Below are 56,790 nucleotides of genomic sequence, written 5' to 3'. Positions count from 1 at the left end.
GTGCAGGACCTCACGGGCCAGCACCGAGTCCTGGTGCTCGCCCAGGTGCTCCTGCAGGTCCTCCGCCCGCCGGGCCAGGCGCCGGGCGTCCCGGCCGTGGACCCCGACGACGGCGTCGCAGGTGTAGCGCAACCGCTTGGTGGCCTTGCGCACCTGGTGCAGCGCGTGGTCCTGCTCCGGCCCGCCCTGCCCGGGCACGGCCGCCAGCGCGGCGGCGACCCGGCGGTAGGCCCGTCGCGCGGCCTGCTTCGTGCCCTTGCGCCGTCCGCGTCGCGCCACGACGGGCGGCCGCGCCACGAACCGGTCCAGCGCCGCGAGCAGCGCCAGGTAGCGGTCGCCGTCCAGCGCCGCCACGGCCCCGTCGGTCGGGGCGCCGGGGCGTTCCGGCCAGGTGCGGTCCGGTGACGCGTCCGGCAGCGCGGCCAGGTGCCGGGCGAGCCGGGCCTGCACCACCTCGGCGTCCCGGGCGCCGCCCAGCACCTGCCCGAGCCAGCGCAGCTCTTCGCGCAGCGGCTCGGCCACCGCCGGGTCCAGCAGGGGCCGGAACGCCGCCAGCAGGCTGCGGAGGCGGCGCGAGGCGACCCGCATGCTGTGCACGGCGTCGGGGGCGTCCAGGCGGACCAGCGGGTCCTGGGTCAGCAGGGTCTCCACGTGGCCGGCGACCGCGGTGAGCAGCACCGACGCGGCCCCGTCGGTCGGCGCCCGCGGGCCGGGAGCGACCCTGTCCAGGACGCCGGCCGTCGCCAGGACCCGGCCCAGCTTGGACCGGTGCGCCTGCGGTCGCGCCCCGGCGTCCAGCAGCACCTGCACGACGGCGTGCAGCAGGTCCTCCGTGCCCCCCACCAGCTCGACCTCGACCTCGTCCCACCGCTGCGGGTCCGACCCGGCGGCCGGGTCGTCGGCGAGCCCGTCGACGAGCTCGGCGGTGACCCGGTCCTCGGCGACCTCCACCAGCACGGCCCCGTCGGCGTCGGTGAGCTCCGTGGTCCGCCGCTGCGTGGTCAGCACCGCGACGACGGGCAGGGGGCGGTCACGGTGACGCGCGCGGCTCAGCCCCAGCAGGGCGGCGGGCACCGGGTCGCCCGCCGCCCCCAGGGGCTCGTGCTGCTCGCGCCGCGCCGCGCCGGACGTCGGGAGCTTGAGGTGCCAGCCCTCGTCGGGGCCGCCTTCGCGACGACGCAGCGTGAGCCTCGCGCGGAGCAGGTCCAGCCCGGCGGTGTCGTGGTAGCGGGCCACCAGGGTGAGGGGCGGCGGCTGGGAGACCGCGTGGACGCCGGGGACCTCCCGCAGGGCGTCCAGGGGCAGCAGCCACCCCGGTTCGCCCTCGGGGGGCGTCAGCTTGGTCTCGAGCTCGACGTGGGAACCGGCCATGGGGTCATGGTGGCCCGCGACGCCCCGCGGGGACACCCGTCGGGGGCCGTCGCCGGTCGCGTCGGCCCCGACGCCCCTGCTGCGGCCCGTACCCTGGGAGGGTGCCTGCCCTGAGCCCGACCCGTCGAGTGGCGATCACGAGCCTCGGCTGCGCCCGCAACGACGTCGACTCCGAGGAGCTGGCCGGCCGGCTGCAGGCCAACGGCTGGGAGCTGGTCGCCGACCCGGCCGAGGCGGACGTGGCCGTGGTCAACACCTGCGGCTTCGTCGAGCAGGCCAAGAAGGACTCCGTCGACACGCTCCTGGAGGCCGCCCAGCTCAAGGACGGCGGGCACGACGGGAGCAGCCGCACCCAGGCCGTCGTCGCGGTGGGCTGCCTGGCCGAGCGGTACGGCAACGAGCTCGCCGACTCCCTTCCGGAGGCCGACGCCGTGCTCGGCTTCGACTCCTACGCCGACCTGCACACCCACCTGCAGGGGATCCTCGCCGGGGAGCGGCCCGCGAGCCACACCCCCCGCGACCGCCGCCTCCTGCTGCCGTTGAGCCCGGTGGACCGGCAGGCCGCCCGCGCGGGCACCGCCGTGCCCGGCATGGGCTCGGGCCCGGTCCTGGTGCCCCCGACGGCCACGCCCCCGGCCCCGGGCCAGGTGGCCGAGCAGGCCGGCCTCGCCGCCGTCGCGCCGGCGTCGGGTCCTCCCGTGGTGCGGGCCCGGCTGGGCTCGGCCCCGTGGGCGCCGCTCAAGCTCGCCTCCGGCTGCGACCGCCGCTGCACGTTCTGCGCGATCCCCGCGTTCCGCGGCTCGTTCGTCTCCCGCCGCCCCACCGAGGTGCTGGACGAGGCGCGCTGGCTGGGGGAGCGGGGCGTCCGCGAGGTGTTCCTGGTCAGCGAGAACACCACGAGCTACGGCAAGGACCTGGGCGACCTGGACCTGCTGCAGAACCTGCTGCCCGCCGTGGCCGGGGTCGAGGGCGTCGAGCGGGTCCGCGTGTCGTACCTGCAGCCGGCCGAGCTGCGTCCGGGGCTGCTGGAGGCGATCGCCGCCACGCCCGGCGTCGTGCCCTACTTCGACCTGTCCTTCCAGCACTCCGCGCCGGCGCTGCTGCGGCGGATGCGCCGCTTCGGCGGCACCCAGGACTTCCTCGACCTGATCGGGCGCGTCCGGGCCCTGGCCCCGACGGCCGGCATCCGGTCCAACGTCATCGTCGGCTTCCCGGGCGAGACCGAGGACGACGTCGCCGAGCTGGTGCGGTTCCTGGCCGCGGCCCGCCTGGACGTGGTCGGCGTGTTCGGCTACTCCGACGAGGACGGGACCGAGGCCGCGGGCTTCGACGGCAAGCACGACGCCGACGAGGTCGCCGCCCGGGTCGAGCACGTCACTGCCGTGGTCGACGAGCTCGTGTCCCAGCGGGCCGAGGACCGCCTCGGCGAGCAGGTCGACGTCCTGGTCGAGGAGGTCCTCACCGGTGAGGCCGCCGCCGAGGTGCTGGGCCTGCTGCCGGACGGTGACCCGGGGGACGCCGTCGTCCTGTCCGGACGGGCCGCCCACCAGGGCCCGGACGTGGACGGCAGCACCGCCGTCGTCGTGCCCGGGTCCGCGAGCACCCGGGTGGGGGCGTTCGTCGGGGCCCGGGTCGTCGGCTCCGACGGCGCTGACCTGCTGGCCGTGGGCGACGGGTCGGTGAGCTGATGGACAGCGGGTCCTGGCGGCGCAACGCCAACATCCCCAACACCCTGACGCTGCTGCGCATCCTCATGGTCCCGGTGTTCCTGTGGCTGCTGCTGGCCGAGGGCGGGGAGGACACCGGGCTGCGCTGGTGGGCGGCCGGCGTGTTCGCGGTCGCCGCGGCGACCGACCGGCTCGACGGCTACCTGGCCCGGCGCAACGGCACCGTCACCACGTTCGGCGTCGTCGCCGACCCCCTGGCGGACAAGGCGCTGACCGGGTCGGGGTTCGTGGCGCTCAGCATGCTCGACCTGCTGCCCTGGTGGGTGACGGTGCTCGTCCTCGGTCGGGAGGTCGGGGTGACCGTGCTGCGGGCGGCCGTCATCCGGCACACCGTCGTGCCGGCGTCCAAGGGCGGCAAGCTCAAGACCGTGCTGCAGACGGTGGCGCTGACGCTGCTCGTGGCCCCGCTGACCGGCCCGCTGACCGTGGTGGCCTACGTGATCATGGCCGCGGCCGTCGTGGTGACGGTGGTGACCGGCGTCCAGTACACCGTCTCCATCCTGGGCGCGGTGCGCCGGCACCGGGCAGGGGTCGGGAGCGAGGACCGCTGACGGGAAGGCCTGGCGCCCGCACCGCGTTGACGTGGTCGGGCCCGGGTAGGCCCAGGGCCGCTCGGGTGGCGTGACGCGATCGAGACCCTCCCCGATCGGTGGTCGGTCCGGGCTCGGGGTACCGTGGAGCGACCATCCGCTGCAACGGATCCGCCTCGGCCCACCCTCCGCGACGGAAACACCGCATCGAAGGCCGGCACCGTCCGGTCGGGAAAGGGGGTCGTCATGGTCCTGCTTCGAGAAGAGATCGGCGACGTCCTGCGCGGTGCCCGTCAGCGCCAGGGACGGACGCTCCGGGACGTGTCGTCGACCGCCCGGGTGTCGCTGGGCTACCTCAGCGAGGTCGAGCGCGGCCAGAAGGAGGCGTCGTCGGAGCTGCTGCTCAGCATCTGCGAGGCCCTCGACGTGCCGATGTCCAGCGTGCTGCGCTCGGTCAGCGACCGGGTGGCGACGACGGAGTCGCTGGCCAACCGGCTCCCGGCCGACCACCAGGCCGGCCGTCCCCGCGGTGAGCGTGCTCCCCAGCGTCACGTGGACCGCATCCACAAGACGATGATCCCCGCGCCCGTCCCCTCCGGGGACGACCTCGCCCCCGTCGCCTGACCCCCTCTCCGCCGTCCCTCGGCTGAGGTACGGCCCGGTCGTCGGTGCGGGGCGTCAGGGTCGGTAGCGCGTCCGGCCCGTCGTCGGGGGCAGCAGCTCCCGGACGGGTACGGGGTCCGGCGCCGGCCCCTGCTGGCAGCTCGGGCACCACCACGCCACGCGCTCCATGCCGGCCTTGCCGGTGCTCGCGGTGAGGACCCGGGTGCCGCACCGCAGGCACGCGCGGCGCTCGAACACCCAGTGGTTGCGGCCCTTGCGCAGGTCGCCCGTGGTGGCCTGCACGTACCGGTCCTTGTTGGCCTGCAGCAGCCGGTAGCCCACGCTCACCACCCGGGCGAGGTCGGTGCCGAGCTCGGTGAGCCGGCCGACCGGGGTGAACGGGGTGACGCCGACCAGGAAGCACGTCTCGGTTCGGTAGATGTTGCCCAGACCCGCGATCAGGCGCTGGTCGAGCAGGGCGTCGCCGACCATGCGCTCCGGGTCGGCCGCCAGCCGCCGGACCGCCTCCTCGGCGTCCCAGCCCGGCCCCAGGACGTCAGGGCCCAGGTGGCCGACGACGCTGTCCTCGTCGTCGGTGCGGACCAGGTCCACCACCGGCAGCCGGTACCCCACCGCGGTGGTGCCGGGGACGCGCATCATGGCCCTGACCTGCCACTCGGCGCCCCCGCGCCAGGTCTCCCCGTCGGGGTACAGGTGCCAGGTGCCGTCCATCCGGAAGTGCGTGTGCAGGGTGAGGCCGTCACCCGGGCCGCCCGTGAAGCGGGTGAGCAGGTGCTTGCCCCGGGGCACGACCGCCGCCACGGTGCTGCCCGTGAGGTCCGTCGTGGCCAGCTGCGGCACCCGCAGGTCGAAGCCCACCAGCTCCTTGCCGGCCAGCGCCCGGTGCAGCCGCTTGGCCGCGAGCCAGACGGTGTCGCCCTCGGGCATCAGCCCGCCCGCAGACCGCGGGGGGTGGCCCGGAACCCGGCCGCCTCGAGGACCTGCGACACGGCACCGGACGCGTCGAGCACGCCCTCGCCGTCGGCCCGGGTGACGGTGACCCGGCCCAGGCGCCCCGCCCGCACCGTCCCGGCCAGCGCCTCCGCGGCGGCGGTCAGGACGGCCTCGTCGCCGGAGTAGGTGAGCAGGCTGCGGGCGCCGCGCTCGACGTACATCACGAGGTCGCCGTCGACCATCACCACCAGGGCGCCGGCCTTGCGGCCGGCCTTGTGACCGGCGCGCTCGGGCCAGGGGAGCGCCGCGCCGTAGGGGTTGGCGGGGTCGGTGGCCGCGAGCACCAGCCCCGGACCGGCGTCGCGGCGGCCACCGTCGGCGCCGCGGTCGTGGTCGCCGTCGACGCCGACGTCGGGCTCGGCGTCGGGACCGGCCGCCCCGGCCCGGAGCCGGTCGACCGCGCCGACCGTCGCGAACTGGGCCGCGCCGAGGCCCTCCACGAAGTAGCCGCGCCGGACCCGGCCGGTCTCCTCCATGGCGGCCAGCACCCGGTACACCCCCGCGAACCCACCGACCACCTCTTCGGCGACCACGGACCCGCGCGTCACGACGCCGTAGCGGTCCAGCAGCACCTCGGCCGTCGCGGCCGCCCGGACCGTGGCGTCCCGCTCCACGTCGGGCACCAGCGACCAGCGACCGGCAGTGGTCGGCGGTCCCGAGCGGGCGGCGGTCGCCAGCAGGCCCCCGGAGCCCGACGGCCGCATCCGCGGGGCCCGCCGGTAGCGGGAGCGAGGGGCCTTGCCGGGGGTGCGGTGGGTGGCCCCGCCCGACACCAGGGCCCGCAGCGGGGCAAGGGTGTCGTTGGTCACCCGGCCGGACCACACCAGCGCCCACAGCACGCGCACCAGGTCCGCCTCGGCGACCGGGGCGGCGGTCCCCGCGGAGGCGACGGCGCTGCTCAACCGGTTGAAGAAGAACGCCCCGCCCGACCCCAGCAGCTCCAGCACCCGGGCCGCGACGTCCGGGTCCCCGGGCTCGGCGACGCCGCCCTCGGTGCCCACCGCCTCCGCGGCGGGCGGCGCGGCGACCGCACCGGCCGGCGGTCGCTCCGGCAGCGGCAGCGTGAGGTGCGCGGTGTGCGCCGCGTGCAGCGACACCCAGCCGTCGCCCCCGGCCAGCGGGGCGTGCCCCACCCACATCACCTCGCCCGCGGCGGTCAGCTCGTCCAGCAGGGCGGGCTGGTAGTCGCTGACCCGGGCGGGCAGCACCAACGACTCCAGCGCACTGGCGGGGACCCGCGCCCCGGCCAGCTGCTCGACGGCCCGCAGCAGGCCGTCCACGCCACGCAGCCCGACCGTGCGCCCCGAGCCGGACGCGGGCGCGACCGACTGCCAGGACGGCACGAACCGGGCCAGGTCGCGGGCGGTGACCGGCTCGACCTCCTGGCGCAGCGCGGCCAGCGAGCGGCGCCGCAGCACGCGCAGCACCCCGGCGTCGCACCAGTCGAGCGCGTCGGCCCCGCCGCCCACCGCGAGCGGACGGATCGCCCCGGACGTCAGCCGGCCGGCCTGCTCGAGCCGCCGCAGCGCCGTCTCGACGACCGCGACCCCCAGCCCGAACCTGGTCGCCACGTCGACGGCCGTGAACGGGCCGTGGGTCCGGGCGTGCCGGCTGATCAGGTCGCCCACGGGGTCCGGGACCGGCACGAGGAAGGCCTCGGGCAGGCCCACGGGCAGCGCCACGCCCAGGGCGTCACGCAGCCGGGCGGCGTCCTCGACCACCGCGACGCACGCCTGCCCGCCGATCCTGACCTCGATGACGCGTCGCTCGCCCAGCAGGGTCGCCACGTGCGTGGCGGCCTGGTCCGGCTCGACGCTGCGGCGGGCTACCTCCGACAGGGGCAGCGGCCCGAGCACCCGGAGCAGGTCGGCCACGTCCTCGGCGTGACGGGCCCGGCGCGCCTCGACGAGGCGTTGCAGCTCCTCCTCCGTCGTGCGCACCGACTCCGGGTCGAGCAGGTCCCGCAGCGAGGCGCCGTCCCCGCGGCCCAGCAGCTCCGCGAGCAGCTGCGGGTCCAGCGACAGGGCGGCGGCCCGTCGCTCGGCCAGCGGGGAGTCGCCCTCGTAGAGGAACTGCGCCACGTACCCGAACAGCAGGGAGCGGGCGAACGGGGAGGGGGTGGCGGTCTCGACCTCGACGACCCGGACCTCGCCGGAGGCGATCTCCCGCATCAGGCCGACGAGCCCTGGCACGTCGAACACGTCCTGCAGGCACTCCCGCACCGTCTCCAGCACGATCGGGAACGCCGGGTAGCGGCGGGCCACGTCCAGCAGGGAGGCCGCGCGCTGGCGCTGCTGCCACAGCGGCTGCCGCCGGCCGGGGCTGCGGCGCGGCAGCAGCAGGGCGCGGGCGGCGCACTCGCGGAACCGGGACGCGAACAGGGCGGAGCCGCCGATCTCCTGGGTCACCAGGTCCTCGACGTCCTCGGCCTGCAGGACCACCAGGTCGGGCACGTCGATGGCGGGCACCGGCGCGGCCCCGGGCCAGTCGGGCTGCGCCTGCTGGTGGGGCAGGCTGGGGTCGGCCCACGGGTCGGGCTCCCGGTCCCCGTCGCCGCCGCCCCAGCCGCTGACCTCGACGTCGGGCAGGCGCAGCACGATGCCGTCGTCGCCGTGCATGGCCTGCACGTCCACGCCGTGCCGCTCCCGGAACCGGGCCGCCAGCGCCAGCGCCCACGGGGCGTGGACCTGACCGCCGAAGGGCGAGTGCACGCACACCCGCCAGTCGCCCAGCTCGTCGCGGAACCGTTCGACCACCACGGTCCGGTCGTCGGGGACGTGACCCGTGGCCTCCTTCTGCTCGCCCAGGTAGGCCAGCAGGTTGTCCGTGGCCCACTCGTCCAGCCCGGCCTGCAGCGCCCGCTGCCGGGCCTTGGCCGGGGTGGCCCGGACGAGCTCGCGCACGAAGGCGCCGACGGCGTGGCCCAGCTCGGCCGGGCGCCCCAGCGCGTCGCCGTGCCAGAACGGCAGCTTGCCCGCCCGGCCGGGGGCCGGGGTGACGAGGACCTGGTCGCGGGTGATGTCCTGCACCTGCCACGAGCTGGCGCCCAGGGTGATGACGTCGCCGACCCGGGTCTCGTAGACCATCTCCTCGTCGAGCTCGCCCACCCGTCGTCCCGCGCCCTCGGACCCGGCCAGGAACACGCCGAACAGGCCGCGGTCGGGGATGGTGCCCCCGCTGGTGACGGCGAGGCGCTGCGCCCCGGGGCGCCCGGTCAGCGTGTCGGTGACCCGGTCCCAGACCAGCCGGGGGCGCAGCTCGGCGAAGTCCTCGCTCGGGTAGCGGCCGGCCAGCATGTCCAGCGTCGCCTCGAACGGGCCCCGGTGCAGGTCGGCGAAGGACGCCGTCCGACGGACGAGCGCGTACAGGTCGTCCACGGACCAGTCGTCCATCGCGCACATCGCGACGACCTGCTGGGCCAGCACGTCCAGCGGGGAGCTCAGCACCCGCAGCGCCTCGATCTGGCCCGACACCATCCGCTCCACGACGACGGCGGACTGGACGAGGTCGGCGCGGTGCTTGGGGAACACCACCCCGCGCGAGACGGCCCCGACCTGGTGCCCGGCCCGGCCGATGCGCTGCAGGCCGGAGGCGACGCTGGGCGGGGACTCCACCTGCACCACCAGGTCGACGGCGCCCATGTCGATCCCCAGCTCGAGGCTGCTGGTGGCGACCACGGCGGGCAGCCGCCCGGTCTTGAGGTCGTCCTCGATGAGGCCCCGCTGCTCCTTGCTGACCGAGCCGTGGTGGGCCCGGGCCAGCACCGGGTCGGCCCCGGACGACGCGCCGGCCTGCGCCATCACCTGGGCGGGGGTGCGCCGCTCGGTCGGCCGCGTCGGCGTCCCGCCGCTGCCGGGGGTGTCGTCGGCGCCGTCCTCCGTCTCGGCGGCCGCGTCGAGGCGCTCCTGCCAGTTCTCGTTGATCTGGGCCGTGAAGCGCTCGGCGAGGCGTCGGGAGTTCGTGAAGACCAGGGTCGAGGTGTGGGCGGTCACCAGGTCGACGACGCGGTCGTTGACGTGGGGCCAGATCGAGCGGCGCTGCTCCTCGCCGGCCGCGCTGCCCACCACCTCTCCCGTCGGCGTGCCCAGGTCGGACAGGTCGGGCACGGGGACGACGACCGACACGTCGAACTGCTTGTCCGACGGCGGCTGCACCACCCGCACGGGTCGCCCGCCCGACAGGAACCGGGCGACCTCGTCGACCGGTCGGACGGTCGCCGACAGCCCGACCCGCTGCGCCGGCCTCTCGAGCAGGGCGTCCAGCCGTTCCAGGGTGAGGGCCAGGTGCGCGCCCCGCTTGGTGCCCGCGACGGCGTGGATCTCGTCGAGGATCACCGTCTCCACGCCCAGCAGGGACTCCCGGGCGCGGGACGTGACCAGCAGGAACAACGACTCCGGCGTGGTGATGAGGACGTCGGGCGGCCGCAGCGCGAGGGTCCGCCGGTCCTGCTGCGACGTGTCGCCGGAGCGGACGCCCACCGTGGTCTCCGGCTGCGGCAGCCCCAGTCGCTGGGCGCTGGCCCGGATCCCGGTCAGCGGGGACCGCAGGTTGCGCTCGACGTCGACGGCGAGCGCCTTGAGGGGGGAGACGTACAGGACCCGGCAGCGTCGCTGCGGCTCCTCGGGCACGGGCTCGGCGGCCAGGCGGTCCAGGGACCACAGGAACGCGGCCAGCGTCTTGCCGGACCCGGTGGGGGCCACCACCAGGGCGTCCTCGCCGCTGCTGACCGCGTCCCAGGCCCCGACCTGCGCCGGGGTGGGGGCCGGGAACGCCCCGGTGAACCAGTCCCGGGTCGCCGGGGAGAACCGCTCGAGCACACGCGCGGCGGAAGGTCGACGGCTCACCGGCCCATCATGGTCCAGACGTCTGACATCCGGCCCGTCGTGGTAGACCTCTGACGTGAGGATCAGCGAGTTCCGGACGCTCACCCGAGAGGAGTTCGGGCGCGCCCTCGGCGACACCCTCGTCGCCGACCTCGTGCTGCCGTCCCTGGACGTCACCGCGGCCCAGGCCCTGGAGGACGGCACGGACCCACGGGTGGTGTGGCTCGCGCTCTGCGAGGCGATGGACGTGCCCCCGGAGCGACGGCTGGGCCGCGACCCCGGTCGACGGCGCACCGGCTCGTCCGGTGCGGTCGACCGCGGGGCCAGGGCCTGATGGCCCCCGCCGACAACCCCGCCGACCAGCTCGCCGCCGCGGCCGAGGACGCCGGCCGGCACATGGCGGCCATCGCCGAGGACATGGTCAACCGGTTCTCGGTCCGCGTGCTGACCCGTCGCGGGTGGGTGGCCCGGGTCCAGGTCAACCGGGGCTACGGCACCACCGTGGACGTGCCGTCGGTGCACCGGCCCGGCTGGGTCCGGGTGTTCGGCCGCGTGCTGATGGCCCGCCCGGAGACCCCGTACCGCGCGTGGGTCAAGCGCCGCGGCTGGCGCAGCTTCCTCACCGCGCAGGTCGAGTACTGCCCGGTGGTGGTCGAGATCGCCGGGTACCGCTACGAGGTGCAGGCCGACCGCGCGGGCCTGGTCGACTCGGTCCTGCAGATCGACCTGCCGGCGGGACGTCACCCGGTGACCATCACCCCCTCCGGCGGCGAGCCGGGCGTGGGCGAGGTGGTCGTCGTCGGCGCCGGCACCGACGCGGGCCTGGTCAGCGACATCGACGACACGGTCATGGTCACGTGGCTGCCACGGCCGTTCATCGCCGCCTGGAACACCTTCGTCCGGCAGGAGACCGCCCGCGCCGAGGTGCCCGGCATGACCGAGCTGTACCGGGCCTACCTGCAGGCCAACCCGGGTGCGTTCGTGGTCTACCTGTCCACGGGCGCGTGGAACACCGCACCGTTCCTGCGGCGCTTCCTGCGCCGGCACGGCTTCCCCGTGGGCCCGTTGCTCCTGACCGACTGGGGACCCACGAACACCGGCTGGTTCCGTTCCGGCCGCGAGCACAAGCTGGGGTCGCTGCGCCGGCTGCGGGCCGAGCTGCCCCACCTGCGCTGGCTGCTGGTCGGCGACGACGGCCAGCACGACCCGGACATCTACTCCACCGTCGCCCGGGAGGCGCCGGAGACCGTCCGGGCCGTGCTGCTGCGGGAGCTGTCCCCGGCGGAGCAGGTGCTCGCCCGGGGCCTGGCGATCCCGGACTCCGACGGCGGAGCCGGTCCGGTCCCGGTGCTGCACGGCGGCGACGGGCACCGCCTGGCCGAGCGGCTGCGCGCCATCGGCCAGCTGCCGGAGGAGGACCCCGGCGCCCCCGACACGGCGGACCTGTCGGACCTGTCGTGACCGCGGCCGCCGGGGCGCCGGGGCTGCGGTGAGCGAGGCCCGCCGGGTGGGTGTCCTGGCCGCCGCCCAGGTCGCGGGCGGCGTCGGGGCGGCGGTGGGGATCGCGGCCGGCAGCCTGCTGGCGGCCCGGGTCACCGGGGGGACGGCCCTGGCCGGGACCGCGCAGACCGCGACGGTCCTGGGGGCGGCGCTGCTGGCGGTGCCGCTGGCCCGGCTGGCCGAGCGCCTCGGCCGCCGCACCGCGCTGTCGGCCGGGCTGCTCGTGGCGGTGGCGGGGTCGGGCCTGGTGGTGCTGGCCACGGTCACCGGGTCGTTCGTCCTGCTGCTGCTCGGCGCCGCGCTGTTCGGCGGCGGCAGCGCGTCGGGTCTGCAGGCCCGCTACGCGGCGACCGACGGCACCGCACCCGGTCGGCGGGGGAGGGCGCTGTCGACGGTGGTGTGGGCCACGACCGTGGGCGCCGTCGCCGGGCCCAACCTGGCGGCCCCGGCCTCCCTGCTGGACCAGGCCCTGGGGCTGCCGCCCTACAGCGGTTCCTACCTGGTCGCGGCGGGCGCGTTCCTCCTCGCCGCCCTGGTCCTGCTCCTCGGGCTGCCGCCCGACCCCCGTCGAGGTCCGTCCCCGACGTCACCGACGCCCCGTCCGGCCCCGACGCCCCCGCCGGTCGACGTGCCGCTGGACCCGACGGCCGGCGGCACCACCGTCCTCGCCGTCCTGCGCACCGTCTGGCGGGACCCGCAGGCCCGGCTCGGCGTCGTGGCGCTGGGCACCGCCCACGCGGTCATGGTCGGCGTCATGGTCATGACCCCGGTCCACCTGGACGCCCACGGCGCGTCCTTCACGGTGGTCGGCCTGGTGATCAGCGTCCACGTCGCCGGCATGTACGGGGCCAGCCCGCTGTTCGGCTGGTTGGCCGACCGGAGGGGGACCACCGCGGGGGTCGCGGTCGGCGTGGTCCTGCTGCTGGCGGCGCTGGCGGTGTCCGGGACGTCGGGCACCGGCCTGCTCGGCCCCGGGCCGGCCTCGCACGTCGGTGTCGGGCTCGGGCTGCTGCTGCTCGGCCTGGGGTGGTCGGCCTGCCTGGTGTCCGGGTCGACGCTGCTGGCCGGTGCCTTCGACGAGGCCGACCCCCGGGCCCGGACGCTGCAGGGGGCGTCCGACCTGGTCATGGGCGGCGCGGGCGCGGCGGCCGGGGCGCTGTCGGGCCCGGTGGTGGCGGTCACGGGCTACCCCGGCCTGACCGTGGCGGCGGTGCTGCCGCTCACGCTCACCCTTTGGTGCCTGGCCGGGGCCCGGTCGGGGCCTGGTGGGCGACGCGGCGCGGGCCTGCTCTACCGTCGGGGGCCGTGAGCACCTCCGGGGACGTGGGTCGGGCGCCGGCGACGGGGCCGGGGCCGGTGCTGGTGCGCGGCCGTGGCCTGACCAAGGTGTACGGCGACTTCACGGCCGTCGACGGCATCGACCTCGACGTCCGGCGCGGGGAGTCCTTCGGCATCCTCGGGCCCAACGGTGCAGGCAAGTCGACCACCATGCGGCTGATCGGGTGCGTGTCCGACCCGACGGACGGCGAGCTCGAGGTGCTCGGTCTGGACCCGCGCCACGACGGGCCGCGGATCCGGGCCCGGCTCGGGGTGGTGCCCCAGAAGGACACGCTGGACGAGGACCTGACCGTCCGCGAGAACGTGCTGGTCTACGGCCGGTACTTCGGGATGTCGCGGGCCGCGGTGCGCGCCAAGGCCGACGAGCTGCTCGACTTCGTCCAGCTCGCCGACCGGGCCGACTCCGTGGTGGAGCCGCTGTCCGGGGGGATGAAGCGTCGGCTGACCATCGCCCGTGCCCTGGTCAACGACCCCGACATCCTCCTGCTCGACGAGCCCACCACCGGTCTGGACCCCCAGGCCCGCCACGTGCTGTGGGACCGGTTGTACCGGCTCAAGCGGGAGGGCGTCACCCTGGTCCTCACCACCCACTACATGGACGAGGCCGAGCAGCTGTGCGACCGGGTGGTGGTCATGGACGGCGGGCGCTACGTCGCCGAGGGCAGCCCCACGGACCTGATCCGGGCGCACTCCACCCGGGAGGTGCTCGAGGTGCGGTACCGCACGGACGACCACGAGCCGTTCGCCGCCCCCCTGCAGCCCCTGGCGCAGCGGGTGGAGGTGCTCCCGGACCGGGTGCTGCTCTACGTGGACGACGCCGACGACACCGCCGCCGCCGTGCTGGGCCTGCACGGCGAACGGCCGATGTCGCTGCTCCCGCGCCGCTCGACGCTGGAGGACGTCTTCCTGCGCCTCACCGGGCGGACGCTGGTCGACTAGGGCGGGGCCCGGAGCGAGGGGGAGCGTCCGGCGAGGTGCGGCTCAGCCCGCGTTCGCGACGGCCTGCGACAGCTCCTCGACGTAGGTCTGCAGCCCGTACGACAGCGACAGCGCGGTCGGCGGGCTGACCGAGGACACCAGCGCCTGGCCCTCGATGGAGGCGACCGCGCCGGACTGCACCTGGGGCAGCGACGCCAGGTACGGCTTCGCCAGGGTGTCCGCGGCGGCCTCCGGGGAGTCGGAGTACGACAGCAGGACGTCCGACGTCAGCCCACCGACGAGCTCGGGGCTCAGGGTGAAGTAGAACGTCGCCTCGCCCGTGGACAGCTCCTCGACGCTGGGGGCGACCTCCAGGCCGAGGTCGGTGAGGAACTCGACCCGCGGGTCGGCCTCCTCGTAGACGTACAGGGCGTCCGGGGTGTCGAGGACCGCAGCCACGGTGCGCCCCGCGAGCTCGGGGTGGGCCTCGGCGGCGGCCGCGACCTCGGCGTCGGCCGCCTCGACCACGGCGGCGGCCTCCTCCGAGGCGCCCAGGGCCTCGCCGACGGTCGTGACGACGTCGCGCCACGGGGTGGACCAGGCCTGGTCGGGGTAGGCGACGGTCGGCGCGATCTCGCTCAGGGTCGCGTAGTCCTCGGCCGTGATGCCGGAGTAGACGGCCAGGATCACGTCGGGCTGCTGGGCCGCGACCTGCTCGAACGGGACGCCGTCGGCGTCGGGCAGGAGCTCGGGCGTCTCGGCGCCCTGCTCCTCCAGCGCCTGCGCGACCCACGGCAGCAGGCCGTTCTCGTCGGCGCCGTAGGTCGCCAGCGGGATGGCGACCGGGACGACGCCCAGCGCGAGCGCGGCGTCGGTGCTGCCCCAGCCCAGCGTGACGACCCGCTCCGGGGTCCCCTCGACGGTGGTCTCGCCGAAGGCGTGCTCGATGGTCACCGACCCGGTGCCCGGGTCGGCGGCCGCGGCGCTGGGTGCGGGCGACGTCTCGGGGTCGGTGGCGGACGAGCCGCAGGCGGCGGCCAGGAGGGCGGCTGCCAGGGCGCCCGCGAGGAGCGCGGCGCGACGGGGAGGCATCATGAATTGATCCTTGGCGTGTGGAGGAATAAAGCAAGGAGAGCCTAACCTGACTTCAGCGCTCCCGTGACCGGCACCGAGCCCGGGTACTGTCACGACGCCGGGCGACCGAGAGGGTCCCCGCGCGCGGCTCGGGGGAGGTCAGGTGGCACCGCAGACCCGTCCCGCGATCGCGCCGCCGCACCCGACCCGGTTCCTCTGGTGGCGGGCGTCCTGGTCCTGGTTCGTGGTGGCCCGCCGGTGGTGGCGCACCCTGGTGCTGCGCTCGGTCCTGGAGCCCGTCCTGTACCTGCTCGGGCTCGGCTTCGGCCTGGGCACGCTGGTCGACGACAGCGGCAACGCCCCGGGGGCCGTGCCCTACGCGGCCTACGTCGCAGCCGGGGTCCTGGCGGCGTCGGCCATGCAGTCGGCGTTCGGCGAGGCGTCCTGGCCCGTGCTCGGGGCCATCAAGTGGCAGCGGCAGTACCACGCGCAGCTGGCGACCCCGCTGCGGGTGACCGACGTCCTGCTCGGCCACCTCGTCTTCATGCTGCTGCGACTCGTGGTGAGCGTGGTGCCGTTCTGGCTCGTCATGGTCGCCTTCGGGCTCGTCCAGTGGCCCAGCGCGGTCTGGGCGGTGCCCGCGGCCGTGCTGTGCGGGATGGCCTTCGCCGCCCCGGTCGCCGCCTTCGCCGCCACCACCGACAACGACACGTCCTTCGCGCTGCTGCTGCGCTTCGCCATCATCCCGATGTTCCTGTTCGCCGGGGTCTTCTTCCCCGTGTCCGACCTGCCCACCTGGGTGCAGCCGGTGGTGTGGGCGACCCCGCTGTTCCACGGCGTGGAGCTGACCCGGGCCGCGTCCCTGGGCACCGACCTCGGCCCGCCGGCCGTGGCCGGTCACGTGGCCTACCTGCTGCTGCTCGCCCTGGGCGGGCTCGCCGTGGCCGTCCGGACCTACACACGGAGGTTGTCGTGAGCCGGGGCACGGCCGGGTCGGAGGTGGTCCCCGCCTACGGGCTGCTGGGCCGGCTGCTGCCGGCGGGACCGGTCTCGCGGCCGATGAGCCTGGTGGAGCGCAACATGCGCGCCTACCGCCGGGCGTGGCTGCTGCTGCTGTCCGGGTTCGTCGAGCCCGTGATGTACCTGTTCGGCCTCGGCATCGGGCTGGGGTCGCTGGTGGGCGACGTCACCACCGACTCCGGCCGGACGGTCTCCTACGCCCTGTTCGTGGCGCCCGCGCTGATGGCGGCCTCGGCCATGAACGGCGCGGTGTACGACTCCACGTTCAACGTGTTCTTCAAGCTGCGGTACTCCCGGCTGTACGACTCCGTCCTGGCCACGCCGCTGGGCCCACGTGACGTCGCGACGGGCGAGATCGCCTGGGCGCTGATCCGCGGCAGCCTGTACGCGGGGGCGTTCTTCCTGGTCATGGCGCTGGCCGGGCTGGTGCGGACGCCCTGGGCGCTGCTGGCGCTGCCGTCGGCCCTGCTCATCGGCTGGGCCTTCGCCAGCATCGGCATGGCGGTGACCACCTGGATGCGCAGCTGGCAGGACCTCGACCTCGTCCAGCTGGCGATCGTGCCGCTGTTCCTGTTCTCGGCGACCTTCTACCCGGTGAGCACCTACCCGGAGCAGGTGGCGTGGCTGGTGCAGGTGTCCCCGCTCTACCACGGGGTGGCCCTGGTCCGCGGGGTGATGCTGGCCGAGGTCGGTCCCCACCTGCTGGTCCACGTCGGCGTCCTGGTGGCGCTCGGCCTGCTGGGCGTCGCCGTCACCGAGCGGCGCCTGCGCACCCTCCTCCTCCGCTGACCCCGGGCCCCTCGACGCGACGGCACCCCCCGCGGCGGCGGTCCGGCGGCCACGGCCGACACGTCCCGACACGCCGCCCGCGTGTCGTCCCGTGTCGAACACGTGTTCGGGCTACTGTCCGTGTGTCCACAGGACGCGAGGTGCCTCGCCCTCCACAGCTCGGCGAGGCGCCGGACGTTCTGTCGGGGGAGGTGCCTAGCGTCTCCTCCGTGGCCAACAGACGACCCGTACGAGGTGACCAGATGCCCGCTCCAGCCATCAACGGCGATCGAGAGAAGTCGCTCGCGACCGCGCTCGCCCAGATCGACAAGCAGTACGGCAAGGGCTCCGTGATGCGTCTCGGTGACGAGGCCCGCGCCCCGATCGACGTCATCCCGACGGGCTCCATCGCGCTCGACATCGCCCTCGGCATCGGCGGGCTGCCCCGCGGCCGCATCGTCGAGGTGTACGGCCCGGAGTCCAGCGGTAAGACGACGGTGGCCCTGCACGCGGTGGCCAACGCGCAGAAGGCCGGTGGCATCGCCGCCTTCGTCGACGCGGAGCACGCGCTCGACCCGGACTACGCCCGCGCCCTGGGCGTGGACACCGACGCCCTGCTGGTCTCCCAGCCGGACACCGGTGAGCAGGCCCTCGAGATCACCGACATGCTGATCCGCTCGGGTGCGCTCGACATCATCGTCATCGACTCCGTCGCGGCCCTCGTGCCCCGGGCCGAGATCGAGGGCGAGATGGGCGACAGCCACGTCGGTCTTCAGGCCCGGCTGATGTCGCAGGCCCTGCGCAAGATCACCGGTGCGCTGAGCCAGTCCCGGACCACGGCGATCTTCATCAACCAGCTGCGCGAGAAGATCGGCGTCATGTTCGGCTCGCCCGAGACCACCACGGGCGGCAAGGCGCTGAAGTTCTACTCCTCCGTGCGGCTGGACGTCCGTCGCATCGAGGCGCTGAAGGACGGCACCGAGATCGTCGGCAACCGGACCAAGTGCAAGGTCGCCAAGAACAAGCTGGCCGCCCCGTTCAAGATCGCCGAGTTCGACATCATCTACGGCACCGGCATCAGCCGCGAGGGTGGCCTCATCGACATGGGGGTCGAGCAGGGCTTCGTGCGCAAGGCGGGCGCCTGGTACACCTACGAGGGCGACCAGCTCGGCCAGGGCAAGGAGAACGCCCGCGCGTTCCTGCGCGACAACCCCGACCTGGCCGACGAGATCGAGAAGCGCATTAAGGAGAAGCTCGGCATCGGCCCCAAGGTCGACAAGCCGGCGGACCCCGCGGTGCCGGCGGTCGAGTTCTGATGCTGTTCGCCCTTCTCACCCGCTGAACGCCTCCCGTGGCACATCGCCCGAGGGGATCCCGTTCGGCCACAGACCGCGACGGCGCGCGCCCGTCCGCCGGAGACTCCTCGCCCGAGTCGCCGATGGACGTGGCACGCGCCGTCGTGCTGCGTCGGCTGTCGTTCGGGCCGCGCACCCGCGCCCAGCTGTACGAGGCGATCCTGGCGAAGGACGTCCCGGCCGACGTGGCCGACGCCGTGCTGGACCGTTTCGTCGAGGTCGGCCTGGTGGACGACGCGGACTTCGCCCGGGAGTGGGTACGGGTGCGTCATCGGGACAAGGGTCTGTCGCGGCGGGCCCTCGCCGACGAGATGCGCCGCAAGGGCGTCCCGCCCGACGAGGCCGACGAGGCCCTGTCCGCCCTGGACGGCGACGACGAACGCACGGCCGCCGAGGCCCTGGTCGCCCGCAAGCTGCCCAGCAGTCGCGGCCTGGAGTACCCGCGACGGGTCAACCGGCTGATGGGGATGCTGGCCCGCAAGGGCTACGGCCCCGGCCTGGCCGGCGAGGTGGTGCGGCAGGCGCTGGCGAACGAAGGGACGCAGGTCGAGCCTGACGACTGCTGATGACGGACCGCTGACGACATTCGCCGATCACGACTGGCGCCTCCCCGTCGGCCCTTCGTGCTCGCCGGAGGTGGCGCCCGTCCGGCGTGCACCGCAGCCCGCGCTGCGTCGGAGAACAGAGCGGCGCCGAAGGGCAGGGCGGTTCAGGCCAGGCCGCCCGCACCCCCGGGGTTGCCGACGTTTGCCATCGTGCTGGTGCGGTTCTGGTCCACGTCCGGCTTGCTGCCCCGTGAGGCGCTGAGACGGCGTTCGGTGTACGTCGCCAGGCGACCCAGCAGGCTGTTGATCAGGATGAACAGCAGTGCGACCAGCAGGTACGTCTGCAGCGGGTTGTCCAGGAACCGCTCGATGCGCCGCCCGGCGTTCAGCAGCTCCAGGGGGCCGATCAGGACGACGGCGGCCAGCGAGGTGTCCTTGACGATGACGACCAGCTGGCTGATGAGCGCCGGCAGCATGAGCCGGAACGACTGCGGCATCTGGATGAGCAGCACCGTCTGCTGCGGCGTCAGGCCGATGGACAGCCCGGCCTCGCGCTGACCGCGCGGCAGCGCGGCGACCCCCGCGCGCAGGATCTCGCCGATCACGACGAAGTTGTAGGCCGTCAGACCGATGACCAGGTACCACATCTGCGACAGGTCGACGCCGAACTGGGGCAGCACCCGCGCGGCGAAGAAGATGAGGATGACGACCGGGGCCCCGCGGAGCACCTCCGCAACCAGGACGAGCGGCAGTCGGGAGTAGCGGCCGAGCAGCAGGCGCAAGGTGGTCAGGACGGTGCCCAGGACGAGGCTGAACACGATGGCGAGCGCGGCGGCGAGCAGGGTGTTCTGGATGCCGATGCGTAGCTGCCCCCACACCTGCAGGAACTGGTCGTCGCCGGGCCAGTACAGGGGAGCCCAGAGGTCGGCCTCGAACTGCCCGGTCTCGTTCAGCCGCAGCCCGGCCAGGGCCAGCAGGACCACGAACACCAGGACGGACACGACCGAGATGATCCGGTGACGTCGCAGCGCCTTGGGTCCGGGCGTGTCGTACAGGACGGACGGTGCGGCGCTCATCGCAGGATCGCCACCTTCTCCTCGATGCGGCTGAGTATCGCGGCCGTCGGCAGCGTGATGGCGAGGTACCCGATCAACACGCCGGTGAGGACAGGCAGCGCGGCGTAGCCTTGTGCGCTGGTCAGCCGGCTGCCCACCGAGTACAGGTCACCGCCGACGCCGAACGCACCGACGATGGCCGAGTTCTTCATCATGGCGATGACGACGCTGCCGAGCGGCGGGACGACCGTGCGCAGCGCCTGGGGCATGACGACGGAGCCCAACGACTGGCCGAAGGTGAGGCCGATGGCGCGCGCGGCCTCGGCCTGCCCGTCCGGCACGGCGTTGATGCCGGAACGGATGGCCTCGCAGACGAAGGCCGCGGTGTAGAGGGACAGGCCGATGACCCCGAGCTGGAAGAACGGGCGGTTGAAGCCCAGCTCCGGGAGGACGAACGCGGTGAAGAACAGCATCACGGTGAGCGGGCTGTTGCGGACCACGGAGACGTAGCCGGAACCGAACTGGCGCAGCGGGGCCACGGGCGACACCCGCATCATCGCGAGGACGGTCCCGATCACCAGCGAGCCGACGAGCGAGTAGGCGATCAGCCGTAGCGAACCGAGGAAACCGCTCACGAACAGGTCGAAGTTGTCGACCAGCACGTCCATCTCGTGGTCCTCTTCGTCGTCAAGGGGTGGGGAGGAGCGCGGGCCGAGCAGGTGCGGGCCCGGTGGACCGGGGTGCGGGCCCGGTCGTGGACCGGGCCCGCACCGTCAGGTCACTCGCAGGGCTGGAGCTCCGGGAACTCGGGGGCCTCGGCGCCCGCGATGCCACCGGCGGTGGAGTCCCACGCCTCGAGGTAGCGGCCGTCCTCGTTGGCTGCCTCGAGGGTGTCGTTGATGAACTGGCAGAACTCGACGTCCTCGTTCTGGACGCCGATGCCGTAGGGCTCCTCGGTGAACGCCTCGCCCACCAGGGTGAACGCGCCCTCGGAGGCGTCGACCAGGCCGAGCAGGATGACGTTGTCGGTGGTCACGACGTCGACCTGGTTGTTGCGCATGGAGTCCGCGCACTCGGAGTAGGTCTCGAACAGGGTGAGCTGGTTCTCGGTCGCGAGGTACTCGCGGATCGTCTCCGACGGGGTGGAGCCGTCGACGGAGCAGACGCGGATGGACTCGTCACCCAGGTCGTCGGGCGACGTGACGGTCGCGGCGTCCTCGACCCGGACCATGAGGGCCTGACCGGCCACGTAGTACGGCCCGGCGAAGTCGATGCGCTCGGCCCGCTCGTCGTTGATGGTGTAGGTCGCGGCGACCAGGTCGACCTGGTCGTTGATGAGGACCTCCTCGCGGATGGCCGACGGGGTCTCGATGTACTCGATGCCGTCGTCGCCGATGCCGAGCTCGGTGGCGATGATCTTGGCGATCTCGACGTCGAAGCCCTCGGGCACGCCGTCGAGGTTGGCCAGGCCGAAGCCGGGCTGGTCGAACTTGGTGCCGATGCGGATGGTGCCGGCCTCGGCCAGCTCGGCCATGGTCGTTCCCTCGGCGAACTCGCCGGTGCCGCCGGCCTCGGTGGTCTCCTCGGCGCCCGCGTCCGCGCCGGCGTCGGTCGCAGTGGTGTCCTCGGCGTCCGTGTCGCCGCCGCAGGCAGCGAGGACGAGGGCGGCGGAGCTGAGCAGCGCCACGCCCGTCATCAGTCGACGTGTCTTCATATGGGTCCCTCCCGGGGATGTAGCGGTGCGCCCCGGACGGGCGCACCAGGTGGTTCGGGTGGTCAGTGGGTGAGGATCTTGGACAGGAAGTCCTTGGCCCGCGCGGACGTCGGGGCGGTGAAGAACGTCTCCGGCACGGCTTCCTCGACGATCTCGCCGTCGGACATGAACACCACGCGGTTGGCCGCCTTGCGGGCGAAGCCCATCTCGTGGGTGACGACGATCATCGTCATGCCGTCCTTGGCCAACGACGTCATGACGTCGAGGACCTCGTTGATCATCTCGGGGTCGAGGGCGGACGTGGGCTCGTCGAAGAGCATGACCTTGGGCTTCATCGCCAGGGCGCGGGCGATCGCGACGCGCTGCTGCTGGCCACCGGACAGCTGGGCCGGGTACTTCTCGGCCTGGTCCGACACGCCGACGCGCTCCAGCAGCTGCTTGCCCAGCTGGTCGGCCTCGGACTTCTTCATCTTGCGCACCTTGATGGGACCCAGCGTCACGTTCTCCAGGACCGTCTTGTGGGCGAACAGGTTGAAGGACTGGAACACCATGCCGACGTCGGCGCGCAGCCGGGCCAGCTCCTTGCCCTCGTCCGGCAGGTCCTGCCCGTCGATCGTGATCCGGCCGGACTCGTAGGTCTCCAACCGGTTGATCGTCCGGCAGAGCGTCGACTTGCCCGAGCCGGAGGGCCCGATCACCACGACGACCTCGCCCTGCTGGACGGTCATCTCGATGTCCTTCAGGACGTGGAGGTCGCCGAAGTGCTTGTTGACCTTGTCCATCACGACGAGGGGTGACCCGGGGGCCCGCTGAACCGGCATGACGGGCAACCTAGACCGGATCAGGCCCGGACAGCCACGGCGAGCCGGGCCGTTGCCGAGTCGTGACCTGTCGTGCCCCGGGTCGTAACACCCGAGGTCACGACCCGCAGACCTGGACCCGCCTATTGTGACGAGTGCATACCGGGTCATACGGTTCGGCCACCGTCATCAACCGGAGGTCATGACCATGATCCGTCCCACCTCGCTCGCCGCGGCCCACCAGGTCTCGCGTCGGGCTGCCCTCGCCGCGATCGGTGGCACCGCTGCCACCGCCGGCACCCTGCTGGCCGCCCCGGCCTGGGCGGTCGACGCCGCCCGCCCGGGCAGCACCCGCTCGCCCCGCCTCACCGCCCGCGACCGCGTCGTCGTCGGCCGCGTCCAGGCCGAGCTGGCCGTGGACCACATCCTCGAGCTGTCCGAGGGGATCGGCCCTCGCATCGGTGGCACCCCGTCCGAGCGCGCCGCCGCGGAGTACATGGCCGCCGTGCTGGACGGCTACGGCTACGACGTCGAGCTGGAGACCTTCCCCGTCGCCGACAAGTTCCTCGCCGAGGTCGACGGCGACCCCGTCCTCGACCAGAGCATCTGCTGGCAGATGGGCGCTGCCCCGCTCGGGGCGCTCGACGTCAGCGTGACCGGGCCGGCCGTCCTCGCCGGCGACGGCAGCCAGGGTGAGCTGACCGGGGCCGTCGCCCTGGTCGAGACGGTCGCCGGGACGACAACCGCCGCCCGGACCCAGCGGGTGCAGCTCGCGGTGTCCCGCGGCGCGGTCGCCGTCATCGTGCTCCCCGCCGACAACCCCAACCCCATCCGCCGGACCCAGGCCTCCTCTCCCGCCCTCAGCACCCCGGTGGCGGTCCCGGTCCTGGGCTCCGCGCAGGTGCAGAAGGCCCGGCTGCAGGCCGCGGCCGCCGCGGGCCCGCTCACCCTCACGGTGGCCACGACGGCCTACCGCGGGCTGACCTCGCAGAACGTGCTGGCCAGCCGGGCCGGTCGCGGCGCCCCCGCCGGCCAGAACGAGGCCGTCATGGTCTGCGGCCACTACGACTCGGTCATCGGCGCTCCCGGCGCCAACGACGACGGCTCCGGCACCGCCCTGACGCTCGAGCTGGCCCGGGTGATGCGGTCCCTGCCCACCCAGCGCGACATCCGGTTCTCGCTGTGGGGCTCGGAGGAGCAGGGCCTGATCGGCTCCCGCTACCACGTCGCCCAGCTGGACCAGAGCGAGCGCGACCGTCTGGTCGGCGTCTACAACAACGACATGGTGGCGACCAGCTGGGACCCGGCGACCCGCTACTGGGTCCTGTCCTGGGACGGTTCCGCCAACATCATCAACACCTCCGTCATCGCGGCGGCCGAGCGGCTGGGCTACTCGCCGCACCTGTCGCCCATCACCACCCGTGGCGCGAGCGACCACCAGTCGTTCCAGGAGCGGGGCATCGCGAGCTCCAACTTCTCCTGGCGGGGCGAGGAGTCGCCGGCGCTGCTGGAGCCGCCGTACCACTCCCCGGAGGACACGGTGGCGCTCAACATCTCGATGGAGCGGATGCAGGTGTCGCTCGAGCTGATCGGCGCGGCCATGTACACGGTGGCCCGCGAGGGCTGAGCCGCTCACCCGTGACGCGCCGGGCCGGGGTGCTCGCACCCCGGCCCGGCGCCGTCGTCCCGCGGCGTCACGGCCCCGGCGTACCCTGGCAGGCGCCATGAACAGCCCTGACACCCTCACGCCCGCTGACGCCGCCACGCCGCGCGTCGACCTGNCCCCCCCCCCCCCCCCCGGCGCCGTCGTCCCGCGGCGTCACGGCCCCGGCGTACCCTGGCAGGCGCCATGAACAGCCCTGACACCCTCACGCCCGCTGACGCCGCCACGCCGCGCGTCGACCTGCCCGCACGCACGGACCTGCCCGCCCGGACCTATCACGTGCGGACGTTCGGCTGCCAGATGAACGTCCACGACTCCGAGCGGCTCACGGGCCTGCTCGAGGTGGCCGGCTACGTGCCCGCCGACCCCGACACGGTCCTCGAGCAGGGTGCGGACGTGGTGGTCCTCAACACCTGCGCGGTCCGCGAGAACGCCGACAACAAGCTCTACGGCAACCTCGGTCAGCTCGTGCCGGTCAAGTCCAGGCGCCCGGGCATGCAGATCGCGGTGGCCGGCTGCCTGGCGCAGAAGGACAAGGGCGAGATCGTCCGCAAGGCGCCGTGGGTGGACGTCGTCATCGGCACGCACAACATCGGCTCGCTGCCGGCCCTGCTGGAGCGGGCGCGGCACAACGGCGAGGCCGAGGTCGAGATCCTCGAGTCGCTCGACGTGTTCCCCTCCACGCTGCCGACCCGCCGCGAGTCCGCCTACGCGGCCTGGGTGTCGGTCAGCGTCGGCTGCAACAACACCTGCACGTTCTGCATCGTGCCCAGCCTGCGCGGCACCGAGAAGGACCGCCGCCCCGGCGACATCCTCGCCGAGGTGGATGCCCTGGTGGCCGAGGGCGTCGTCGAGGTCACCCTGCTGGGGCAGAACGTCAACACCTACGGCGTGGAGTTCGGCGACCGGCTCGCGTTCGGCAAGCTGCTGCGCGCCGTCGGGGCGGTGCCCGGCCTGGAGCGGGTCCGCTTCACCAGCCCCCACCCGTCCTCGTTCACCGACGACGTCATCGCCGCCATGGCCGAGACCCCCACCGTGATGCCGCAGCTGCACATGCCGCTGCAGTCCGGTTCGGACCGGGTGCTGCGGGTGATGCGCCGCTCGTACCGCTCCGAGCGCTTCCTGGGCATCATCGACAAGGTGCGGGCCGCGATGCCGGACGCCGCGATCAGCACCGACATCATCGTCGGGTTCCCCGGCGAGACCGAGGAGGACTTCCAGGCCACGCTCGACGTGGTCCGCGCCTCCCGCTTCACGAACGCCTTCACGTTCCAGTACTCCCCGCGCCCGGGGACCCCGGCCGCGGACATGGCCGACCAGGTCCCCAAGGCCGTCGTCCAGGAGCGCTACCTGCGCCTGGTGGCGCTGCAGGAGGAGATCTCCTGGGCGGAGAACCTGACGCAGGTCGGTCGCCGCCTCGAGCTGTTGGTCTCCGAGGGGGAGGGCCGCAAGGACGTCGCCACCGAGCGGTTGTCCGGCCGGGCCCCCGACAACCGGCTCGTGCACTTCGCGCCGCGACCCGCCGAGGGAACGCCGCCCTTCCCGGGCGCCGTCCGGCCCGGGGACGTCGTCGAGGTCGAGGTCACCTACGCGGCGCCGCACCACCTGGTCGCCGACGCCGGGGTGCTGAGCCTGCGACGCACCCGCGCGGGCGACGCCTGGCAGGCCCGCCAGGACGCCCCGGCCGGCGCGACGGCGACGACCGCGGTCGGCCTGGGGATGCCCCGCGTCGGCCTGACCGTCGGCTGAGCGGACGACGTCCGGGCCCCGTCCTGGCCGCGGGCGTGGGCACCTCAGGCACTCCTCAGGGGGGCCTCAGGTCGACCCGACCGTCCCTCAGGCGCGGATCCGTGGGGTTCGTGAGGCGGGGGCGTCAGGGTGGCGTGACCGCCCCATCCGCCGTGCCACCGCTCAGACCCAACCTGTAGGTACCCGGAGGACCGACCGCCGGGACGACCAGGAGGTCACCCATGAACCACTTCGCCATGACGCCCGGTCTGCTCCTCGACGCCGAGGTCGCCTACCGTCACGAGGTCCTCGCCCGTGACCTGGCGGGTCCGCGACCCAGCCGCCGCTGGTGGGGCACCCGCCGCCGGTCCACCAGCCAGGCCGAGCACGACCTCGTCCTCGCGGCCTGACCGGTCGGCGTGAAGGGCCCCACCTGACCCGCCGCTGGAGTCGTGGCGCGGGGCGTGCTCGCCCTCGTCGGGGGTCGCTGCCACGATGAGCACGTGCCCCGGATGAGCATCGACGCACCGCTGGTCGGCAGGGACGCCGAGCTAGGTGCGCTGACCGACGCGCTGGCCGTCGCCCGCGGCGGACGACCCAACGCCGTCCTGCTGGCCGGTGACGCCGGGGCCGGCAAGACCCGGTTGCTGCAGGCCTTCGCGGACACGGCCTCCCGGCAGGGCGTGGTGGTCCTGCGCGGGCACTGCGTCGACTTCGGCGCCGCCGGGCTGCCCTACCTCGCGTTCGCCGAGGCGGTCGGGGCGCACCTGTCGGGCTCGGGTGCGGCGGTCCCGCCGGCGCTGGCCACCCTCCTGGGCCACAGCGGCCACAGCGGCCACAGCGGTCACAGCGGCCACGCGGAACCCGGCGGGCGGACCAGCCCCTCCGGGCCCTTCGACCGCCGGGGCTCCGACGTCGGGCCGTCCGGGCCCCGCACGGACGACCCCGCCGGGGACTCCGTCGGTCACGCCTCCGCGGTCGAGGTGGGCAGGATGCAGCTGTTCGAGGCCGTCGCCCGGTACATCGGCGCGCTGGCCTCGACGGCACCGGTGCTGCTGGTGCTGGAGGACCTGCACTGGGCCGACCCGTCCAGCCGGGACCTGCTGCGGTACCTGCTGGGGCGGATGCGCCGCGAGCAGGTGCTGCTGGTGGCCAGCTACCGCAGCGACGACCTGCACCGCTCGCACCCGGTCCGCGGCCTGCTCGGGGACCTGTCCCGGCTGCCGCACGTGCAGCGGGTCGAGCTGACCCCGTTCGACCTGGCGGGGATGACCGCGTTCCTCACGGCGCTGGCCGACGCCCCGGTCCCCGCCTCCACCGTCCGTCGGGTGCACGAGCGCTCCGAGGGCAACGCCTACTTCGCCGAGGAGCTGTTCGCCGCGGGCGACCGTCCCGGGGTGCCGGACGGGCTGGCCGAGGTGCTGCTCGACCGGCTGGAGCGGTTGAGCCCGGCCGCCCGCCACGTCGCCCGGATGGCCGCCGTCGGGGGCCGTCGGGTCACCGACGAGCTGCTGCTGGCCGTCAGCGGGCTCGACCGCGCGGCCCTGGACGAGGCGCTGCGCGAGGCCGTGTCGGCGCAGGTGATGCGCGCGGAGGGGGAGCGGTACGCCTTCCGGCACGCCCTGCTGCAGGAGGCGGTCTACGCCGACCTGCTGCCGGGCGAGCGCTCGCGCTGGCACGCCGCGTACGTGCAGGCGCTGTCGGTCGCCGGTCGGGACCAGCCGGGGTCGTGGGCCGAGCTCGCCCACCACGGCCTGGCCGCGCACGACCTGCCGACCGCGCTGGTCGCCTCGGTCCGGGCTGCGGGGTCCGCCACCGACATGCTGGCCCCGCGCGAGGCGATGGACCACCTGGAACGGGCCATCGAGCTCTTCGACAGCGTGCCCGACGCCCAGGCGGCGATCGGCATGGACGCCGTCGACCTGTACCGACAGGCCGCCGGGTACGCGAGCCGCTGCGGCCGCGTCGAACGGGCCGTGGCCCTGGCCCGGGTGGCGCTGGAACGTGCCGACGCCGAGGCGGGTGGCGGCAGCGACCAGCGACGACCCGCGCTGCTGCACCACCGCCTGGCCCAGCACCTGATCGCCGCCGACCGGCTGCCGGAGGCCCTCGAGCACGCCCAGCAGTCCGCCGACGGCTACGGCGCCGTCACCGGCGACGGACCGGTGGACCGGGACCACGCCTGGGCCCTGGCCGGCCTGGCCCGAGCGCTCATGCTGTCGGACCGGCCCGAGGCCCGGGCCACGGCCGAGAAGGCGCACGCGGTGGCGGTCGAGCTCGGCCTGCCGGACGTGGAGGCCGACACCCTGGCCACCCTGGCGGTCGTGCACTCGCTCGACGGCGAGGTGCCGCCACTCGTCGTGGACGCCCGCCTGGTGCAGGCGCTGGGGCGCGCGCGGGAGTCCGGCGACGTCCTCACCGAGCTGCGGGCCAGCGTCAACCTCAGCTGGACCCGGTTCGACCGCGGCGACGTGACGGGGGCGCTCAGCGTCCTGGAGGCCGCGTGCGACCGTGCCGCCGCGAGCGGTCTGCGGTGGAGCCCCATGTCGGTGGAGCTGCGGGTGCTGCGCCGGGTGGCACGCTACGTGGCCGGCCGCTGGGCCGCCCGTCCCGACGCGGACGGTGACCTGGCCCCCGACACCGCGGCGGCGCGGCTCGCGGCGGTCGACCTGCACGTGCAGGTCGGCCGGGGCGACGAGGCGGCCGAGGGCGCCGTCCAGCGGCTCGGGCCGCTACGGGGCCGGGACCTGCAGGTGCAGCTCGCCGTCGACGGCTGCCTGTCGGAGCTGCGGCGCTGGCAGGGGCACCCCGACGAGGCCGCGGACCTGGCACGGGCCGCGGCCGACGACCTGGCCCGCTGCCACGGGGCGGACTCGCTGGGGGCTCTCTGGCTCGGCGCGGTCGAGGTGGCGTCGCTGGCCGACGTCGCCGACGAGGCCGCCCTCCGTCGCGACCCCGTCCTCGTCGCGTCCCTGCACGGCCGCGCGGCCGAGCGGGTCACGCGGCTGCAGACCCTGTTCGACACCGTGGTGGCGACGGCCCCGGACCGCCGGCAGCTCCCCGGGCCGGAGGCCGTCGCGTGGCTCGCCCGGTCCCGGGCGGAGCTGTCCCGCTTCGTCGTGGCCGCCCGGCAGGCCGCGCCCGCGGACGCCGCACCGCCCGCCGTCACCGCGGCCGCGGTCGCACCGGTGCCCGGCCACCCGGCCGCGGACCGGGCCACGGACGCCGAGGACCCGGTCGGTCCGTGGCGGGAGGCGCTGGCCGCGTTCGGCTACGGCTACCCGTTCGAGGACGCGCGCTGCCGGCTGGGGCTGGCCGGTGCGCTGCTGGCCACCTCGCCCCGCGGCGGTGCCGGCTGGGACGAGGCCGGACAGCTGCTGGCCGAGGCGGGCCGGACGGCCGCCCGGCTCGGGGCCCGACCGTTGGCCGAGCGGGTCGCGGCGCTCGCCCGCCGGGCCGGTGTCGAGGTCCCGGCGCCCCCGCCGCGGCCGCACGGCGAGGACCCCACCCGCCGCCCGGCCCAGGTGGCCGCCCTGACGGGGCGGGAGCAGGACGTGCTGCGCCTGGTGGCCCAGGGCTGGACCAACCGACGGGTCGGCGCCGCGCTGTTCATCAGCGAGAAGACGGTGTCGGTGCACCTCAGCAACGTGATGGCCAAGCTCGGCGCCAACGGGCGCACCGAGGCCGTGTCCCTGGCCCACCGCGCCGGTCTGCTCACCATCGACTGACCGGCTCACCACCGGCCGGTTCGGCCCTGCGCCCAGCCGCCCCGCGGTCAGCCCTTGCGGGGCACGGCCACGTCGACCCAGACGAGCCGGTGGTCGCTGGAGGGGAACGGGAACGTGCCCGTGAGCCGGGTCAGCGGGTCGGTGGACACCGGCCAGAACACGCCCGCGTCGAGCATCCGCAGGGTGCGCGAGGGCAGGACGTAGTCCACCCGCAGGTTGCCCGGGGCGCCGTCCGCGAAGTCCGCGGTGTCCTGGGCCGGGTCACCGCGGTGGGTCAGGTTGGCCCCGCCCTGCAGTGCCGCGGCCTCGACGCCCCCGTCCGAGGTCGGCGTCAGGCGGGTGCTGACCCGAGGGTGCTCCAGCAGCTGCTGGGCGGCGCCGGGGATCGAGTCCCCGTCGAACGGGTCGGAGTTCAGGTCGCCGGCGATCACGAACCGCTCGCCTGCCCCCAGCCCGCCCCGACGCCCGTCGTCGTCGTAGACGTAGGTCGCCGCCCGGGGGGTGACGTAGTCGGCCCAGAACCGGATCTCGTCGTGGTTGCGGCGGCCGTTGCGGTCCTCGGGGCCGTCGAACGTCGGGGGCGTGGGGTGGGAGGCCAGCAGGTGCACGGCACGCCCGCCCACCAGCACCGGCACGTCCCAGTGGGACTTGCTCGACAACCGCACCTGCGACCGGATCTCCTCCGGCCACCAGTCACCCGGCTCCGCGGTGGTGGGGTCGTCGGGCAGCAGCGCGCCCGGCATGTCGGCCCAGCGGAAGTTCTGGAACGTGCGGACCGCGTCGACGTCGATCGGGTGCTGCGACAGCACGAGCATCCCGAACTGGCCGGGGAAGAACCCGAACCCCCAGGCGTCGTCGGGTCCGCCCACCGTGCCGTCCTGGTTGAGGTCCAGCCCGCTGGGCACCCCCGTGTTGCTCGGGGCGATGAACGCGTACGGGTAGTCGATGGGGTCGGCCCCGTTCTGCCCCACCCCCAGGTAGTTGTCGAGCAGCCCCGCCACCGCCGGGCTGGTCCGGGCGTCCGCCGGGTCGGTGGGGGCGACGTAGTCGAACTCGTTGACCAGCAGCACCTCCGGCCGGGTGCGCTGGACGATCTCCGCGACCGCGGCGGCCTGGGCGTTGCCCGGGGCGGACAGGTCGGCGGTGAGCTGCCCCTCGGCGGCGCGGTTCAGCGAGGCGTTGAACGTCGCCACCCGCAGCTCGGTCGGCCCGGTGGGCGCGGGGAGGGCGGCCGAGCGGGCGGCCGGTACGGCCCCGGCCGCCGCGGGGGTGGGGGCGGCGGCCGTGGGCGAGGCCAGGGCGAGGGCGGCGACGGCGGCGACCGAGGCCGCGGCGGTCAGACCGGCGCGTCGGTGCTGCGGGTCGGGGCGAGAGGTCGTCATCCGGCCCAGGCTAGGACGCAACGCGCGACGGCGGGCGAACCCGGCATGTCGGACCGGTGACCGGCCGGTGACCGGTGCGCTCCTAGAGTGAGGCGGTGCCGCTGATGGTCGTCTGCCTGGTCCCCGCCGCGCCCGTGCTGCTGCCGCGGCTGACCGGGTCCCGGGTGCCGGAGGTGGCACCGGTGCGGGCGGCCGTGGGGGAGGCGTTGTCCGCGCTGGCCGGCCTCGACCGGGTCGTCGTCGTCTCCGAGGCCGTCCCGGGGACGCTGGCCGGTCTCGGCGCCCCCGAGCCCGGGTCGTCGACCGTCGAGCCCGGGCCGGCAACGGCCACCGCCGCCGGCGTCGCGGCCGGCCCCGGACGGGCGCCGGAGCCCCCGGCGTGGCCGCGCGAGCTCGCCGACGAGCTGCTGGACGGGTCGTGGCGGGGTGGCACCGCCGTCGGTGACCTGGCGGTGCGCGAGCACCGGACCTGGGCCCAGGTGACGCCGCGCCTGCCGGCCGAGCTGGACGCCGCGCCGGACCGGGTCGGTCTGCTCCTGCTGGCCGACGGCAGCCGGACCCGGGGGCCCCGGGCGCCGGGCGGGCAGGACCCGCGCGGTGACGTGGTCGACGCGGAGCTGTGTGCCGCCCTGGTGGAGGGTCGGGCCGCCGAGGTCCCGGACGCGCGTCGGGTCGGGGCGACCGCCGAGGCCGCCGTGGCCCTGCTCGCCGTCGCCCCGGGCGGCCCGACCCGTGTGCTGCACCACGAGGCGCCGCTGGGCGTCGCCTACCTGGTCGCCGTCCGCGGACGGGTCGCCGGGTGAGCGGGTCGCCCGACCCCGTCCCGCACGTGGTGGCGGTCGTCGGCGCCACCGCGACCGGCAAGTCCGACCTCGCGGTCGAGCTGGCGATCGCGCTGGGGGCCACGGGCGGGCGGGGCGAGGTCGTGAACGCCGACTCCATGCAGCTGTACCGGGGCATGGACGTCGGCACCGCGAAGGTCACCGAGGCCGAGCGGCGCGGGGTGCCGCACCACCTCCTGGACGTCTGGCCGGTCACCCGGGCCGCCGCGGTCGCGGAGTACCAGCAGCTCGCGCGTGAGCACTTCGCCGCCGTGCGGGACCGCGGCGCCGTCCCCCTCCTGGTCGGCGGGTCGGGTCTGTACGTCCGCGCCGCCCTGGACCACCTGCGGTTCCCCGGCACCGACCCGCAGGTCCGGGCCCGCTGGGAGGCCGAGGGCGAGCGGGTCGGGACCGCGGCCCTGCACGCGCGCCTGCGGGACCTGGACCCCGCCGCCGCCGCCGCCATCCTGCCCAGCAACACCCGTCGCGTGGTCAGGGCGCTCGAGGTCGTGGAGCTGACGGGGCAGCCGTTCGCCGCGTCCATGCCCCCGTCCGGGGCGTCGGCGCGGGTCGTCCCGGCCCTCGTGGTCGGGCTGCGGCGCGACCGCCCGGACGTGGACGAGAGGATCCGCGAACGGGTGGCCCGGATGTGGCGCGACGGGTTCGTGGCCGAGGTCGAGGGGTTGCTGGAGCAAGGCCTCGAGGACGGACCGACGGCCTCCCGGGCCGTCGGCTACGCCCAGGTCGTCGACCTGCTGCGAGGCCGCTGCACCGAGGCGGAGGCCGTCGAGCGGACGGTCGTGGCCACCCGACGGCTGGTGCGTCGGCAGGAGTCGTGGTTCGGCGCGGACCCGAGCATCACCTGGTTCGACGCCGCGGCCCCGGACCTGCCGGTTCACGTCCTGGCGCACGTCCGGTCCACACTGGACCGGTGAGCAGCCCAGCGGTCGTCACCAGCCCCTCGAGCCGCGCCTGGGCAGGGGGACCCCTGCGCCCCGACGGCCTGCACGTGCTCAAGGCGCACGGCACGGGCAACGACTTCGTCGTCCTGCTGGACCCCGACGACACCTACCCGCTGGACCCCGCCGTGGTGGCGGCCCTGTGCGATCGGCGCAGCGGCCTGGGCGCGGACGGCGTCATCCGGGTGGTGGCCGCCGACATCGACGGCACCGACGGCTGGTTCATGGACCACGTCAACGCCGACGGCAGCACCGCCCTGATGTGCGGCAACGGGGTGCGCGTCCTGGCCCACGCGCTGGTGGACGCCGGCCTGGTGGACCCGACCGCGACCGAGGTCGCGGTCCTGTCGCGGTCAGGGCCGCGCCCGGTCCGCCTGGTGGCCGCCGGATACCCGGTCTACAGCGTCGAGATGGGTCCGGTGCGGGTGGCCGAGGAGATCGTGGCGGTCACCGTGCGGAGCGAGGACGGCAGCACCCGACGCCTCCCCGGGGTGGGCGTCGACGTCGGCAACCCCCACGTGGTGGTGGACGTCGGACCGGGCGGGGCGCTCGCGGCCGTCGACCTGCACCGGCGGCCGGGTCTGGAGCCCGACCCGGTCGACGGGGCCAACGTCGAGCTGATCGGTGACCTGGCCCAGGGCGAGACGCTGGCCAGCGGGCAGCTGCGGATGCGCGTGCACGAGCGGGGCGTGGGCGAGACCCGGTCCTGCGGCACGGGCGCGGTGGCCGCGGCCGCCGCCGCCTCCAGCCGCCGTGCGGGCTCGCCGAGGCAGTGGACGGTGGACGTGCCCGGCGGGCGCCTGCGGGTGCTGCTCAAGCGCCGCGAGGGCGAGGGCGTCGTGGGCTCGGAGCTGTCCGGCCCGGCCGAGGTGGTCGCCCGGGCCGTGGTGGACCCGGGCTGGCTCGAGCGCCTCAGCCGGTGACGGGCCGGGACACGACCAGCACCCGGTAGCCCTTGCTGCTGGCGCTGCGCGTCACGGTCATCCCGTCGGGCAGCACCTGCTCGAGCCAGGTGTGCAGGGAGTCCGCCCCGAGGTTGCGCTGCACCACGAGCTCGGCGCGCCCACCCGGGGCCAGCCGGGGCAGCCACGCCAGCAGCAGGCTGTGCAGCGCGTCCTTGCCGATCCGGATGGGCGGGTTGGACCAGATCAGCGCGAACGACACGTCGGGGTCGACGTCGCCGGGGGAGCGGACGTTGACCTGGCCGAAGCCGTTGTCACGCGCGTTGGCCGCGGTGAGCGCCCGCGCGCGCTCGTTGACGTCCACGGCCCACACCGTCGCCCCCGGGGCCGCCGCCGCCAGGGCCAGCGTGATGGGCCCCCAGCCGCAGCCCAGGTCGAGCAGTTGCCCCTCGGCGTGCACGGGGCCTGCGTGGCGCCGCAGCACCTGGGTGCCCAGGTCGAGCAGGTGCCCCTCGGCGGGCACGGGGCCGGCGTGGCGCAGCAGCACCTGGGTGCCCAGGTCGAGCCGGTCACCGCTGAACACGCCCGATGAGGTGACGACGTCCATCGACCGGCCCTGCAGCTCGACCGTCCGTCGCCTCTCCTGCCCCGGACCGGTGGGACGCTCGTCGAAGTAGTGGGACTGCCCGGCGCTCACGGGTCGAGCCTGCCGCGCGGGGCCGGGTCGCCGCCAGCCGCGTCGCGACCCGCGTCGGCGCCGGCGCTCGTGGGCTCCGCCGCCGCCAGGCGCCGCCGCCGTCGTCGGTCCAGCTCGGTGGACACCAGGACCAGCAGGACGATGCCCGTCAGCGGCAGCAGGAACCCGGCGACGACGCCGTTGAAGGTCCCCAACGCGTCGTGGCCGGTGGAGTCCAGCACCAGGTAGGTGACGTAGACCGCGTAGTAGGCGACGAACAGCAGGCCCTCCCAGCGCGCGACCGCCGCGCCGGTGATGGCGACCGGCAGCAGCGCCACGGCGACGAGGATCATCACCGGGAGGTCGAGGTTGACGGCCCCGGGCGACAGCTCGATCCCCACCGGGCTGATCACGCCCGACAGGCCGAGCACGGCCCCGATGTTGAAGATGTTGCTGCCGACGACGTTGCCGACGGCCATGTCCCGCTGACCACGCACCGCCGCGATGATCGACGTCGCCAGCTCGGGCAGCGACGTGCCCACCGCCACCACCGTCAGCCCGATGACCAGGTCGCTCACCCCGAGGGCCGAGCCGATCGTGGTGGCCGAGTCGACCAGCAGGGTCGCCCCCAGGACCAGCAGACCCACCCCGACCGCGACCAGGCCGGCGTCCAGGGCGGTGCGGGCCCCCGTCCGGGCCGCAGGGGGCCCGGACGTGCCGGGGGAGTCCCCTCCGGCCTCCCGCTGCCGGGCCACCCGCTCGCGGCCCGCGCGCTCCTGCCGCCGCGAGACGACCACCGACACGCTCACGTAGCCGACCAGGAGCACCACGAGCAGGACGCCGTCGAGCCGGCTGATCCACCCGTCGAGCGCGAGCAGCAGCGTCAGCACCGACAGCCCGATCATCACCGGTACGTCCGTGCGGACCAGCCGGGTCCGCACCACCAGCGGCAGCACCACCGCCGACAGGCCCAGCACGAGCAGGACGTTCGCGATGTTGCTGCCCACCACGTTGCCCACGGCGAGACCGGGGTTGCCGGACAGGGTGGCGCGCAGGCTGACCGCCAGCTCCGGCGCCGACGTAGCGAACGACACCACCGTCAGGCCCACCAGCAGCGGTGACAGTCCCAGCGCGGTGGCCAGCCCGCTCGCCCCACGCACCAGCAGCTCGCCACCTCCGACGAGCACCGCCAGGCCCACCACGAGGAGCACGATCGTCAGCACGTCCACGGGGTCGAAACTAGTGCCGGGACCGCGCCGCGGGCGCCCCGGTGCCCGGGGCTCGCTGCGCGGACGGCGAAATCCGATCGGCCCGCTGCGACGTGCGTGCGATCCTGGGACGACGATGACAGCAGCAGACAGCAGCGCCCGCCCCGGTCCCGACCTCACCGACGACGCCGTCAGGACGCCGACCGCGGCGCGCGGCGCGCCCGACGCGGGCTACGACGGCGACCAGTACGACCTCGCCGACCGCCAGGCGCTGCGCCGGGTCGCCGGGCTGTCCACGGAGCTGACGGACGTCACCGAGGTCGAGTACCGCCAGCTGCGCCTGGAGCGCGTCGTCCTGGCCGGGCTTTCGACCACGCGCGACCCGCACGAGGCCGAGGTGTCGATGGCCGAGCTGGCCGCCCTGGCCGAGACCGCCGGCTCGCAGGTGCTGGACGCGCTGCTGCAGCCGCGCGAGAAGCCGGACCCGGCCACCTTCCTGGGCTCCGGCAAGGCGGCCGAGCTGCGCGACGTGGTCGCCGAGACCGGCGCCGACACCGTCATCTGCGACGGAGAGCTGAGCCCGTCGCAGCGCCGTGGCCTGGAGGACGTCGTCAAGGTCAAGGTCGTCGACCGGACCGCCCTGATCCTCGACATCTTCGCCCAGCACGCGAAGTCCCGGGAGGGCAAGGCCCAGGTCGAGCTCGCCCAGCTGGAGTACCTGCTCCCGCGGCTGCGCGGCTGGGGCGAGTCGATGTCCCGTCAGGCCGGTGGTCGGGTCGCCGGCGGGGCCGGCATCGGGTCCCGCGGCCCCGGTGAGACCAAGATCGAGCTGGACCGTCGTCGGATCCGCACCCGGATGGCCAAGCTCAAGCGCCAGATCGCCGACATGCGCACCTCCCGCGACACGAAGCGGTCGGAGCGTCGTCGCGGCCCCGTGCCGTCCATCGCGATCGCGGGCTACACCAACGCCGGCAAGTCCAGCCTGCTCAACCGGATGACCGGCGCCGGGGTGCTGGTCGAGGACGCCCTGTTCGCGACCCTCGACCCGACGGTCCGCAAGGCCGAGCTGCCCGACTCCCGGGCCGTGACCCTCACCGACACCGTCGGGTTCGTCCGGCAGCTGCCCCACCAGCTCGTCGAGGCGTTCCGCTCGACGCTGGAGGAGGTGGCCGACGCGGACCTCGTCGTCCACGTCGTCGACGTGTCCCACCCCGACCCCGAGGGCCAGCTGAGCGCGGTGCGCGAGGTGATGGCCGAGGTGGGTGCCCACACCGTCCCCGAGGTGGTGGCGCTCAACAAGGCCGACGTCGCCGACCCCGAGGTCGTCGACCGGCTGCTGCGGCGCGAGCGCAACGCCGTGGCGGTGTCCGCCCGCACGGGGGAGGGGCTGGAGGACCTGCTGGCGCGGGTCGCCCAGGACCTGCCCCACCCCGAGGTCGAGGTGGACCTGGTCGTGCCCTTCGCCCGCGGTGACCTGATCAGCCGCACCCACGACGACGGCGAGGTCCTCGACGTCGAGCACGTGGCCGAGGGGACCCGGATCCACGCCCGGGTCGACCAGGCGCTCGCCGCGGCGCTCACCGACGCGAGCACGTCCAGCGACGCACCCGACGGGGTGCCCTCGCGCTGAGCGCACCGCCGGCTCTCCCCAGCGCCGGGCCCGTCGTCCCGGCGGGCCCGCACCGGCCACTACTGTCCTTGCGGTGAACCAGGCCGCCGCAGACCAGGTCGACGACCCGGCCGCCCCGCCCCAGGCCTCGGACCAGGACAGGGCCACGGGTGGGTCCCAGGAGCCCGGCCCGGCGGCCGTGGCGCTGCTGGCGCAGGTCGTGGCCGCGACCGGTGGCACCCAGCGACCGGGCCAGGACGAGATGGCCGCCGCCGTGGCCGACGCGATCGAGGACGGCCGGCACCTGCTGGTCCAGGCCGGCACAGGCACCGGCAAGTCCTGGGGCTACCTGGTGCCGGCCGTGGCCGCCGCCGTCCGTCGGGGCCGCGGCGTCGTGGTCGCGACGAGCACGCTGGCCCTGCAGGGGCAGCTGGTCCGGCAGGACCTGCCGCGGCTGGCCGATGCGGTCGAGAAGACCGTGGGGCGCCGGCCCACCTGGCAGCTGGTGAAGGGACGGAACAACTACGTCTGCGCCCACCGCCTGGCCGGGGGCAGCTCCGCGGAGGAGGACTCGATGTCCTTCTTCGAGGAGGAGGCCACCGGTGGGGCGCGGACCTCGCTGGAGCTGCAGGTGGCCCGGGTGAGGGAGTGGGCCGAGGGCACCACGAGCGGGGACCGCGACGAGCTGGTGCCCGGGGTCTCCGACCGGGCCTGGCGGGCGGTGTCGGTGACGGCGCGGGAGTGCCTGGGCGCGGCGCGGTGCCCGGTGGCCGCCGAGTGCTTCAGCGAGCAGGCCCGGGCCCGGGCGCGCGAGGTCGACGTGGTCGTCACCAACCACGCCATGCTCGCGATCGACGCCACCGACAACCGCAAGACCCTGCCGCAGCACGACGTGGTCGTCGTGGACGAGGCCCACGACCTGCTCGACCGGGTCACCGCGGCCTTGTCTCGGGAGGTGACGGCGGCGTCCGTGCGCGCCGTCGCCGGGGCCGCCCGACGCGCCGGCTGCTCCGCCGCGGACGTCGGTGACCTCGAGCACTGCGCCGACTCCCTGGACGTGGCCCTGGAGGACCTGCTGCCCGGTCGGCTGACCGACGGCGCCCCGCCCGCGCTGCAGGACGCGTTGCTGCTGCTCGCCACCGCGTCCCGCTCGGCCCTGCGCACCCTGCCCAAGGACCCCGACGCCGGCGCCGCCGCCGGGGTGCAGACCGCGCGAGCAGGGCTGCTGGAGCACGCCGGGGTGGCCGAGCGTCTCGGCGGGGTGCCCGTGCCGAGCGACGCCGACGAGCCGGACGGCGGGCTCGACGCGGTGGACGAGACCGCGGAGGCCCCGATCGGCGAGGACGTCGTGTGGGTCGAGGTCGACGAACGCCGGGGGCGGGTGCTGCGGGCAGCGCCGCTCAACGTCGCCGGGCTGCTGCGGGCGCGGCTGTTCGACGCCCGCACGGTGGTGGCGACGTCGGCCACCCTGACCGGGCCCGGCGGGTTCGATGCCCTGGCCAGGCGGCTGGGGCTCGGCAAGGGCGGCTGGCGCGGCCTGGACGTCGGCAGCCCGTTCGACTACGCCCGGCAGGCCATCCTCTACGTCGCCGCGCACCTGCCCGCTCCGGGCCGCGACGGGCACGGCGACCCGCTGCACGACGAGCTGGTCGCCCTCGTCGAGGCCGCCGGCGGGCGGACGCTCGGCCTGTTCTCCTCGCGCCGGGCCGCGGCGGCCGCCGCCGAGGTGGTGCGCGCCCGCACCGACCTGCCCGTCCTCCTGCAGGGCGACGACGTGGTGCCGACGCTGGTCAAGCAGTTCGCGGCCGACCCCCGGACGTGCCTGTTCGGCACGCTCGGGCTGTGGCAGGGCGTCGACGTGCCCGGGCCCTCGTGCAGCCTGGTCGTGCTGGACCGGGTCCCGTTCCCGCGCCCGGACGACCCGCTGTCGCAGGCCCGGGGCGAGGCCGTCGACCGGGCGGGCGGCAGCGGGTTCATGACGGTGTCGGTCGCCCACGCCGCGACCCTGCTCGCGCAGGGGGCGGGCCGGCTGGTGCGCAACGGGGACGACCGCGGGGTGGTGGCGGTGCTGGACCCGCGCGTGGCCACCAAGCGCTACGGCTCGGCCCTGCTCGCGGCGCTGCCCCCGTTCTGGCGGACCACCGACCGTGAGGTGGTGCTGGGCGCGCTCAGGCGCCTGCGGGGGTGAGCGGGCGCACCGTCGCCTCGCCCCCGGCCCCCGTGCGGTCCGACGACCCGGCCCCCGCCGCGGTGGTCCGCAGGACGGCCAGCACCGCGGCGACGCTGGGCACCCGGGCCAGGTCGAGCGTGGTCACGGCCACCACGTCACGTCGTTCCGCCGGGGCGAGCGGGACGGTCGTCACGCCGGGGACCGCGTCGTGCACCTCCGCCAGCGACGGGAGCAGCGCCACCCCCAGCCCCTCGGCGACGAGGCCGAGCACCGCGACGTAGTCGTCGGTCTCGTACCGGATCCGGGGCACGAACCCGGCGGCGGCGGCCAGGGCGACCAGGTGGCCCCGGCAGCGCGGGCACCCGGCGATCCACTCCTCCTCGGCGAGCTCGGCCACGGCGACGGGGCCGCCGGCAGACCACGGGCCGTCCGTCGGGACCGCCAGGCGCACCTCGTCGGCCAGCAGCGGGACGACCGTCAGGCCGTCCAGCGCCGCCGGGGTCGAGTGCCCGGGAACCTGGTAGTCGAAGGTCACCACCACGTCGGCGGCCCCGTCGCGCAACCGCGCCAGCGACCCCGGCGGCTCCACCTCCGCGAGGCTGACCCGCAGGTCCGGGTGCTGGCGACGCAGCAGGGCCAGGGCGCGGGGCACGAGCCGGGCGGAGGCGGACGGGAACGCGACGAGCCGGACGGTGCCCGCGGCCAGGCCCGCCACGGCCAGCACCTCGCTCTCGGCCGCGGCCAGCAGGTTCTCCACCCCGACGGCGTGCCGGGCCAGGACACGTCCGGGCTCCGTGGGCCGCGACCGGCGACCGGTCCGTTCCACCAGGGCCGTGCCGATGCTGCGCTCCGCCCGGCGCAGCTGCTGGCTCGCGGCGGGCTGGCTGATCCCGAGCCGTCGCGCCGCCGCCGAGATCGACCCCTCGTCGTTCACCGCGCGCAGCAGCCGGAGCAGGTCCACGTCGATCGCCATGGCAGGACGGTACGTCCGACCCTGCTCGATCCATAACCCGGAGCAATGGGCCAGGGCCAGAACCCGGCCTTGTCGGATGGGTCGCCCACCGGGACCCTGGTGCCATGTCGACCGACGCGTGGGCCCCGGCCCCGGGCTACCTGAACGCCAGCACCTTGGGGCTGCCGCCCCGCCGCACCGCGGACGCCCTCCGCGCCGCGGTCGACGACTGGCAGGCCGGGCGGGCCTGCGCGGTCGCCTACGGCGACGTCGTCGAGGCCGCCCGCGGCCTGTACGCCCGGCTGGTGGGGGTGCCCACGGCCTGGGTGGCCGTCGGGTCGCAGGCCTCGGTGATGGTCGCCGAGGTCGCGGCCGCGCTGCCGGACGGGGCCACGGTGGTCGTGGTGGAGGGGGACTTCACCTCGGTGACCGGGCCCTTCGAGGCGCAGTCGCGCCGTGGTGTCCGGCTGGTGCCCGTGCCGCTGGAGGAGCTGGCGGCTGTGGTGCGGGCGACGCGGCCCGCCGCGGTGGCGTTCTCCCTGGCCCAGTCGGTCGACGGCCGGCTCGTCGACGCCGCGGCGGTGGCCGACGCGGCGCGGGCGGTCGGCGCCCTGACGCTGTGCGACACCACCCAGGCCACCGGGTGGCTGGACCTGGACGCCGGTGACTGGGACGTCACGGTGTGCTCGGCCTACAAGTGGCTCTGCTGCCCGCGGGGGAGCGCGTTCATGACGGTGCGCCCGGAGGCGCTGGACCGCCTCGCCGGGCACAACCGAGGCTGGTACTCCGGCGCCGACGTGTGGACCTCGGTCTACGGGCTCGGGTTCGCGCCGGCCCCCGACGCGCGCCGGTTCGACGTCAGCCCCGCCTGGCTGGCCTGGGTGGGGGCCGTGACGTCGCTGGAGACGCTGCTGGCCGTTCCGGCCGCGCATCGACGTCGCCACGGGGCCGCCCTGGCGGACCAGCTGCGGTCCCGGCTGGGCCTGCCGGCTCAGGCACGGCCGGTGCTCTGCCTGGAGGACCGGCACGGCTCGGTCCTGACGGCGCTGACGTCGGCGGGCTGCACGGCGGCGGCGCGAGGGGGCCGGGTACGCCTGGCGTTCCACCTGTGGAACGACGTCGACGACGTCGACCGGGTGGTCGACGCCCTGTCCGGCTCGGGGACCCGCTCCCTCGTACGGGCCTGAGGGGCGCGACCGCGGCCGGACGAACCACGGGGCGCCTACCCTGGTCCCCGTCATGCAGTGCTCCTACTTCGACGCCGGCGCCTGCCGCTCCTGCCGTCTCATGGGGGTGCCGCACGCGCAGCAGGTGTCCGACCAGGAGCGCCACTGCCGCAGCCTCGTCGGCGGGCCGTCGGACCTGCAGTGGCTCCCGGCCGTCGCCGGAGCCGAGGCGGGCTACCGCAACAAGGCCAAGATGGTCGTCGGGGGCACCCTCGCCGAGCCCACCCTGGGCATCCTCGACGCCTCGGGCCGAGGCATCGACCTGCGGGCGTGCGGCATCTGCAGCCCGGGCCTGCGGGCGGCGCTGCCCGAGCTGGCCCGCTTCGTCACGCTGGCCTCGCTCACCCCCTACGACGTCCCGTCGGGCCGCGGTGAGCTCAAGCACCTGCTGGTCACCGAGGCGCCCGACGGCGGCCTGATGGTCCGCTTCGTCCTGCGCTCGCAGGAGCCCGTGGCCCGGATCCGCAAGCACCTGCCGACCCTGCTCTCGGCCCTGCCGCAGGTGGTGGTCGCGTCGGTCAACCTGCAGCCGGTGCACGCCGCGGTGCTCGAGGGCGAGCGGGAGATCCTGCTCACCGAGACGGCCACGCTGCGCATGGCGGTGGCGGGTCTCGACCTGCACCTGCCGCCGCAGAGCTTCTTCCAGACCAACACCGAGGTCGCGACCACGCTGTACCGGCAGGTGGCCGCCTGGGTGGACGAGGTGGCGCCGGCGACGGTCTGGGACCTGTACTGCGGGGTGGGCGGGTTCGCCCTGGTCTGCGCCGGGGCCGGTCGGACCGTGGTGGGGGTGGAGACCAGCGTGGAGGCGGTCGCCGGCGCCCGGCTCAGCGCGCGGGAGGCCGGGGCGGAGGGGGTGCGCTTCGAGGCCGCGGACGCGACCGCATGGGTGCTCGCGGCCGAGGAGGTCCCAGACCTCGTCGTCGTCAACCCACCACGTCGTGGCATCGGCCCGGAGCTCGCGGACTGGTTGGAGCGCAGCGGGCGCCACGTCGTGTACTCCAGCTGCAACGCCGACTCGCTCGCCCGCGACCTCCGGTCGATGCCATCGCTGCGTCCACGCCGGGCGCAGGTGCTCGACATGTTCCCGCAGACGCCGCACTACGAGGTCGTCGTCCTGCTGGAGCGCGAGGACTGACCCACCCCGGGGATCAGACCCGGCGCAGCACCGCCGTCACCTTGCCGAGCAGCGTGGCGTCGTCGCCGGGGATCGGCGTGAAGGCCGGGTTGTGCGGCATCAGCCAGACGTGACCGTCCCGGCGGCGGTAGGTCTTGACCGTCGCCTCGCCGTCGATCATGGCCGCGACGATCTCGCCGTTCTCGGCCACCTGCTGCTGGCGGACCACCACCCAGTCGCCGTCGCAGATGGCCGCGTCGATCATCGAGTCACCCACGACCTGCAGCAGGAACAGCGTCCCCTCGCCGACCACCTGGCGGGGGAGCGGGAAGACGTCCTCGACGACCTGCTCGGCCAGCAGCGGACCACCGGCGGCGATGCGACCCACCAGGGGGACCATGCTCGTCTCGGACGCGCTGGTGCCCTCGTCGTCGTGGGCCCCGGCCCGGAAGCTCAGGGTCTGCTCCTGCTCCCTCGCGCGCTGCGGGGCCCGCTGCGACGTCACGTCGGCGGGCGTGCGGACCCGGCGACCGTCCTCCGGGTTGACGACCTCGATGGCGCGGGGCCGGTTGGGGTCCCGGCGCAGGTAGCCCTTGCGCTCCAGCGTCGCCAGCTGGTGCGCGACGCTGCTGGGCGACGTGAGGCCGACCGCCTCACCGATCTCCCGCATGGACGGCGGGTAGCCCCGCGCCTCCACGGCGTCCCGGATGGTGTCCAGGACGTGACGCTGCCGGGGGGTCAGACCGTCCAGGTCGGTGGTGGGCATCGCGGGCTCCTTCGCGTGGTCCGGGCCGGTCGGGTCCGGTGCTCCCGGGGGTTGTGTCCGCCCCCCGGTGTTGGCTCTCGATCATGAAGTTAGGCCGTCGAACACCTGTCCACAAGCACCGACGCCGGTGTGTCTCGCCCGATGCAGGGCCTGGACCTGCGGGGATGCCCGTCGGTTCGAACATACGCTCGACAAAGTCTCGACCTGAGGTTAACGTACAGGTGTTCGACCGGACCGACCCGGACTCGAACACGCGTCTGGAGGAGATCGACATGAGCACCCTCGCACCCACCGCCGTCCCCACCCTCGCCGCCGTGCCCGCCTCGGTCCGTCCCGGGCGTCCTGCCGTGCCCGTCGGTCCCCGGCTGGTCCTGACGCGGCGGGGGCGGCGCTCGCTGCGCCTGATGGCGTTCGTCGGGGTGACGACGCTGCTCGCCGCCGGTCTGGTGCTGCTGTGGCTCGCCGTCGCGTCGGTCGTGGCGCCCGGTGCCGTCGCCGGCGACGGGACCGCGGGGGTGCGCACGGGCGCCGCGTCCGTGGAGGCCGACGTGCCCACGGTCACCGTGGTGGTCGGGCGGGGCGACACGCTCTGGCAGATCGCCCGGGCGCACGCCCCGGAGCGTGACCCGCGCGCCGTAGTCGCCGACGTCGTCCAGCTGAACGAGCTCACCAGCACGGGCGTGCACGTGGGGGACCAGCTCCTCGTGCCGACGGCCTGAGCGGTCGCACCGTAAGGCCCCCGTCCCCCCTTCGCCGGTGACGGGGGCCGTCGTCGTCACCCACCCGCGGGGGGATCGCCAGCCGTCGGCCGTCCCGCCCGGGCGCTTGCGTTCCTGTGGTCCGGTGTTACGGTTGGCACAACATCTAGTAGTTACACAGATGTCGTTCGTCCACATCTGGTCCACAGGTCGTCCACAGCGACACGCCGGGCCGTCAACAGGTTGCGCACAGCCCCGTCCACAGGCGGGGAGCCGAACCGGCACGCGGCCGCCGTCCACGAGAGCGAGGTCGCGTCATGCGGTGCCCCTTCTGCCGTCACGGTGACTCCCGTGTCGTGGACTCACGGATGACCGACGACGGGGCGGCCATCCGCCGCCGTCGTCAGTGCCAGGACTGCGACCGCCGCTTCACCACGCTGGAGTCGGCGAGCCTCACGGTCGTCAAGCGGTCCGGGGCCAGCGAGCCGTTCTCGCGGGCCAAGGTCGTGTCCGGCGTCCGCAAGGCCTGCCAGGGTCGCCCGGTCTCCGAGGACGACCTGGCCCTGCTCGCGCAGCGGGTCGAGGAGCAGATCCGCCAGACCGGCGCCGCCGAGATCGAGGCGCACGAGATCGGGCTGAGCATCCTGCCGCCGCTGCGCGAGCTGGACGAGGTGGCCTACCTGCGCTTCGCCAGCGTCTACCGCGCCTTCGACTCCCTCGAGGACTTCGAGGCCGCGATCACCCTGCTCCGCGTCGAGCGCGAGCAGCAGACCACCTGACCGTCAGACCCCGCCGCGACCATGGGTCGTGGACGGGGCCGAGCAGCCCCAGGCGCCACCGCACCGACCCGTACGCGAACCAGCACCGTCCGACCGCCGAATGATCAGGGGACAGCAATGACCGAGACCACCTCCAAGCGAACGACCAAGCCGGCCCGGAAGACCTCCGGCGGCATGGCCGTCGAGCGCGTCTGGACCACCCCGGGGGTGCATCCCTACGACCAGGTCACCTGGGAGTCGCGTGACGTCGTCCAGACCAACTGGAAGTCCGGCGAGACGATCTTCGAGCAGCGTGGGGTGGAGTTCCCCGACTTCTGGTCGGTCAACGCGTCCTCGATCGTCACGACCAAGTACTTCCGTGGTGCGGTCGGCGCCGACAACCGCGAGCGGAGCCTGCGCCAGCTGATCGACCGGGTCGTGCTGACCTACACCAAGGCGGGCAAGGAGCACGGCTACTTCGCGACCGACGAGGACGCAGAGGTCTTCGAGCACGAGCTGACCTGGATGCTCCTGCACCAGGTGTTCAGCTTCAACAGCCCCGTCTGGTTCAACGTCGGGACGCCGGCCCCGCAGCAGGTCAGCGCCTGCTTCATCCTCGCCGTCGACGACACGATGGACTCGATCCTCAACTGGTACCGCGAGGAGGGGCGCATCTTCAAGGGCGGTTCCGGCGCCGGCCTCAACCTGTCGCGGATCCGCTCCAGCAAGGAGCTGCTGTCCTCCGGCGGCACGGCGTCGGGCCCGGTCTCGTTCATGCGGGGCGCCGACGCCTCCGCGGGGACCATCAAGTCCGGTGGCGCGACCCGTCGCGCGGCCAAGATGGTCGTGCTCGACATCGACCACCCGGACATCGAGGAGTTCGTCGAGACGAAGGCGCGCGAGGAGGACAAGATCCGCGCGCTCCGCGACGCCGGCTACGACATGGACCTCGGTGGCAAGGACATCACCAGCGTCCAGTACCAGAACGCCAACAACTCCGTCCGGGTCTCCGACGAGTTCATGCGCGCCGTGGAGTCCGGCAGCGCGTTCGGCCTGCGCTCGCGCAGCACCGGCGAGGTCATCGAGACCGTCGACGCCCAGGAGCTGTGGGGCAAGGTCGCCGAGGCCGCGTGGGCCTGCGCCGACCCGGGCATCCAGTACGACGACACCATCAACGACTGGCACACCACGCCGGAGTCGGGCCGCATCAACGCGTCCAACCCCTGCAGCGAGTACATGCACCTGGACAACTCCAGCTGCAACCTGGCCAGCCTGAACCTGCTGAAGTTCCTCTCCGACGACGGCAGCTTCGACGCCGTGCAGTTCGCCAGGAGCGTCGAGCTCGTCATCACCGCGATGGACATCTCCATCTGCTTCGCGGACTTCCCGACCGAGCCCATCGGGGAGACCACCCGCGCCTTCCGTCAGCTCGGCATCGGCTACGCCAACCTCGGCGCGCTGCTGATGGCCTCCGGCCTGGCCTACGACTCCGACGGCGGTCGCGCGCTGGCCGCCTCGATCACCAGCCTGATGACCGGTGTGTCGTACAAGCGCAGCGCCGAGCTGGCCGGGGTCGTCGGTGCCTACGACGGCTACGCCCGCAACTCCGACGCCCACAAGCGCGTGATGCGCAAGCACGCCGCCGCCAACGACTCCATCCGGACCATGCACTCCCTGGACAAGGACGTGCACGCGCTGGCGGTCAAGGTCTGGGACGAGGGCAACAAGCTGGGCGAGGTCAACGGCTGGCGCAACAGCCAGGCCAGCGTGCTCGCCCCCACCGGCACCATCGGCTTCATGATGGACTGCGACACCACGGGCATCGAGCCGGACTTCAGCCTGGTCAAGTTCAAGAAGATGGTCGGCGGCGGCTCCATGCAGATCGTCAACCAGACGATCCCGCGCGCGCTGCGCAAGTTCGGCTACACCGAGGAGACCGTCGAGGCGATCGTCGCCTACATCGGCGAGAAGGGGCACGTCAGCGACGCGCCCGGCCTCAAGCCCGAGCACTACGAGGTGTTCGACTGCGCCATCGGCGCCCGCTCCATCAAGCCCATGGGTCACGTCCGGATGATGGCCGCGGTGCAGCCGTTCCTGTCCGGCGCCATCTCCAAGACGGTCAACATGCCCGAGGACGCGACCGTCGACGAGGTCGCCGAGGTCTACTTCGAGGGCTGGAAGTCCGGTCTGAAGGCGCTGGCCGTCTACCGCGACAACTGCAAGGTCGGTCAGCCGCTGTCCAGCGGGTCCAAGGCCACCAGCAGCGGCGGTGCCTCCGCGGCCGACAAGGCCGCTGCGGCCGCCGAGGTCAAGGTCGAGTACCGGCCCGTCCGTCGCCGTCTGCCCAAGAAGCGTCCCGCCAGCACCACCTCGTTCACCGTCGGCGGTGCGCAGGGCTACATGATCAGCTCGTCGTACCCGGACGACGGCCTGGGTGAGCTCTTCCTCAAGATGAGCAAGCAGGGCTCGACGCTCGCCGGGATGATGGACGCGTTCTCCGTCGCGGTGTCCATCGGGCTGCAGTACGGCGTCCCGTTGGAGACCTACGTCGAGAAGTTCACCAACATGCGCTTCGAGCCGGCCGGTCTGACCGACGACCCGGACGTGCGGATGAGCGCGTCGATCATGGACTACGTCTTCCGTCGTCTGGCCCTGGACTACCTGCCCTTCGAGACCCGTTCCGCGCTCGGCATCTTCACCGCCGACGAGCGTCAGCGGCAGCTCGAGACGGGCTCCTACGAGGAGGTCCCCACGGACGAGGACGGGGACCTCGGCGACAGCCACTACGACGCCCACCCCCTGGCCCAGTCCGCCTCGGCCCGCCCTGCCCCGGCTGCGCCCGAGGCCGCTCCGGCGACGGTCAAGCCGGTCCCGGCTCAGGTGCACTCCTCCACCGAGCTGATGGAGGCCATCCAGGGCCGCACCCAGGACAGCCCGATGTGCATGACCTGCGGGGTCAAGATGCGCCCCGCCGGGTCCTGCTACGTCTGCGAGGGCTGCGGCTCCACCAGCGGCTGCAGCTGATGTGACCCTCGTCCTCGCCCCGGCCTCCCGAACGTGGGGGGCCGGGGCGAGGACGTCACGGCTCGCCCGGTCCTACCTAGGTGGGACCGGGGTCACGCGCGGCGCCCTTGTGGACCGTCGGTGGCACCCGTAGCCTAAGTCCGTCAGATGTGTGTCGCCCCGGACCCGGTCAGCGCATCCCCACGCAACTCCATGACGGGTCCACCGTGACAGCTCACAGCACCTCCACCGCAGAAGACACCTCCCGTGACCTCCTCCGTGAGGACCGCCGGTACGGCTCCGCGTCGCTCGTCGACGGTGCCCCCCCGCAGGTACGGCTGTCCTGGGGAGGGGACCTCGACATCGCCTCGGCCCCGGTCCTGGCCTCCGCGCTGCAGGTCCTGGTCGACCTCCGGGTCAGGACCGTCCTGCTGGACGTGTCTGCGGTGGCGTTCATGGACTGCGCGGGCCTGAGCGTGCTGCTGGACGCCGACGCCCGCCTGGAGGACGGCCTGCGGCTGGTCGGTCCGTCGAGTGCCGTCGTGCGGCTGCTCCGGCTGCTGGACCTCAGCAGCCGCCTGCCCCCCTCGGAGGCGCCTGCGCCTGCGACGTCCATCCCCGGCACCGTGGCGGTCATCGAGCAGTCCAAGGGGCTGATCATGGCCGGATACCGGTGCACCGCGGACCAGGCCGCCAAGATCCTCCTGAGCACCGCCCTGCGGCACAACGTCCAGGTCCAGGTCCTGTCAGCGCTGCTGGTCGCGGTGTCCTCCGCCGACCTGGGTCACGCCCACGGGGGCCAGGCCCGGGCCGTGCAGCGGGTGATCGGGTCCGTCGACGCCACGGCATGAGGCCGGCCCCGGGCGCGCCACGGGCGGCCGCTGGACGGGGTCGCCCGGGGACCGATGACTTCTCCCACGGGTGCTGGTCCTAGGCGGCAGAGGCGCAGTCATCCCGACGGCGCCGGGCCTACCGAGGAGCTCCCGTGCCCAGGACGATCTTCGTCAACCTGCCCGTCGCCGACCTGCGACGCGCCGTGGACTTCTACGTCGCGCTCGGGTTCGCCACCAACCCGGACTTCAGCGACGACACCGCGGCCTGCGTCGTGGTGGACGACAACATCTTCGTCATGCTGCTGACCGAGCCCACGTTCAAGGGCTACATCACCGGTGACGTCGCCCCGCCGGGGACCACCGAGGTGCTGACCTGCATCAGCACCGGCAGCAAGGCGGAGGTCGACGGCATGCTGGCCAGGGCCCTCGCCGCCGGGGGCACGCCGTGGCTGCCGTCCGTCGACGCCGGCGCCATGTACTACTCGACGTTCGCCGACCCCGACGGCCACGTCTGGGAGGTCATGTTCATGGAGGGCACGGGCTGAGGCTGCCCCGAGCGCCCGCCCTCGGAACATCGGGCTCCCCGCACGGGTTGGAACCAGACGTGCCTGCGGCACCGCCCCGGGTGCTCCCGGGGCTGCCGCGCCCCCGAGCAACGAGGAGCTCCATGACCACCACCGTCAGCGCCTACACCGCCACCTCCGCCACCGACCCGCTGGTCCCCACGACCATCGAACGCCGCGAGGTCGGACCACGTGACGTCCGCATCGACATCAAGTTCTCCGGCATCTGCCACTCCGACATCCACACCGCCCGCAGCGAGTGGGGCCAGACGACCTATCCGGTCGTGGTCGGTCACGAGATCGCCGGTGTCGTCGCCGAGGTCGGCTCCGAGGTCACCAAGCACGCCGTCGGCGACCGCGTCGGCGTCGGCTGCATGGTCGACTCCTGCCGCGAGTGCGTGAACTGCGCCAAGGGCGAGGAGCAGTACTGCGTCAACGGCAACGTCGGCACCTACGGCGGCGTCGACGCGGACGGCCCGACGCAGGGCGGCTACGCCACCGGCATCGTCGTCACCGAGGACTTCGTCCTGCGGATCCCCGACGGCATCGAGCTGGACGTGGCCGCCCCGCTGCTCTGCGCCGGCATCACCACGTACTCCCCGCTGCACCACTGGGGCGTCGGGCCCGGCACCAAGGTGGCCGTGGTCGGCCTGGGCGGTCTCGGGCACGTCGGGGTCAAGATCGCCCACGCCATGGGCGCCGAGGTCACCGTCCTGTCGCAGTCGCTCAAGAAGCAGGAGGACGGTCTGCGTCTGGGGGCCGCGCACTACTACGCCACGAGCGACCCCGGCACCTTCGAGCAGCTGGCCGGGGCCTTCGACCTGGTCCTCAACACCGTCAGCGCGAGGATCGACGTCGACGCCTACCTGTCGCTGCTCGCCGTCGGCGGCTCGATGGTCAACGTCGGCGCCCCGGCGGAGCCGCTGTCGGTCAACGTGTTCTCGCTCATCGGCGGTCGGCGGTCCTTCGCCGGCTCGCTGATCGGCGGCATCCGCGAGACCCAGGAGATGCTGGACTTCTGCGCCGAGCACGGTCTGGGCGCCGAGGTCGAGGTCATCGCCGCGGACCAGGTCAACGAGGCCTACGAGCGCGTCATGGCCTCCGACGTCCGGTACCGGTTCGTCATCGACACGGCCACGTTGGCCTGACCCACCGTCCCCGTCCGCAGCGCCCCGGTCCTCGTCGGAGGACCGGGGCGCTGCTACGTGCGAGTCGGAACGGCTCAGGCCCGGACCTGCGCGGGCGACCAGGTGCGCCTGCCAGCGTGCCCCCGGAGCCGGGCGGCCTCCTCGACGGGCAGGGCCATCAGCCCGCGCGGCCCTGCGCCAGCAGGTCGTCGAGCGTGTCGTAGCCCTCGTCGACGCCGGTCTCCATGCCGCTGGCCAGCCAGACGTCCCGCGCCTCGAAGCTGTCGCACAGCGACACCGCGTGCAACCGGGTCCGGCCGTCCCCCAGGTCCTCGAAGGTCATGGTCTCCAGGGACACCGCCTCGGGCATGCCCTCCCAGGTGAACGTCTGCACCAGGCGGTCGCTCACCTCGTGGAAGCAGCCGCGGAAGTGGTACTCCTCGACGCCGTCGTCACCCTGTCGGATGTTGGTGAAGCGCCAGCTGCCACCGGTGCGCGCGTCCCAGTGGTCGATGCGGGTCTCCAGCTCGTGCGGACCGACCCAGGCGGCGTAGAGCTCGGGGTCGACGTGCGCCCGTCGCAGCTGCGCCGGGGTGGCGGTGAAGTCGCGCGTGATGTGGATGGCGGGGACGGTCGGGTCGGCCTCGATCGTCGTCTGCGCGTGGGTGCTCGAGGTGCTCGTGCTCATGATGCTGCTCCTTCGGCTCGGGGCTGCTCGGGTCCGATGAGGTCGCCGTGCTCGTCCATCCGGGCCAGCACGTCGTCGAGACGGCGGTAGCGCTGCTCGGCCTGCTGCCGATAGCGCTCGATCCACCTGCTCATGAGGTCGAACACCTGCGCCTCCAGGTGCACCGGGCGCGTCTGCTGCTCCCGGCTGCGGGACACCAGCCCGGCCCGTTCGAGCACCTTGAGGTGCTTGGACACCGCCTGCAGGCTGACGTCGTAGGACGCCGCCAGCTCGGTGACGGTCGCGTCGGCGGTGGTGAGCCGCGCGACCATGTCCCGGCGGGTCGGGTCCGCGAGGGCCGCGAAGACCCGGGAGAGCTCGTCGGTCATGGCCTCTTCCTCAACTGATTGGTTGAAGAAGCATGACGCGGTTCCTACCTGTGGTCAACCCCTTGGTTGAGCACGAGGCCGGCTACTCCCTGCGCTCCTCCCGGACCGGCTTGACCGAACCCGGCACACCCAGGTCACCGACCGGACGACGGTGGGCGGTGAAGCGGCCGCGGTAGCCGAACAGCGGGCCGAACCTCCGGTTGGAGACGACGACCTCGATGCGGTGGCAGCCCGCGTCCTCGTCGAACCACTCGTGGACGTCACCCACCCCGGACAGCGCCATCGGGAAGTCGAACCCCACGGGCCCCTCGTAGAAGCGCTGCGCCCCCGTCCGCAGCCGCAGGCCGCCGTCGTGGTCGACCTTGAGGAACACGTCCGCGGCCACGTGCTGGTGCGTGCCCAGGTAGTCCACGACCCGTCCCCGCTGCTCGCTGTAGACCATGGTCGCGTCGAACCGTCGACGGACGGTCGGCAGCTCGAAGGTGCGCACGAACGTGACCGTCTCCCGGCCGTACCGGTCGACGTAGGGGTAGTTCTCGATCGTGAACGGCACGTCCTGACCGGACTCGGGGAACATCAGGTTGCGCCAGGTGCCCAGCGTGAGGAACGGGTACGTCCAGCGCGGACCCCGCCAGATGTCCTCCATCACGCCCACCCCGACCGAGCCCTCGCCCCCGGTGGACGACAACGAGAACCGGGCCTGGATCTCGGGGTGCAGCCGGTCGAAGTCCGGACCGAGGGCCCGCTGGTAGATCGAGGTCACGCCGGCTCCGGGAGGGTGGCGAGGGTGGTGGGCGCGGTGCGGCCCGTCAGGTCCGGCGGGCGGCGCAGGCAGCGGGCCGCCCGGGGGGCGCCGGGCACCAGGGGGACCGCGGACAGCAGGACGAGGAACGCCCCCCGCCCCGCTCGCCCCGTCCGCAGTGCCCTGAGGCCCAGCGTCAGCGCCGCCACCCGCAGCCCGGCGTCGGCGACGGCACGGGCCAGCTGCTGCTCCGGCGAGATGCCGTCCTCCACCCAGCGCCGCAGCCGGTCGAAGCTCCAGGCGGTGGCCCAGCCCATGAGCGGGCGGAGCAGCACCCGGTCCACCGCCGCCCCGGCCACGCCCCAGGACGGGGTGTAGTCGTACCCGGTGAGGAAGCGCACGCCGGGCCCGGTCGGCACGTAGCGCCACCACCCCGAGCCGCGGCGGATGGGGGACAGCGGGTGGTCGGAGGCGAACCGGAGCGCAGACGTCCGGGTGCCGTCGGCCCGTCGGTGCTCACCGACCGTGGTGCCGGTGCCCCAGATGCGCACCGGCCCCGCCCCGGAGGAGTACCGGAAGGCGCGGGCCCCACCCCCGACGGTCGCGGTCAGGTCCTCGATCAGCCCGAAGCGCAGGTCCCACCGGGTGTGGGCCGCGGCGTCCTGGCTCAGGTGCCACAGCCGGTCGAGGTCGCCCCTGACCAGCGTCTCCACGTACAGCCCCCGCCCCACACGCCTCAGCCTGCCACGAGGTGCCCCTCCCGGGCAGGAGGGGTCAGGAGATGCCGAGCCGCTCCCGGGCCTGGTTCTCCATCGGGCTGCGGCGCAGCGCCGGTACCAGCGCGCGCACCCCCTGGCCGGTCATCCGGATCGTGCGCAGCGCGGCCGACACGGCGTGCGGGGGCACGGCCGCGGGCCCGGCCCGGAAGGCGGCGGGGAAGAGGGCCAGCACGGCGGGCGGCAGGGTGGCGAAGGTGATGCCGGCCAGCGTGGACCAGCCGAGCCGGGCCGGCGTGGCGAGCTCCACCACGGGTCGCAGCGGCGGCGCGAGCAGGCTGCTGATGGCCTCGCGGCCGGCGGCCTCCAGGGCCAGGACCGGCTCCATGCGGCGCATGTAGGCCGCCAGCGCGGCCTCGCTGCCGGGCACGGTGGCGGGGTCCAGCCCGACCAGCTCGGCGAAGCGGACCTGCTCGGCCAGGTAGGTGTCGGCGTCGGTCCCGCTCAGGGACAGCCCCGAGCGACGGGCGACGTGGACGATGGAGTCCACGAGCGCGCAGTGCACCCACAGCAGCAGCTCGGGCTCGTCCAGGCGACGCTCGCGACCGTCGACCGCGTCGGTGAAGCGGAAGGTCGCGTGGGCGTACCGCACCCGGCGCGCGACGGCGTCGATCTGCTCCCGGGGGCCGAAGGTGGTGAGGCCGACGTACTCGGCCGTCCGGTTGAGCCGCCCCCACCAGTCCTGCTGGTAGCCGGAGTTCTGCACGAAGCCCAGCACCACCTCGGGGTGCATGGACTGCAGCATGAGGGCGCGGAGGCCGCCCATGACGAGGACGGGGTCGCCGTGCAGCCGCCAGGAGACGCTGCCCGGGCCGAACAGCCCGGGGTCGGGGGAGGTCATGTACTCATGGTCACCCGGCGGAGGTGAACGCACGACCTGGGAGCCGCGGACGGTGCGCGGCCCCCAGGGCGTCCGGTCGTCGCTCAGCGAGCGGTGCCCCCGGTGCCGGCGGCCTCGAGCGGGGCGACGGGGTCCCCGGTGCGGGTGCCTGCGTCCCCGTCGACGGGGCCGGTCGCCTCGACCGGCTCGTCGTCGGCGAACGGGTCGGCGGCGTTCGAGGAGTCGTACACCCGCTGGTCGAGGATGCCCTCGCGCTTGGCGACGACGGTCGGCACCAGGGCCTGACCGGCGACGTTGACCGCGGTGCGGCCCATGTCGAGGATCGGGTCGACGGCCAGGAGCAGGCCGACGCCCTCCAGGGGCAGGCCGAGCGTCGACAGGGTCAGGGTGAGCATGACGACGGCGCCGGTGAGCCCGGCGGTCGCGGCGGACCCGACGACGGACACGAACGCGATGAGCAGGTAGTCCGTCAGCCCCAGGTCGATGCCGTAGAACTGCGCGACGAAGATCGCCGCCAGCGCCGGGTAGATCGCGGCGCAGCCGTCCATCTTGGTGGTGGCGCCCAGCGGCACCGCGAAGGACGCGTAGGCCCGGGGAACGCCGAGGTTCCGCTCGGTGACCCGCTGGGTCACGGGCAGGGTGCCGATGGAGGAGCGCGACACGAACGCGAGCTGGATGGCGGGCCACGCCCCGGCGAAGAACCGCACCGGGTTGAGGCCGTTGAGCCGGAGCACGACGGGGTACAGCACGAGCAGGACGATCAGCAGACCGACGTAGACGTCGATGACGAACACCCCGAGCGGGGCGAGGGCGTCCCAGCCGTACTGCGACACCGCGGTGCCGAGCAGACCGACGGTGCCGATCGGCGACAGGCGGATGATCCACCAGAGGACCTTCTGCACGACCGCCAGCGCGGAGCGCGTGAAGCCGAGGAACGGCTCGGCGGCCGAACCGCTGCGCAGGGCGGCGATGCCGACCACGATGGCCACGACGATGATCTGCAGGACGTTGAACGACAACCCGGTGCTGATCGAGCCGTCCTCACCGGCGGAGGACGACGCCTGCAGGCCGAGAACGTTGACCGGCACGATGCCGGTCAGGAAGTCCAGCCACGACCCGGTGCGTCCCGGGTCGGCGGCCGCGGTGGCGTCCACCGAGGTGTTGAGCCCCGGGTTGGTGACCAGGCCGATGGTGATGCCGATCCCGACCGAGACCAGGGCGGTGATGGCGAACCACAGCAGGGTCTGCCCGGCCAGGCGGGCGGCGTCGGTGACCTGACGCAGGTTGGCGATGCTGGCCACGATGGCCAGGAACACCAGGGGCGGTACGACGGCGCGGAGCAGGGTGACGAAGGTGGAGCCGACGGTGTCCAGGGCCACGGTCAGCCAGTTGGGGTCACCGGCGGCGGTGTCGCCCATCTGGCGGGCGACCACGCCCAGCACGACGCCGAGCACCAGCCCGACGAGGACCTGGACGGCGAACGGCACGCGCGAGACAGCACGGATCATGGGGTGGGACCTCTCAGGAGACGGGGTGGCGCGGCAGGGCTGCCTGGGCTGAGGTGGGGCGCTCAGCCCGGACAGACGCCGCTGGCCAGCCGTCCGAGGTCGACGTGCCGACGACGCGTCAGCCACTCGCGGCGCAACGGCAGACCGTCGCACCGGGGGCACGCGCAGAGGAGTCGCACGGTGTGGGGCAACAACGCCGCCGGGAATTCATTCCCGGCGGCCGGCACCCTCAGCCGCCGTCGCTGAACTCCGGGTACGTCGTCATGCCGCCGTCCACGTACAGCGTCGTGCCCGTCACGTAGTCCGCGGCGTCGGAGGCCAGCCAGACCGCGGCGGCCGCGACGTCCTCGACCACGCCGACACGGCCGTAGGGGATGAGCTGGAGCAGCTCGGCCTCGGCCTCCGGGGTGCTCCAGGCGTCGGTGTTGATGGGCGTCTTGATGGCCCCGGGGGAGATGGAGTTGACCCGGATCCGCTTCGGCGCCCACTCCTGGGCCAGGGTCCGCATCAGCATGTCGATGCCGCCCTTGGACGCGGAGTAGTTGGCGTGCCCGGCCCAGGGGATGCGGTCGTGCACGCTGGACATGCAGATGATGGAGCCCACCGCCCGGGCGGGGCCGTCCTCGCCCTGGGCGAGGAACTGCCGGGCGGCGGCCTGGCAGCAGAGGAACTGCCCGGTGAGGTTGACGTCCAGCACGGTCCGCCAGTCCTCGACGGACAGCTCCAGCGCCGGGGCGTCCTTCTGCAGGCCGGCGTTCGCGACGAGGACGTCCAGGCCGCCGAGCGCCTCGACGGTGGCCGCGAACAGCCCGGTCACCTGCTCGGGGTCGCTGACGTCGGCCTGCAGCGCGACCGCCGTGCCCCCGCCCGCCTCGATCTGGCGGACGGCGTCGGCGGCGCCGTCGGAGTCCGAGCGGTAGTTCACCGCCACGCTCGCGCCGGCCCGGCCGAACGCGACGGCGACGCCCTGACCGATACCGCTGCTGGCCCCGGTGACGAGCACGCGGTAGCCGGCCAGGGGGGTCTCGCTCACGCGGCCGGCGCCTTGGGGATGATGATCCACAGGGCGATGTAGGCGAGCTCGCCCACACCGACGAGGCCGAAGACGATGAAGCCCAGCCGGACCAGGAACTTCGGGAGGCCGAAGCGCTCCGACAGGGCGGCGCAGACGCCGGCGAGGATCTTTCCGCTACGGGGACGGGTCAACGTGTTGGCCATACCCAGGGGGTACCCCCGACGCACGCCCGTGAATCCCGCTGCGTCCGGTCCCGGTCGCCTGACCGGCGACGGGGGCCCGGCTCGCAGCGCCGAGCCCGCCACCGACGGACGGTGACGGGCTCGGCAGCGGTGGAGCCGTGGGTCAGGCGTCGATGACGACCGGGATCACCAGGGGGCTGCGACGGTAGGTGCGGTGCGCCCACTGCGACACGGTGCGCGCGATCATCTGCTCGAGCTGGTGGGCGTCGCCGATGCCCTCGGACGCGGCCTTCGCGAGCGTCTTGCGGAGCATGGGGACGACGGCGTCGAAGGTGGTGACGTCGGCGGCGAAGCCCCGGGCGATGAAGTCCGGCTCCTCGGTCAGCTCACCGGTGTCGGCGTCGACCAGGGCGACGACCGTGATGACGCCCTCCTCGGCCAGGGTGCGGCGGTCCTTGAGCGACGCCTCGGTCGCCCCGCCGACGGTGGCGCCGTCGACGTAGACGTACCCGGCGCGGACCTTGCCCACGACCTTCGAGACACCCTTGACCATGTCGACGACGAAGCCGTCCTCGGCGATGACGACGCTCTCGGCCGGCACGCCCGTGCGGATGGCCAGGTCGGCG

The 56,790-nt window shown here is 74.2% G+C and carries 49 protein-coding genes and 1 pseudogene (1 of these 50 only partly in view); 28 read left to right on the top strand and 22 right to left on the bottom strand.

All coding sequences use genetic code 11. The annotated features are described in order from the left end of the window. Positions 1-1,371 carry the 5' portion of a CYTH and CHAD domain-containing protein gene (locus ACR80Q_RS05120; protein WP_435376495.1) on the bottom strand. Its footprint begins 150 nt before the window's first position, so the window shows 1,371 of its 1,521 coding nt (coding positions 1-1,371); its start codon is at positions 1,369-1,371; its stop codon lies beyond the left edge, outside the window. 101 nt (positions 1,372-1,472) lie between these two features. Between ACR80Q_RS05120 and ACR80Q_RS05115 the strand changes: the two genes are divergently transcribed. The 3 genes from ACR80Q_RS05115 (at position 1,473) to ACR80Q_RS05105 (ending at position 4,252) form a co-directional block, all read left to right on the top strand. Further along, positions 1,473-3,059 (top strand): MiaB/RimO family radical SAM methylthiotransferase, encoded by a 1,587-nt coding sequence (locus ACR80Q_RS05115; RefSeq protein ID WP_435376494.1) that lies wholly within the window; start codon positions 1,473-1,475, stop codon positions 3,057-3,059. After that, on the top strand, positions 3,059-3,649 hold the full coding sequence (gene pgsA / locus ACR80Q_RS05110) for a CDP-diacylglycerol--glycerol-3-phosphate 3-phosphatidyltransferase (protein WP_435376493.1): 591 nt from the start codon (positions 3,059-3,061) through the stop codon (positions 3,647-3,649). Before ACR80Q_RS05115 ends, pgsA begins: the two co-directional genes overlap by 1 nt. A 225-nt stretch (positions 3,650-3,874) precedes the next feature. Continuing rightward, positions 3,875-4,252 (top strand): helix-turn-helix domain-containing protein, encoded by a 378-nt coding sequence (locus ACR80Q_RS05105; RefSeq protein WP_435376492.1) that lies wholly within the window; start codon positions 3,875-3,877, stop codon positions 4,250-4,252. A 54-nt stretch (positions 4,253-4,306) separates the two neighbouring features. Here ACR80Q_RS05105 and ACR80Q_RS05100 read toward each other — a convergent pair whose 3' ends face one another. Together ACR80Q_RS05100 and ACR80Q_RS05095 are read right to left on the bottom strand one after the other, a co-directional pair. Beyond that, complete coding sequence (locus ACR80Q_RS05100; RefSeq protein ID WP_435376491.1) at positions 4,307-5,179, bottom strand: DNA-formamidopyrimidine glycosylase family protein; 873 nt, start codon at positions 5,177-5,179, stop codon at positions 4,307-4,309. Continuing rightward, on the bottom strand, positions 5,179-10,089 hold the full coding sequence (locus ACR80Q_RS05095; protein ID WP_435376490.1) for an Lhr family helicase: 4,911 nt from the start codon (positions 10,087-10,089) through the stop codon (positions 5,179-5,181). The genes ACR80Q_RS05100 and ACR80Q_RS05095 overlap by 1 nt, the downstream gene beginning before the upstream one ends. Positions 10,090-10,144: 55 nt before the next feature. Here ACR80Q_RS05095 and ACR80Q_RS05090 point away from each other — a divergent pair, with 55 nt between their 5' ends. Genes ACR80Q_RS05090 through ACR80Q_RS05075 form a run of 4 tightly spaced genes read left to right on the top strand, consistent with a single transcriptional unit; the run spans position 10,145 to position 13,845 of the window. After that, positions 10,145-10,402, top strand: coding sequence for a DUF3046 domain-containing protein (locus ACR80Q_RS05090; protein WP_435376489.1), 258 nt, complete (start codon positions 10,145-10,147; stop codon positions 10,400-10,402). Further along, positions 10,402-11,529 (top strand): App1 family protein phosphatidate phosphatase, encoded by a 1,128-nt coding sequence (locus ACR80Q_RS05085; RefSeq protein ID WP_435376488.1) that lies wholly within the window; start codon positions 10,402-10,404, stop codon positions 11,527-11,529. Before ACR80Q_RS05090 ends, ACR80Q_RS05085 begins: the two co-directional genes overlap by 1 nt. Positions 11,530-11,557: 28 nt before the next feature. Beyond that, positions 11,558-12,877: an MFS transporter gene (locus ACR80Q_RS05080; RefSeq protein WP_435376487.1), complete on the top strand. Its 1,320-nt coding sequence runs from the start codon at positions 11,558-11,560 to the stop codon at positions 12,875-12,877. Continuing rightward, positions 12,874-13,845 (top strand): ABC transporter ATP-binding protein, encoded by a 972-nt coding sequence (locus ACR80Q_RS05075; RefSeq protein WP_435376486.1) that lies wholly within the window; start codon positions 12,874-12,876, stop codon positions 13,843-13,845. The genes ACR80Q_RS05080 and ACR80Q_RS05075 overlap by 4 nt, the downstream gene beginning before the upstream one ends. 42 nt (positions 13,846-13,887) lie before the next feature. Here ACR80Q_RS05075 and ACR80Q_RS05070 read toward each other — a convergent pair whose 3' ends face one another. Continuing rightward, positions 13,888-14,919, bottom strand: a complete 1,032-nt coding sequence (locus ACR80Q_RS05070; protein ID WP_435376485.1) for an ABC transporter substrate-binding protein — start codon at positions 14,917-14,919, stop codon at positions 13,888-13,890. Positions 14,920-15,061: 142 nt separating this feature from the next. Between ACR80Q_RS05070 and ACR80Q_RS05065 the strand changes: the two genes are divergently transcribed. The 4 genes from ACR80Q_RS05065 to ACR80Q_RS05050 all read left to right on the top strand — a co-directional run bounded on the left by ACR80Q_RS05065 (position 15,062) and on the right by ACR80Q_RS05050 (position 18,607). Beyond that, positions 15,062-15,874 (top strand): ABC transporter permease, encoded by an 813-nt coding sequence (locus tag ACR80Q_RS05065; RefSeq protein ID WP_435376484.1) that lies wholly within the window; start codon positions 15,062-15,064, stop codon positions 15,872-15,874. Beyond that, positions 15,871-16,707: an ABC transporter permease gene (locus ACR80Q_RS05060; protein ID WP_435376483.1), complete on the top strand. Its 837-nt coding sequence runs from the start codon at positions 15,871-15,873 to the stop codon at positions 16,705-16,707. The genes ACR80Q_RS05065 and ACR80Q_RS05060 overlap by 4 nt, the downstream gene beginning before the upstream one ends. Before the next feature lie 242 nt (positions 16,708-16,949). Continuing rightward, positions 16,950-18,002: a recombinase RecA gene (recA, locus tag ACR80Q_RS05055; RefSeq protein WP_435376482.1), complete on the top strand. Its 1,053-nt coding sequence runs from the start codon at positions 16,950-16,952 to the stop codon at positions 18,000-18,002. 122 nt (positions 18,003-18,124) lie between these two features. Beyond that, positions 18,125-18,607 carry a regulatory protein RecX gene (locus ACR80Q_RS05050; RefSeq protein ID WP_435376481.1) on the top strand — a complete coding sequence of 161 codons (483 nt, stop codon included), beginning with the start codon at positions 18,125-18,127 and terminating at the stop codon, positions 18,605-18,607. Between the two features lie 143 nt (positions 18,608-18,750). On the opposite strand, the gene ACR80Q_RS05045 is transcribed toward ACR80Q_RS05050, so the two are convergent. The 4 genes from ACR80Q_RS05045 to ACR80Q_RS05030 form a co-directional block, all read right to left on the bottom strand. Then, entirely contained in the window at positions 18,751-19,662 is a 912-nt protein-coding gene (locus ACR80Q_RS05045; protein WP_435376480.1) for an amino acid ABC transporter permease, read from the bottom strand. Further along, a complete protein-coding gene (locus ACR80Q_RS05040) occupies positions 19,659-20,309 on the bottom strand; it encodes an amino acid ABC transporter permease (RefSeq protein WP_435376479.1) in 651 nt (216 codons plus the stop codon). Before ACR80Q_RS05040 ends, ACR80Q_RS05045 begins: the two co-directional genes overlap by 4 nt. 110 nt (positions 20,310-20,419) lie before the next feature. Continuing rightward, positions 20,420-21,355: a glutamate ABC transporter substrate-binding protein gene (locus ACR80Q_RS05035; RefSeq protein ID WP_435376478.1), complete on the bottom strand. Its 936-nt coding sequence runs from the start codon at positions 21,353-21,355 to the stop codon at positions 20,420-20,422. Between the two features lie 62 nt (positions 21,356-21,417). Further along, positions 21,418-22,137 (bottom strand): amino acid ABC transporter ATP-binding protein, encoded by a 720-nt coding sequence (locus ACR80Q_RS05030; RefSeq protein WP_435376798.1) that lies wholly within the window; start codon positions 22,135-22,137, stop codon positions 21,418-21,420. 226 nt (positions 22,138-22,363) lie between these two features. Here ACR80Q_RS05030 and ACR80Q_RS05025 point away from each other — a divergent pair, with 226 nt between their 5' ends. From ACR80Q_RS05025 to ACR80Q_RS05010, 4 genes are all read left to right on the top strand, one after another. Next, entirely contained in the window at positions 22,364-23,782 is a 1,419-nt protein-coding gene (locus tag ACR80Q_RS05025) for a M28 family peptidase (RefSeq protein ID WP_435376477.1), read from the top strand. A 222-nt stretch (positions 23,783-24,004) separates the two neighbouring features. Further along, positions 24,005-25,567 carry a tRNA (N6-isopentenyl adenosine(37)-C2)-methylthiotransferase MiaB gene (gene miaB, locus ACR80Q_RS05020; RefSeq protein ID WP_435376476.1) on the top strand — a complete coding sequence of 521 codons (1,563 nt, stop codon included), beginning with the start codon at positions 24,005-24,007 and terminating at the stop codon, positions 25,565-25,567. A 221-nt stretch (positions 25,568-25,788) separates the two neighbouring features. Next, positions 25,789-25,956: a hypothetical protein gene (locus tag ACR80Q_RS05015; RefSeq protein WP_435376475.1), complete on the top strand. Its 168-nt coding sequence runs from the start codon at positions 25,789-25,791 to the stop codon at positions 25,954-25,956. Between the two features lie 102 nt (positions 25,957-26,058). Then, positions 26,059-29,274: a helix-turn-helix transcriptional regulator gene (locus tag ACR80Q_RS05010; protein WP_435376474.1), complete on the top strand. Its 3,216-nt coding sequence runs from the start codon at positions 26,059-26,061 to the stop codon at positions 29,272-29,274. A 47-nt stretch (positions 29,275-29,321) separates the two neighbouring features. Here the strand turns inward: ACR80Q_RS05010 and ACR80Q_RS05005 are convergent, their stop codons facing one another. Further along, complete coding sequence (locus ACR80Q_RS05005; RefSeq protein WP_435376473.1) at positions 29,322-30,656, bottom strand: endonuclease/exonuclease/phosphatase family protein; 1,335 nt, start codon at positions 30,654-30,656, stop codon at positions 29,322-29,324. Positions 30,657-30,751: 95 nt separating this feature from the next. Between ACR80Q_RS05005 and ACR80Q_RS05000 the strand changes: the two genes are divergently transcribed. From ACR80Q_RS05000 to dapF, 3 genes are read left to right on the top strand one after another with little or no spacing between them, the layout of a single operon-like run. Next, positions 30,752-31,459, top strand: a complete 708-nt coding sequence (locus tag ACR80Q_RS05000) for a class III extradiol ring-cleavage dioxygenase family protein (RefSeq protein WP_435376472.1) — start codon at positions 30,752-30,754, stop codon at positions 31,457-31,459. Then, complete coding sequence (gene miaA / locus ACR80Q_RS04995) at positions 31,456-32,412, top strand: tRNA (adenosine(37)-N6)-dimethylallyltransferase MiaA (RefSeq protein WP_435376471.1); 957 nt, start codon at positions 31,456-31,458, stop codon at positions 32,410-32,412. Before ACR80Q_RS05000 ends, miaA begins: the two co-directional genes overlap by 4 nt. Further along, positions 32,409-33,359, top strand: coding sequence for a diaminopimelate epimerase (gene dapF / locus ACR80Q_RS04990; RefSeq protein WP_435376469.1), 951 nt, complete (start codon positions 32,409-32,411; stop codon positions 33,357-33,359). Before miaA ends, dapF begins: the two co-directional genes overlap by 4 nt. On the opposite strand, the gene ACR80Q_RS04985 is transcribed toward dapF, so the two are convergent. After that, on the bottom strand, positions 33,349-34,035 hold the full coding sequence (locus ACR80Q_RS04985) for a class I SAM-dependent methyltransferase (protein ID WP_435376468.1): 687 nt from the start codon (positions 34,033-34,035) through the stop codon (positions 33,349-33,351). The genes dapF and ACR80Q_RS04985 overlap by 11 nt on opposite strands. Further along, the gene (locus ACR80Q_RS04980; protein ID WP_435376467.1) at positions 34,032-35,243 is read right to left on the bottom strand and encodes a calcium/sodium antiporter; all 1,212 of its coding nucleotides are present in this window, start codon (positions 35,241-35,243) and stop codon (positions 34,032-34,034) included. The genes ACR80Q_RS04985 and ACR80Q_RS04980 overlap by 4 nt, the downstream gene beginning before the upstream one ends. 115 nt (positions 35,244-35,358) lie before the next feature. On the opposite strand from ACR80Q_RS04980, the gene hflX reads away from it, so the two are divergent. Both hflX and ACR80Q_RS04970 read left to right on the top strand, forming a co-directional pair. Next, positions 35,359-36,852, top strand: a complete 1,494-nt coding sequence (gene hflX, locus ACR80Q_RS04975; protein WP_435376466.1) for a GTPase HflX — start codon at positions 35,359-35,361, stop codon at positions 36,850-36,852. A gap of 73 nt (positions 36,853-36,925) precedes the next feature. Next, positions 36,926-39,019: an ATP-dependent DNA helicase gene (locus ACR80Q_RS04970; protein WP_435376465.1), complete on the top strand. Its 2,094-nt coding sequence runs from the start codon at positions 36,926-36,928 to the stop codon at positions 39,017-39,019. Here the strand turns inward: ACR80Q_RS04970 and ACR80Q_RS04965 are convergent. Beyond that, on the bottom strand, positions 39,000-39,974 hold the full coding sequence (locus ACR80Q_RS04965) for a LysR family transcriptional regulator (RefSeq protein ID WP_435376464.1): 975 nt from the start codon (positions 39,972-39,974) through the stop codon (positions 39,000-39,002). The two genes, ACR80Q_RS04970 and ACR80Q_RS04965, sit on opposite strands and share 20 nt — an antisense overlap. Before the next feature lie 104 nt (positions 39,975-40,078). On the opposite strand from ACR80Q_RS04965, the gene ACR80Q_RS04960 reads away from it, so the two are divergent. Both ACR80Q_RS04960 and rlmC read left to right on the top strand, forming a co-directional pair. Next, positions 40,079-41,140: an aminotransferase class V-fold PLP-dependent enzyme gene (locus tag ACR80Q_RS04960; RefSeq protein WP_435376463.1), complete on the top strand. Its 1,062-nt coding sequence runs from the start codon at positions 40,079-40,081 to the stop codon at positions 41,138-41,140. Positions 41,141-41,192: 52 nt separating this feature from the next. Beyond that, entirely contained in the window at positions 41,193-42,317 is a 1,125-nt protein-coding gene (gene rlmC, locus ACR80Q_RS04955) for a 23S rRNA (uracil(747)-C(5))-methyltransferase RlmC (protein WP_435376462.1), read from the top strand. 13 nt (positions 42,318-42,330) lie between these two features. Here the strand turns inward: rlmC and lexA are convergent, their stop codons facing one another. After that, the gene (gene lexA / locus ACR80Q_RS04950) at positions 42,331-43,062 is read right to left on the bottom strand and encodes a transcriptional repressor LexA (protein WP_435376461.1); all 732 of its coding nucleotides are present in this window, start codon (positions 43,060-43,062) and stop codon (positions 42,331-42,333) included. Positions 43,063-43,334: 272 nt separating this feature from the next. Here lexA and ACR80Q_RS04945 point away from each other — a divergent pair, with 272 nt between their 5' ends. The 6 genes from ACR80Q_RS04945 (at position 43,335) to ACR80Q_RS04920 (ending at position 50,065) form a co-directional block, all read left to right on the top strand. Beyond that, a complete protein-coding gene (locus tag ACR80Q_RS04945) occupies positions 43,335-43,781 on the top strand; it encodes a LysM peptidoglycan-binding domain-containing protein (protein ID WP_435376460.1) in 447 nt (148 codons plus the stop codon). Between the two features lie 296 nt (positions 43,782-44,077). Next, on the top strand, positions 44,078-44,539 hold the full coding sequence (gene nrdR, locus ACR80Q_RS04940; RefSeq protein ID WP_435376459.1) for a transcriptional regulator NrdR: 462 nt from the start codon (positions 44,078-44,080) through the stop codon (positions 44,537-44,539). A gap of 117 nt (positions 44,540-44,656) precedes the next feature. Continuing rightward, entirely contained in the window at positions 44,657-47,542 is a 2,886-nt protein-coding gene (locus ACR80Q_RS04935) for a vitamin B12-dependent ribonucleotide reductase (RefSeq protein ID WP_435376458.1), read from the top strand. 206 nt (positions 47,543-47,748) lie between these two features. Then, on the top strand, positions 47,749-48,372 hold the full coding sequence (locus ACR80Q_RS04930) for an STAS domain-containing protein (protein WP_435376457.1): 624 nt from the start codon (positions 47,749-47,751) through the stop codon (positions 48,370-48,372). Positions 48,373-48,506: 134 nt separating this feature from the next. Continuing rightward, positions 48,507-48,899 carry a VOC family protein gene (locus tag ACR80Q_RS04925; protein ID WP_435376456.1) on the top strand — a complete coding sequence of 131 codons (393 nt, stop codon included), beginning with the start codon at positions 48,507-48,509 and terminating at the stop codon, positions 48,897-48,899. A gap of 122 nt (positions 48,900-49,021) precedes the next feature. Next, a complete protein-coding gene (locus ACR80Q_RS04920; protein ID WP_435376455.1) occupies positions 49,022-50,065 on the top strand; it encodes an NAD(P)-dependent alcohol dehydrogenase in 1,044 nt (347 codons plus the stop codon). A 157-nt stretch (positions 50,066-50,222) separates the two neighbouring features. Here ACR80Q_RS04920 and ACR80Q_RS04915 read toward each other — a convergent pair whose 3' ends face one another. From ACR80Q_RS04915 to ACR80Q_RS04875, 9 genes and pseudogenes are all read right to left on the bottom strand, one after another. Next, complete coding sequence (locus tag ACR80Q_RS04915) at positions 50,223-50,732, bottom strand: SRPBCC domain-containing protein (RefSeq protein ID WP_435376454.1); 510 nt, start codon at positions 50,730-50,732, stop codon at positions 50,223-50,225. Continuing rightward, on the bottom strand, positions 50,729-51,100 hold the full coding sequence (locus ACR80Q_RS04910) for an ArsR/SmtB family transcription factor (RefSeq protein WP_435376453.1): 372 nt from the start codon (positions 51,098-51,100) through the stop codon (positions 50,729-50,731). Before ACR80Q_RS04910 ends, ACR80Q_RS04915 begins: the two co-directional genes overlap by 4 nt. Before the next feature lie 82 nt (positions 51,101-51,182). Next, on the bottom strand, positions 51,183-51,863 hold the full coding sequence (locus ACR80Q_RS04905; RefSeq protein ID WP_435376452.1) for a DUF4166 domain-containing protein: 681 nt from the start codon (positions 51,861-51,863) through the stop codon (positions 51,183-51,185). Continuing rightward, positions 51,860-52,573 (bottom strand): hypothetical protein, encoded by a 714-nt coding sequence (locus ACR80Q_RS04900; protein WP_435376451.1) that lies wholly within the window; start codon positions 52,571-52,573, stop codon positions 51,860-51,862. The genes ACR80Q_RS04905 and ACR80Q_RS04900 overlap by 4 nt, the downstream gene beginning before the upstream one ends. Before the next feature lie 43 nt (positions 52,574-52,616). Beyond that, on the bottom strand, positions 52,617-53,459 hold the full coding sequence (locus ACR80Q_RS04895) for an oxygenase MpaB family protein (RefSeq protein ID WP_435376450.1): 843 nt from the start codon (positions 53,457-53,459) through the stop codon (positions 52,617-52,619). A gap of 83 nt (positions 53,460-53,542) precedes the next feature. Further along, the gene (locus ACR80Q_RS04890; RefSeq protein ID WP_435376449.1) at positions 53,543-54,967 is read right to left on the bottom strand and encodes a dicarboxylate/amino acid:cation symporter; all 1,425 of its coding nucleotides are present in this window, start codon (positions 54,965-54,967) and stop codon (positions 53,543-53,545) included. Between the two features lie 229 nt (positions 54,968-55,196). Further along, entirely contained in the window at positions 55,197-56,000 is an 804-nt protein-coding gene (locus ACR80Q_RS04885; protein ID WP_435376448.1) for an SDR family oxidoreductase, read from the bottom strand. Further along, positions 55,997-56,185, bottom strand: coding sequence for a PspC domain-containing protein (locus ACR80Q_RS04880; protein ID WP_435376447.1), 189 nt, complete (start codon positions 56,183-56,185; stop codon positions 55,997-55,999). The genes ACR80Q_RS04885 and ACR80Q_RS04880 overlap by 4 nt, the downstream gene beginning before the upstream one ends. Before the next feature lie 142 nt (positions 56,186-56,327). Continuing rightward, positions 56,328-56,790, bottom strand: a pseudogene (locus ACR80Q_RS04875) (RNase J family beta-CASP ribonuclease); the annotation flags it as partial.

It is taken from the genome of Aquipuribacter aurantiacus, assembly GCF_051216895.1.
In the GTDB taxonomy this organism is placed as follows: Bacteria; Actinomycetota; Actinomycetes; order Actinomycetales; family JBBAYJ01; genus Aquipuribacter.
This window is presented reverse-complemented; position numbering and strand designations above follow the sequence as displayed.

Excerpts from the sequence above, each read along its gene's own strand:
- lexA (WP_435376461.1), bottom strand. The coding sequence starts at position 43,062 with ATGCCCACCACCGACCTGGACGGTCTGACCCCCCGGCAGCGTCACGTC.
- ACR80Q_RS05005 (WP_435376473.1), bottom strand. The coding sequence starts at position 30,656 with ATGACGACCTCTCGCCCCGACCCGCAGCACCGACGCGCCGGTCTGACC.
- ACR80Q_RS04910 (WP_435376453.1), bottom strand. The coding sequence starts at position 51,100 with ATGACCGACGAGCTCTCCCGGGTCTTCGCGGCCCTCGCGGACCCGACC.
- ACR80Q_RS04895 (WP_435376450.1), bottom strand. The coding sequence starts at position 53,459 with ATGACCTCCCCCGACCCCGGGCTGTTCGGCCCGGGCAGCGTCTCCTGG.
- ACR80Q_RS05070 (WP_435376485.1), bottom strand. The coding sequence starts at position 14,919 with ATGATGCCTCCCCGTCGCGCCGCGCTCCTCGCGGGCGCCCTGGCAGCC.
- nrdR (WP_435376459.1), top strand. The coding sequence starts at position 44,078 with ATGCGGTGCCCCTTCTGCCGTCACGGTGACTCCCGTGTCGTGGACTCA.
- ACR80Q_RS04965 (WP_435376464.1), bottom strand. The coding sequence starts at position 39,974 with ATGGCGATCGACGTGGACCTGCTCCGGCTGCTGCGCGCGGTGAACGAC.
- ACR80Q_RS05025 (WP_435376477.1), top strand. The coding sequence starts at position 22,364 with ATGATCCGTCCCACCTCGCTCGCCGCGGCCCACCAGGTCTCGCGTCGG.
- hflX (WP_435376466.1), top strand. The coding sequence starts at position 35,359 with ATGACAGCAGCAGACAGCAGCGCCCGCCCCGGTCCCGACCTCACCGAC.
- ACR80Q_RS04920 (WP_435376455.1), top strand. The coding sequence starts at position 49,022 with ATGACCACCACCGTCAGCGCCTACACCGCCACCTCCGCCACCGACCCG.
- ACR80Q_RS05035 (WP_435376478.1), bottom strand. The coding sequence starts at position 21,355 with ATGAAGACACGTCGACTGATGACGGGCGTGGCGCTGCTCAGCTCCGCC.
- ACR80Q_RS05045 (WP_435376480.1), bottom strand. The coding sequence starts at position 19,662 with ATGAGCGCCGCACCGTCCGTCCTGTACGACACGCCCGGACCCAAGGCG.
- ACR80Q_RS05105 (WP_435376492.1), top strand. The coding sequence starts at position 3,875 with ATGGTCCTGCTTCGAGAAGAGATCGGCGACGTCCTGCGCGGTGCCCGT.
- ACR80Q_RS05100 (WP_435376491.1), bottom strand. The coding sequence starts at position 5,179 with ATGCCCGAGGGCGACACCGTCTGGCTCGCGGCCAAGCGGCTGCACCGG.
- miaB (WP_435376476.1), top strand. The coding sequence starts at position 24,005 with ATGAACAGCCCTGACACCCTCACGCCCGCTGACGCCGCCACGCCGCGC.
- ACR80Q_RS04880 (WP_435376447.1), bottom strand. The coding sequence starts at position 56,185 with ATGGCCAACACGTTGACCCGTCCCCGTAGCGGAAAGATCCTCGCCGGC.
- ACR80Q_RS05085 (WP_435376488.1), top strand. The coding sequence starts at position 10,402 with ATGGCCCCCGCCGACAACCCCGCCGACCAGCTCGCCGCCGCGGCCGAG.
- ACR80Q_RS05050 (WP_435376481.1), top strand. The coding sequence starts at position 18,125 with ATGGACGTGGCACGCGCCGTCGTGCTGCGTCGGCTGTCGTTCGGGCCG.
- ACR80Q_RS04945 (WP_435376460.1), top strand. The coding sequence starts at position 43,335 with ATGAGCACCCTCGCACCCACCGCCGTCCCCACCCTCGCCGCCGTGCCC.
- ACR80Q_RS04915 (WP_435376454.1), bottom strand. The coding sequence starts at position 50,732 with ATGAGCACGAGCACCTCGAGCACCCACGCGCAGACGACGATCGAGGCC.
- ACR80Q_RS05040 (WP_435376479.1), bottom strand. The coding sequence starts at position 20,309 with ATGGACGTGCTGGTCGACAACTTCGACCTGTTCGTGAGCGGTTTCCTC.
- ACR80Q_RS04890 (WP_435376449.1), bottom strand. The coding sequence starts at position 54,967 with ATGATCCGTGCTGTCTCGCGCGTGCCGTTCGCCGTCCAGGTCCTCGTC.
- ACR80Q_RS05015 (WP_435376475.1), top strand. The coding sequence starts at position 25,789 with ATGAACCACTTCGCCATGACGCCCGGTCTGCTCCTCGACGCCGAGGTC.
- ACR80Q_RS05030 (WP_435376798.1), bottom strand. The coding sequence starts at position 22,137 with ATGGACAAGGTCAACAAGCACTTCGGCGACCTCCACGTCCTGAAGGAC.
- ACR80Q_RS04935 (WP_435376458.1), top strand. The coding sequence starts at position 44,657 with ATGACCGAGACCACCTCCAAGCGAACGACCAAGCCGGCCCGGAAGACC.
- rlmC (WP_435376462.1), top strand. The coding sequence starts at position 41,193 with ATGCAGTGCTCCTACTTCGACGCCGGCGCCTGCCGCTCCTGCCGTCTC.
- ACR80Q_RS04960 (WP_435376463.1), top strand. The coding sequence starts at position 40,079 with ATGTCGACCGACGCGTGGGCCCCGGCCCCGGGCTACCTGAACGCCAGC.
- pgsA (WP_435376493.1), top strand. The coding sequence starts at position 3,059 with ATGGACAGCGGGTCCTGGCGGCGCAACGCCAACATCCCCAACACCCTG.
- recA (WP_435376482.1), top strand. The coding sequence starts at position 16,950 with ATGCCCGCTCCAGCCATCAACGGCGATCGAGAGAAGTCGCTCGCGACC.
- ACR80Q_RS05010 (WP_435376474.1), top strand. The coding sequence starts at position 26,059 with ATGAGCATCGACGCACCGCTGGTCGGCAGGGACGCCGAGCTAGGTGCG.